Raw genomic sequence first — 56,959 nt, 5'->3', positions numbered from 1 at the left:
TCCGGTCTTTTTGAAGGCTTTATAGTCATACAGCGTGACGAGGCCTGTTCGGCGATTGAGGTCCCAGAGTGGGCCTTTGGGAGGGCGAAACCAAATACCAGGAAAATAGTCAACAACAATTTTGCTAACTCCCCAGCACAGCAGCAAAGGAATCAGGATTGGCAGATACCCTTGCAGTGATAAATACCACTCGCCTCTCTCCCACTCATAGTCGCTCAATTTTGATAAAATGAATGGATAGGTTATTAAGAATATTAGAAAAAGAAATATTGTAGATACTTTCCCGAAGAGCCCCAAGATCAGCCAAAACTGGGATCTAGCTGGAAGCATAGCCATTCTAAGATTTTGGTGATCATATTTTTGATGTAACTCTATATCGTCGAAAGGAGTTTTCTTATGAGTCCCATTTTTCAGCTGCTCAGATTTTTCCTGACATATCTGCTCATGCCTGCGTATAGCCTGGGGCGTTAAGAAGCCCAAAAGATTGGAGGGGATAACATCCTGCGTATTTCCCCAGGGCAGACGAGTGCAGGAAAATTTCTGGTACAAACCTCGCGCTTGCGAGGCTGGTTGATCCGGAATCCGATCCGGACGGTAGCTGGTAGGCGAGTAGTAGTCCTGACTTGTCATCAATTGCTTGCCTGATGGGTTTGCTCGTCGGCCCAGAAGGGACGCCCTGTACTGCCGAAGTCCGGCTTGGCGTACTCCGGCCCATAAACCGTTGCCGCCTTGATGCCTGGCGTGGGGAATATACGGTTTTGCCCTGCGCCCTGAAGGATGAACTGCGCCCGCACGGCCCAGCGCTGGGCCAGAAACTGTTCCGGCTTGTGGGGTTGCAACACATGGACAGCCGGCGTCTGGAAGTACAGCTCCAGTGCATCGGGAAACAGCCGCTGGGCCAGCGGCGCCTGGGGTGGCTCGTGAGTCGCCGAGCGGACCTCCGTATAGGCGGCTTCGCCTTTTACGTTGACGGTATGCACCGGGCGCAACCGGCATTCGGCGCGAATGTCGACGTTGCCCAGGTTCGCCAGCAAGCCGGGCAAGGCGCTTTCCAGGCGGATCAACGTGTTGGCCTGGCGGACGCGGAAGGGAATCGGCTCGTTTACATCCAGTTTGGCGGCGGGTTCGAAGCGGGGATTGGGCTGGATGCTGATGCGGATATTGGCGAGCACGCCCACCAGGCGATAGAACGCCTCGTCGGCGTTAAGTAGGTGGGCGGCCTTTTCGCCCTGCCCTTCGCCAAAGGGACCATTGCTTAGCCAGTCCTGCAAAGGCGTAGAGGACAATGCGTAGACCAGGCCTGCCCCTGCGCCGACCAGTAGCAGGCAAAGCCAACCCGCAGGGGTAAGGCCGAGGAAAGTGGCACTGCCAGCCAACCAGCCTCCCGCCGCCCCAATCAGTGCGCCACTGGCCATGAGCAGGTAGCCATACATGGCTTGATCATGCCATTGCCAAGCGTACCAAGCATCGTAGAGGCTCACCCCACAGAACAACACTCCTGCGAAGGATTGCAGTAGTAGTCGCCCGGTAACTGTCTGGATTATGGTGATACCTAGGTTTCCTATGAGCGCTATGACCGCCGATGGAATACGAAATAATGACTTGCGCACCACAGCCAAGGCAGACTGGTTACCAACTAGTTTGATGGTCAGGGCCTCTAAAGCAATCAACAAGTCGGAAACAGCACTTATCCCTCCCACAATTGTTCTATTTCTTCCTTTGTCTCGTTTGTTCTGATCCCACGCATTCCACTCCGCCCTCACATTCCACATCTCCAACATCAACACCGCTACCGAAAACGGTGTGGAGTTGAGTATGCGATAGGCCCGCGCATTCTTCTGCTCTTGCAGTGCTCCCACCGCTTCGCTCAGCGCGGCGCCGCGTACCTGTGCCTCCCGGGCGGCAACCTCGGCGGCGGCGTCGGCGGCCTGGGCCGCGGTGAGGCGCTTGTTCATCTCGCCGACCAGGCGCGCGGTCGAGTGGTTGCGGGGGATGGCGATGACCCAATGATCGCCTTTCACGATGTCGTCGCCCTGGATGCGCTGGCGGTCGGTGCTGCCCAGCACCTTGCCTTGCGGGCTGAGGTATTCGCCATAGTAGCGGGTGGCCGTGCGCGGCCGGGTCGGCAGGTCTTCCATGCCGAACAGGTAATGAGTGGTCCTGTCGAACTGGTTGCGTCGTACGAACACGGCGTAGCCGAAAGTGCCCGGCAGCATGCTGCGCAGTTGCTGCAGCCCGGGGCCATGCAGGCCAAGGGTGATCGGCCGGCCTTGCCGGCCAAGCTGCCGCCGCGTCTGGGCGAGGCGGGCGTCGGCGCTCTTGGCGGCCTGCTGGGTGGCATTGGCGTTGGCGCTGGCCTGGCTGGACAGCTGACGCGCGTTGTCCAGCGCGTCCTGGGCGACTTCCACCGCCCCTTGCAAGGTGTCGAAAACGCTTATCAGCGCGCCGTTGAGGTTTTTGCCGCTGAGCGTCAGGAAGCTGTCCAGGCTGGCGCCGGCGAGCAAGGCGCCGAGCAGTGTTTCATCGAGGGTGAGCCAGTTGTCGATGGGCGGGACCACGGCGTTTTCCAGCTTCGCCAGTTCTTCTCCACGGAATTGCCCGGTTCCCGGATTGGGCGCGGCGGGCTTGGATTCGTGCGCCTTGCAGAGCCGGGGCTCGTCCACGTCGGGCCAGAGCAGGCGATGCAGGGGGGACCGGGTGTCTTGCTGGAGCTTCGCGAGGAACTTCTGCCCCTCGCTGACGCGCGGGCTGGTGGGGCTGCCGTTACCCGTGGCGTCGTTGAGATCGCCAGTCGGCGCGAGGGGGTCGACCTGTGCAGGATTCAGCGCCAGACAGGCCAGGGTGCGCGCCGTGGCATGCAGCGCGCCCAGGTACTGGAATCCCTCCAGACTCAGGTGATCGGCCAGCGTGGCGACGCTACGCGTCTGTTCCAGCGCTTCACGCAGCAGGTTCTGCGCGGACATGAAGCCTTGCCACGCCTCGATGCGCTCGAGTACCGCGGTATTGCGATTGATGTCGTACAACCCCTGGCGGCTGAGCTTGTCGATCTCCTTGTGCAGTGGATTGGGCTTGCCTTGCAGGGTGCGGGCGACAACCAGCTGTTGCACCAGCAATGCGCTGCCATGGTTGGGCTGCGTGGCGGCGTGGCGGGCACAGACCTGCAGCAGCTGGCGATGATTGTCTATGCGGCTTTCCAGGTGGCGCATGCGATACCGCGCATCGTCCAGAAGCACGCCGCAGAGCTGCCGTGGGCGTACCTGTGCCAATACGTCCGTCGCTCCCGGCTGCGCTTGCCAGACGTCTTCCTCCGGCGCCGCCGCTTCCCCCGCCGGCGGTTGCGCCGTTTTCAGGCTTCTCGACAGGGCATCGGCGACGGCGCTCAGTTCCAGCAGGTGAGTCGGGCTGGTCTTTTCTCCCAGCATGCCCTGGTTGAGGAAGGCCATCGCCCGTCGGTATTCCTGATCGGGAAACTGGCCGCTGAGGTCGCAGAGGTAGCGGGCGGGGTGCTCCAGCAGATACTCGAAGATCTGTGCGCGGGCGCGCTGGGGGGCGACCAGCGAAAGCGGGAAGGCGCGGTGGTCCAGGTTCAAGCGCGCGACCTGCGCCGGCACGCTGGTGGATACGGAAACACTGTCGCGGGCGTCGAACTGCGAGAAATGTTCGAGCATGGCGGCGCCATCCGGCTTGCCCCGATAGAGGTCCTTGAAGACGCGCGAGCTTGCCTGCAGCCGGAACGACTGGCAGCGTCGGGCCAGTTCGTCGGGATGGCATTCGAGGAAGTTCAGGCGCGCGGCTCCCAGCTGTATCTCCGAGTAGCAGAGGCGCAGGTCCGAGACGTCCCGGTCGTTCCATCGGGCCGGTAGCCAGATATCTTCCAGCCCCTGCCCCGTGGCCTGGCGTACCTCGGGTTTGAAGCCCTGGCCGCTGCGGTAGCGCGCGACATCGATGTCATGGAAGAGCGTCTTGTCGCTATCGGTGCGAATCTCCAGCTCGCGCCACAACTTGTCTCGATAGAAGACATAGAGGTAACCGGGGCGGCACAGCACGGGCGCACCGAGGTCGTAAGGGCTCTTGGCGCCCCTCAGGGCGGTGAGGGGTAGCACGGGGACGACCTGGTTCCACTGCGCGTCAGCTTGCCTGGGGGTCACCCGCAGGTCGTCGCATAGCGGCACGCGGATGGGGCTCCCTTTCTGCGAGGCGATTTCCAGCCAGAGATGACGCTTGGGTTGCCCGCTCCAGTCCCACACGTGCAGAACGCTGCTGCACAGTTCGTCGGCGAGGTTCTCCGGCTTGTCCTGCTTGGTGAGCCACTCCTGCTGTTGGCTATCCTTGTCATCGTAAATCACCAGTTTCTGGCTGGCCGGATGTTCCTTGCCGATAACCTGAACGATGAGTTTGCCGGTCTCGCACGCTGGGCCTGCGCCCAGTTTGCCGATCGATGCGGTCATATATGCTCTTCCTTGTTCATGCTGCCTTGCCGCAGGTGCTCTTTCAGGTAGGCCAGGCGCTCGTCTGCGGTATTTCCGGAGAGTTCCGCGGGCGCCTTCTGGCCGTAATAGGCGACACGAAGATCGAGGTAGCGCAACAAGGGCTCGGCTTCATCGAAACCGGAGAGCAGCCCCTCGCCGAAGTATTGCCAGGCCTCGGCGAAGGAGATTGCGGCTGAGCCCAGCCACTGGAAGACGAAGTGCTCTTGCTGCTGGTGCAGCAAGGCGCTCTCCTGCTCGGCGCCCAGGCTCGCTGGCAGCGGCTCGCGAGGCGCTGCCCATTGCTCGAAGCGCGGGTTGTCCAGGCTCTTCCAGCCTTCCTGCCCGGCGTATTTTTCGCGCCAGGTCCCGCCATGCCAGCGGAGCTTTGCTATCGGCCCCATCCAGCGGGGTCGCTCGTCGAGGTCGTCGGAAAAGAAGTAGCTTGCGGTGCGTGGGCTCCAATAGCGCAGCACGCCTTTGCGCAGGCCGCCGTCGAAATGCACGACGAGGAGCCACCGGAGGTGTTCGAGAAGGGCGCGTTCATCGGCCGGACTGTGGATCAACAAGCCCGGCCAGTGTTCGGGCGCTTCCTCCATCGCCGCCAGCAATGCCTGCCCGGCGGGCATCCACAGAGGGCTTTGCTCGACGTAGGGCGATAGTTCGGTCCGAAGGAATAGCAAACATGGGGTACCAGTTTCTCCGAGTGCCGCCAGGCGCTGTAGCAAGTCATCGGAGCGCTCCAATAGAACGGAGGTCGTCATAGTCGGTTCGTCTCCTTCATGGCCTTGCGGCATGGGCAATCGCTGAGTGGACATTGCAGTGGAGTGCCGCCCTTGGGCTTCTGGCACAGTTCCACAAGAGGCATTTCCGACTTGAGGCGATGCAGCAGCACCGCACCGGGAACGCTCTGGTCTGGCGCCTGGAGCTCGCCTGGCAGTAACGGCGCCGCAGGCGTTCCCGCGCCCGGGCTGCCGCCACTGTTGAGCTTGACGTCGGTACCGCTGAGGGTGACGCCGCTGGGGTCGAGCTTGACGAAGCTGCCGCCGGCCTTGAGCGTCAGTTCCTGGCCCGCGTCGATCGTCACCTTCTCGCCGGCGTAGTAGTGGATTTCGTTGCCGGCCTCGATGAACTGGCCACTGCCGAGCTTCAGGTGCTGGTCGTTGCCCACCGTCAGGTGGTCGTCGGCGCGCACCTCGACCTTGCGGTCGCCATGGGTGGTGCGGTGTTCCTCGGCCTTGAACTCGCTGTAGGTGTTGGCCTCCACCGTGTCGTGGCGCTCGTGGCCGACGCGGATCTTCTGGTCGTGCTCGATGTTCTCGTCCCAGTCGCGCTGGGCATGCAGGTAGATCTGTTCCTGGCCCTTGCGGTCTTCGATGCGCAGTTCGTTGTAGCCACCGCCGCCGGGGCTGGAGAGCGTCTTGAACAGGCTGCGGGTCTTGTTCGCCGGCAGCTCGTAGGCCGGCAGGTGCTCGGCGTGGTACAGGCAGCCGCTGATCAGCGGCTGGTCCGGGTCGCCTTCGAGGAAGGTCACCAGCACTTCCATGCCGATGCGCGGGATGGCGATAGCGCCGTACTGCTTGCCGGCCCAGCTGGAGGCCACGCGCAGCCAGCAGCTGGTCTTGTCGTCGGCCTGGCCCTCGCGGTCCCAGTGGAACTGCACCTTGACCCTGCCGTAGCGGTCGCAGTGGATTTCCTCGCCCTTTGGCCCCGTCACCACGGCGGTCTGGCTGCCCAGCACGCGCGGCTTGGGATGCGCCAGCGGCGGGCGGTAGGGCACGTCCCAGGGCGTGGCGAGGAAGCGGTTGCGGTAGCCCTGCTGGAAGTCGTCCTTGCCGTCGCGGGCGTCGCTGGTGACCGACTCTTCCAGCACCTGCGGCTGCTTGCCTTCGTGCCGTACTTCGGTGAGCAGCCAGAGGTCGTTCCACTCGCCGCGCGGGTGCTCGCGCAGGGGCAGGAAATGGCCGCTGCGCAGGCTCGGCTGGTCGCTGCGGCCCTCGGCCTGGCGGTAGTCGGCGCGGTGCCTTTCCAGGCTGCGCTGGCTCAGCAGCTTGCCGCGCTCGCGGTCGGTGAAGCGACCGGGGTAATCGTAGTCCTCGAGGTCCGGGCGGCTGTCGCTGCGCGCCGTGCTTTCCAGTTGCAGCCTGGGCTTCTCGAAGTCGTAGTCGCGGCGGCTGACGCGGGCGGTACGGGTATCCAGACGCTGGCCGAAGCGCTTGATCACCGGCAGGTCGGCGACCAGGCCGGAGTCCTGCTGGTAGGCCACCGGCGCCAGCTTGGGAAAGGCGGTCTGGTCGTCGCCGAACACCAGCAGGTGCCCGTCGGGGCTGTGCTCGAAGTGGTAGTGGAGACCTTCCTCTTCGCACAGGCGCTGGACGAAGTGCAGGTCGCTCTCGTCGTACTGGGTGCAGTAGTCGCGCGGCGGGTAGACGGTGGGGCCGAGCTGGAAGCGGTAGGCGTCGGCGAGGATGCCGTGTTCCTCCAGCACCCGGGTGATGATCTGCGGCACCGTCAGCTGCTGGAAAATGCGCTGGTTATGCCGATGCGCGAGGTAGGCCAGGCGCGGCACCAGGCTCACCCGGTAGCGGGTCAGGCGCTTGCCGGATTCGCCCTGGGCCACCCGGTGCAACTGGCCATGGATGCCGTGGCCCTGCCCCAGGTCCAGGTAGGCGCCCTTGTGCAGCAGGCTTTCCAGGTCCAGGTCGGGACGTTCGCTGACCAGTTCGATGTCGAAGCGGTAGGGCTGGTTCAGGGCTTCGCGGCCATGGAATTCGAGCACCTGCAGGTCGCTGTCGAGGCCGTCGATATTCAGGCTGAAATGGGGCTGGTTGGCCGGGGCGAACATCCTATGTTCCTCTGCGCGGAGGGCCTGCCCGGCAGTTGCCGCAGCGCCGGCTCAGGCCTGGAAAAGACACATCGGCCGGAAACCCGGCCGATGTGAACAGCACGTGTCGCGACCGATCAGGAAGCGATCGGGGTGCGCCAGTCGTCGGAGCCGGAGGTGCCGGAAACCTCATGGGTCCAGACGATCTTGCGGTAGGTGAAGTAGACGTCTTCCAGGTGGGTGAAATGCGCCATGTTCGGGTCCTGGCAGTTCGGCATGCGCGACTGCACGTCGACGATCACCGCGTCTTCCAGTTCGATGGTGAAGTAGTGCTCCTGGGTGCCGGTGGAGGAGGTGCGGTACCACTCCAGGCGGCACTTGTTCAGGCGCTCGCCGGAGGTCAGGGCGTTGAAGATCAGCGGCGAGGACTTGTCGAAGACCTTGGTGATCATCAGCGGCTTGTGCACGCGCTGGCCGGTCGGCTGGCCGGACTGCGGGTCGCGCGGGATGATGACCTGGTGGTTGAACGCCTGGACCAGGACCTGGTCTTCGTGGCCTTCCTGGAAGATGTTGCCGACCGAGTCCTCGGTGAAGGTGCCGGCGGTGATCAGGCCCTGTTTGGTGCCTTCGAGGGACAGATACGCGGGTGTTGGCATGAAAGCTCTCCTTGCCGTGTGAGTTGATGGCCCCGGGGTTCACGACCCTGTGGGAGCCCTGGCAACACAATTTGCGTGCCAGCAACCCTGCAGCGCCCGCCTTGTGGGGGCTGCAGCAAACCTGCAGCTGTTGTCCGAAGGCGCTACAGGGACTTTCTGCGCAACTTCTTGCGCGTTGCTGTGCAAGAACTTGCCATCCCCTTGCAGGCAGCGTGAACAAAGGCTTCCAGCGGTCTATCCACAACCTTGCGCAAGACAGGCCGTGCAAGAAGTTGCGCACCCCGCAAGCCCCTCGCGTCCACGGAGCTTTTCAGCTTGCAGCCGCCTTTCTAGAACAAATCGATCGGATCGACGTCCAGCGACCAGCGCACCTGGCGCCCGCCGGGCATGCTTTCGAGGATCGGCAGCCAGCAGGACAGCAGGCGGTGCAGCGGCACGCGGGCGCTGCTCATCAGCAGCAGCTGGGCGCGGAAGCGGCCGGCGCGGCGTTCCATGGGCGCCGGCACCGGGCCGAGCAGCTCGACGTCGCTGCCCAGTTGCGCCTGCAGGCGCTCGGCCTCGGCGCAGGCTTCTTCGAGGAAGCCTTCGGCCTGGCCCGGCTTGTGCGCCTCGGCGCGCAGCAGAGCCAGGTGGCAGAACGGCGGCAGGCCGGCGGCGCGGCGCTCGGCCAGGGCCTGGTCGGCGAAGGCGAAGTAGCCCTGCTCGGTCAGTTGCACCAGCAGCGGGTGGTCGGCCAGGTGCGTCTGGATCAGCACCCGGCCGGGCTCCTCGGCGCGCCCGGCGCGGCCGGCGACCTGGACGATCTGCTGGGCCATGCGTTCGCTTGCGCGGAAGTCGGCGGAGAACAGCCCGCCATCGGCGTCGAGGATGGCCACCAGGGTGACGCGCGGGAAGTGGTGGCCCTTGGCGAGCATCTGGGTGCCCACCAGGATGCACGGCTCGCCCTTGTTGATGGTGGCGAACAGGTCGCGCATGGCGTGCTTGCGCGAGGTGCTGTCGCGGTCGATGCGCAGCACCGGGTAGTCGGGGAAGAGGATGCGCAGGCGCTCCTCGGCGCGCTCGGTGCCGGCGCCGACCGGGCGCAGGTCCAGTTGGCCGCACTTGGGGCACTGGCGCGGCGGGCGCTCGCGGTGGTCGCAGTGGTGGCAGCGCAGCTCGCCGGAGCCCTGGTGCAGCGTCATGCGCGCGTCGCAGCGCGGGCACTGGCTGATCCAGCCGCAGTCGTGGCACAGCAGGGTCGGGGCGAAGCCGCGGCGGTTCAGGTACACCAGCACTTGCTGGCCGGCGCCGAGGGTTTCGCCGATGGCGCGTTGCAGCGGCATCGACAGGCCGGCGTCCAGCGGCAGGCTCTTCACGTCCAGGCGCTGGAACTTCGGCGCCTGGGCGCCGCCGGCGCGCTGCGTCAGGCGCAGCAGGCCGTAGCGGCCGCTGGCGGCGTTGTGCAGGCTTTCCAGCGAGGGCGTGGCCGAGCCGAGCAGGATCGGCACCTTCTCCAGGCGCGCGCGCACCAGGGCCAGGTCGCGGGCGTGGTAGCGCAGGCCTTCCTGCTGTTTATAGGAAGCGTCGTGCTCCTCGTCGATGATGATCAGCCCGGGGTTCTTGAGCGGGGTGAACAGCGCCGAGCGGGTGCCGATGACGATGTCCGCCTCGCCGTCGCGCGCCGCCAGCCAGGCGTCCAGGCGCTCGCGGTCGGTCAGCGCCGAGTGCAGCAGGGCGATGCGCGCGTTGAAGCGGCGCTCGAAGCGGCTCAGCGTCTGCGGGCCTAGGTTGATCTCCGGGATCAGCACCAGCGCCTGCTTGCCGGCCTCCAGCACCTGGTGGATCAGCTGCAGGTAGACCTCGGTCTTGCCGCTGCCGGTGACGCCGGCCAGCAGGTAGCTGTGGAAGGCGCCGAAGCCGGCGCGCACCGCTTCGCAGGCGGCGCGCTGCTCGGCGTTGAGCGGCAGCTCGGCCTGGGCCAGCCAGCCGCCGTGGTGTTCCACCGGCACGTGGCGGCGGCTCTCCAGCGTGGCCAGGCCCTTTTCCACCAGCAGGTCGAGGCTGTCCTTGTTGATGCCCAGCTGGCTCAGCAGTTCATGGAGCACGCCGTGGGGGTGCTGCTGCAGCGTCTGCAGGGCCTGGCGCTGGCGCGGCGCGCGGGCCAGGCGCGGGTCGTCCAGGCGCGCGCCGGGGACGGCGAGCCAGAAGCGCTGCACCCGCGCCTCGGCCGGCTCACCCTGGCGCAGCAGGTTGGGCAGCGCCCAGGACAGGGTGTCGCCGAGGCTGTGCTGGTAGTACTGCGCGGTCCAGCGGCACAGCTCCAGCAGGTGCGCCGGCAGCGGCGGCTCGCGGTCGAGCACGGCCAGCGCCGGGCGCAGCTTGTCCTCGGGCACTTGCGAGCTGTCCGCCAGCTCCACCAGCACGCCGACGATCTCGCGGCGGCCGAAGGGCACGCGCAGGCGCACGCCGGGCTGCAGGCGGCCGGGGTCGAGCCCGCGCGGCGGCAGGTAGTCGAACAGGCGGCGCAGCGGCGAGGGCAGGGCGAGGCGCAGGATGCTGGGTCGGGGCACGCTGTGGGCTTTCCGGGGCGTCGTGAGGCGGCGATCTTAGCACGGGCCGCGGCGACGGTCGGTCGGCGCCCCGACTTGCGCTGGACAAAGTCTCTGGTATGATCCACGCCCTTAATTTGCGTGCGGTGCCCGGTAAAAGATCCCGCCCGCGGTCCTCGAAGGCCGTGGCTCGGCTTCTGCCAGAGACTGGGTGGCGGCACACCAACCAGAGGAAGACATCATGAAACCGGAAATCCATCCCGCGTACGAAGAAATCGAAGCCACCTGCAGCTGCGGCAACGTGATCAAGACCCGTTCGACCCTGTGCAAAGGCATCCACCTGGACGTCTGCTCCGAATGCCACCCGTTCTACACCGGCAAGCAGAAAGTCGTGGACACCGGCGGCCGTATCGATCGCTTCAACCAGCGCTTCGCCATGTTCGGCGGCAAGAAGTAAGAGCGATTTCCGGAAAAGCCCCGATGGCCTTTCCCGATCTGCTGAAAAAGGCGCCCCTGCGGGGCGCCTTTTTTGTGCTCGCGATTTGCCTGGGCGCACCGGCCCTGGCGGCGTCCTGCCCGGCGCCCAGCGGCGCCGGCACGGTGCGCGTGGCTCGGGTGGTGGATGGCGACACCCTGAAGCTGGCCGATGGCCGCAACGTGCGCCTGATCGGCGTCAACGCCCCGGAACTGGCCCACGGCGGGCGCAGCACCGAGCCCTTCGCCGAGGCCGCGCGGCAACGCCTGCAGGCGCTGGTGGCGGCCAACGACGGCGAATTAGGGTTGCGGCTCGGACGCCAGGGCAAGGACCATTACGGTCGCACCCTGGCCCACCTGTACGACCGCCAGGGGCGCAACATCGAGGCGCAACTGCTGGCCGAGGGCCTGGGCTACCTGGTGGCGGTGGCGCCCAACACCGAGTTGACCGCCTGCCAGCAGGCCGCCGAGCGCGAGGCGCGCAAGGCCGGCCGCGGCCTGTGGAAACGCCCGCCAGTGCGGGACGCGCAAAGCCTGCGCCAGAGCGGCTTCGTCATCGTCCGCGGGCGCGTCGCCCAGGTGCAGCGCAACCGCGGTGGCCTGTGGCTGGAGATGGACGGTTCGCTGGTCCTGCGGATCGAGCCTAAGCTGTTGAAAGCGTTCGATAAGCGCACGTTGGCGGCGCTGCCCGGGCGCACCCTGGAAGCGCGCGGCTGGGTGATCGACCGCGCCGCGCGCGGCGCCGTGAAACCGGGGCAGGCACGCTGGATGCTGCCCATCACCGACCCGGCCATGCTGGAGCTGCTGCCATGACCAAGACAAGGATGCTGTTGCTCACCTGCCTGTTCACGCTGAGCGGCGTGCTGGGCGGCTGCGCGGTCAACCCCGCCACCGGCGAGACCGACTTCGTCACCATGAGCGAGCAGGACGAGCTGGCCCTCGGCCGCCAGGCCAGCCAGGAAGCGGCCAAGCAGTACCCGCGCTACGCCGACGAGAAGCTCCAGGCCTACGTGCAGCAGGTGGGCGAGCGCGTCGCCCGGGTCGGCGACCGGCCCACCCTGCAGTACCGCTTCACCGTGGTCGACAGCCCCGACATCAACGCCTTCGCCCTGCCCGGCGGCTACATCTACATCCACCGCGGGCTGATGGCCTACCTCAATTCCGAAGCCGAGCTGGCCGCGGTGCTGGGCCACGAGATCGGCCACGTCACCGCCCGCCACAGCGTGCGCCAGCAGAGCCAGGCCAGCGCCTGGAACGTGCTCGGCGCGGCCGTGGCCATCGGCACCGGGGTCAGCGCCGCCGGCGACCTCACCAACGTCCTCGGCACCGCCGTGGTGCGCGGCTACGGCCGCGACATGGAGCTGCAGGCCGACGGCCTGGGCGCCAAGTACCTGGCCCGCGCCGGCTATGACCCCAAGGCGATGATCCAGGTGGTGCGGGTGCTGAAGAACCAGGAGGACTACGCCCGCCAGGTCGCCCGGGCCAAGGGCGAGGCGGTGCAGCCGGTGGGCTACCACGGGCTGTTCGACACCCACCCGGACAACGACCGGCGCCTGCAGGAGGTGCTGGGCCCGGCCCAGGCCCTGGCCGGCGGCCAGCAGGAGGTCGGCCGCGACCGCTACCTGAAGGCCATCGACGGCATGCCCTTCGGTGATTCCGCCGAGTCCGGCATCCGCCGCGGGCAAAGCTTCTACCACGGCGAACTGGGCTTCACCCTCAGCTATCCCAGGGGCTGGGGCATGCTCAACCAGCCCACCGCGCTGATCGGCTACCCCGAGGACCAGCAGGCCTACATCGGCATGAAGCTGGTGCCGCGCGACGGCCAGCTGAGCCCGCTGGAATACCTGCGCAAGGGCGCCGGCGGCCGCCTGGCCGACGAGCAGGAGCTGAACCAGGCCGGCCTGAAGGGCGCCGCCGCGGTGATCCCCGGTTCGCCCGCGCGGCGCGTGGCGGTGGTCTACAAGGACCAGGGCGCCTACCTGTTCGTGGGTGTGGTCAAAGGCCGCGCCTCGCTGGAAAGCCGCGACGCCGAGTTCCTCTCGGTGATCCGCAGTTTCCGCCCGCTGCGCGCCGACGAACGGAAACTGGCCGAGCCGCGGCGCCTGCAACTGGTCCAGGCGAAGGCCGGGCAAAGCCTGGAACAGCTGGCAAAGGGCGGAAACGAGCCGGAATCTGACGCGATTTCTCGTATACGATTGCTAAACGATTTGTATCCAACTGGTCAGCCAAAACCCGGGGAATGGTTGAAAATCGTGCGTTAGCAGCATTGACACCACCGCCCTGAAGCTATCTTGGCAGGCGCTTTCTTCCCGCGTATGCTCGGTCGCCCGTCTGTCCAACAAAGCAATAAAGCGGAAGTGCCAAAAATGTCTGATCTCAAGACCGCTGCCCTCGAATATCACGCGCAACCCCGCCCCGGGAAACTCAGCGTCGAGCTGACCAAGCCCACCGTCACTGCCCGCGACCTGTCGCTGGCCTACAGCCCGGGCGTGGCCGAGCCGGTCCGCGAGATCGCCCGTGACGCCGAACTGGCCTACAAGTACACCGGCAAGGGCAACCTGGTCGCGGTGATCTCCGACGGCACCGCCATCCTCGGCCTGGGCAACCTCGGCCCGCTGGCCTCCAAGCCGGTCATGGAAGGCAAGGGCGTGCTGTTCAAGCGTTTCGCCGGCATCGACGTGTTCGACATCGAGGTCGACGCCGAGAGCCCGCAGGCCTTCATCGACACCGTCAAGCGCATCTCCATCACCTTCGGCGGCATCAACCTGGAAGACATCAAGGCGCCGGAGTGCTTCGAGATCGAGCGCGCGCTGATCGAGCAGTGCGACATCCCGGTGTTCCACGATGACCAGCATGGCACCGCCATCGTCACCGCCGCCGGCATGCTCAACGCCCTGGAAATCGCCGGCAAGAACCTGGAAAGCGCGAAGATCGTCTGCCTGGGCGCCGGCGCCGCCGCCATCTCCTGCATGAAGCTGCTGGTGAGCATGGGCGCCAAGGTCGAGAACATCTACATGATCGACCGCCAGGGCGTGATCCACGCCGGCCGCACCGACCTGAACCAGTACAAGGCGGTGTTCGCCACCGAGACCGACAAGCGCACCCTGGCCGATGCCCTGGAAGGCGCCGACGTATTCGTCGGCCTGTCCGGCGCCAACCTGCTCAGCGCCGAAGACCTCAAGCGCATGGCGCCGAACCCGATCGTCTTCGCCTGCTCCAACCCGGACCCGGAGATCAAGCCGGAACTGGCCCACGCCACCCGCAACGACGTGATCATGGCCACCGGCCGTTCGGACTACCCGAACCAGGTGAACAACGTGCTGGGCTTCCCCTTCATCTTCCGCGGTGCCCTGGACGTGCGCGCCACCCGCATCAACGAAGAAATGAAGATCGCCGCCGCCCTGGCCCTGCGCGACCTGGCCAAGGAGCCGGTGCCCAAGGACGTGTGCGAGGCCTACGGCGTATCGTCCCTGGAGTTCGGCCGCGAGTACATCATTCCGAAACCCATGGACAAGCGCCTGATCACCGTGGTCTCCGATGCCGTGGCCAAGGCCGCCATCGAGAGCGGCGTGGCTACCCTGCCGTATCCGAAGCACTATCCGCTGCAGTCTGTGGAAGACGTGTTCAAGGGCTGACCGGGCCGCTCTCTTTGGCTTGAGGCCGAAGGTGAAAGCGCCGTTTCTTCCGTGAGGGGGGAACGGCGTTTTCGTTTCTGGGGCTTTGTAGGAGCGAGCTTGCTCGCGAAGGGGGGCCCCCGGTGATTCCGCTGCCTTGGCTTGGCTCCGCTCCCTCTCCCTAACCCTCGGCTGCGCGCCCCGCCCTGAAGGGAGAGGGGACCGTTCGGAGTGCGCTGATGCTTCGGCGTTGGCCGGCGAGCACAGGGACTACCGGCTGAAACCAAGCCTTCTCTCGGCACGGACTAGCCCCCTCTCCCTCTGGGAGAGGGCTGGGGTGAGGGATGCGGAGCCAACCCGAAACACCACCGCCACCGGGAGCTCCATTCGCGAGCAAGCTCGCTCCTACGAAAAGCCGTGCCCACCCGGACGCTGGGCGCGGCCTCTAAACACCCTGCAACAGCCTGCCGCAGGCATCCCGGGGCAGGGGACTATGCTGTAGGAAGGCGCCGCCCCTTCATTCGCCCGCGGCGCCGCTTCGGTCCTGGCCGGGGAGGCGTGCCATGCTCACGCTGTTTCGCCGCTGCGCTTTGCTCCTGCTGCTGTTCGCGGCCGGGGCGCTGGCGGCCCCGCCGGCGGTGGTGCTGACGGTGGACGGGGCCATCGGCCCGGCGACTTCCGACTACGTGGTGCGCGGCCTGCAACGCGCCGTGGACGAGGGCGCGCCTCTGGTGGTGCTGCGCATGGACACCCCCGGCGGGCTGGACAGCGCCATGCGCGACATCGTCAAGGCGATCCTCACCAGCCCCATCCCCGTGGTCGGCTATGTCGCCCCCAGCGGAGCGCGGGCGGCCAGCGCCGGCACCTATATCCTCTATGCTTGCCACCTCGCCGCCATGGCCCCGGGCACCAACCTGGGCGCCGCCACCCCGGTGCAGATCGGCGCGCCCGGCGCCCCGGAAAAGCCCCAGGGCAAGGACGGCAAGCCAGCCGTCAGCGAGGAGGACACCCTCAAGCGCAAGCAGGTCAACGACGCGGCGGCCTACATCCGTGGCCTGGCGCAGCTGCGCGGGCGCAATGCCGAGTGGGCCGAGCGCGCGGTGCGCGAAGCGGTCAGCCTGTCCGCCGAGGAAGCCGTGAAGCAGAAGGTCGTCGACCTGCAGGCCGGCGACCTCGACCAGTTGCTGCGCGCCATCGACGGGCGCAAGGTGCAGGTGGCGGGGCAGGTGGTGGGCATCCACAGCGCCGGCCTCGCCTGGGTCGAGCACCAGCCCGACTGGCGCACCCGCCTGCTGGCGGTGATCACCGACCCCAGCGTGGCGCTGCTGTTGCTGATGATCGGCGTGTACGGGCTGATCTTCGAATTCGCCAACCCCGGCCTGGCGCTGCCCGGCGTGCTCGGCGGCATCTGCCTGCTGCTCGGGCTCTACGCCATGCAGCTGCTGCCAGTGAACTACGCGGGGGTGGCGCTGATCGTCCTCGGCCTGGCCTTCATGGCCGCCGAGGCCTTCGTGCCCAGCTACGGCAGCCTGGGCATCGGCGGCATCGCCGCCTTCGTGATCGGCGGGCTGATCCTGCTGGACACCGACGCGCCGGGCTTCGGCATTCCCCTGGGGCTGATCGTCGGCGTGGCCACGGTCAGCGCGCTGTTCATCGCGGGGGTGCTGGGCGTGGCCATGAAGAGCCGGCAGCGCCAGGTGGTCAGCGGCGCGGCCGGCCTGGTGGGCAGCCTGGCGACCGTGGACGCGGTGGCCGACGGGGATGCCCACGCCGGCTGGGTACAACTGCAGGGCGAACAGTGGCAGGTCCGCTGCGCCCGGACCCTGCGCGCCGGCCAGCGGGTCAAGGTGCTGGCGCGCGACGGCCTGCGCCTGGAGGTGGCGGCCGACGACGAATCGGGAGGTGACTGATGGGTATTCCCTTCGGACTGCTGGTGGCGCTGGTCCTGCTGCTGATGCTGGTGGCCAGCGCCCTGCGCATCCTGCGTGAATACGAACGCGGGGTGGTGTTCCAGCTCGGCCGTTTCTGGAAGGTCAAGGGCCCGGGGTTGGTGCTGGTGATCCCGGTGGTGCAGCAGATGGTCCGCGTCGACCTGCGCACCGTGGTGCTCGACGTGCCGCCGCAGGACGTGATCTCCCGCGACAACGTCTCGGTGAAGGTCAACGCGGTGGTGTACTTCCGCGTGCTCGACCCGCAGAAGGCCATCATCCAGGTGGAGAACTTCCTCGCCGCCACCAGCCAGCTGGCCCAGACCACGCTGCGCGCGGTGCTCGGCAAGCACGAGCTGGACGAGATGCTGGCCGAGCGCGAGCGCCTGAACCTGGACATCCAGAAGGTGCTGGACGCGCAGACCGACGCCTGGGGCATCAAGGTGGCCAACGTCGAGATCAAGCACGTCGACCTCAACGAGTCCATGGTCCGCGCCATCGCCCGCCAGGCCGAGGCCGAGCGCGAGCGGCGGGCCAAGGTGATCCACGCCGAGGGCGAGCTGCAGGCCTCGGAGAAGCTGATGCAGGCCGCGCAGATGCTCTCCCGCGAGCCCGGCGCCATGCAGCTGCGCTACATGCAGACGCTGGGCAGCATCGCCGGCGACAAGAACTCCACCATCGTCTTCCCCATGCCCATCGACCTGCTCAAGGGGCTGCTCGAAACAAATGGACAGACTAAGAAGTGACTGACGGCAGGTCGGATGGGACTGAGGCGTCTACCCTGTAGGTTTTCTGAAAATTCCTTACCGTCCCCTTGCGGACGGACTACGGGGGAAACCATGAGCTACCGCAACCTGGCGGCCCTGACCCTAGTGTCATCCGCCCTTTTCGCCGGCTGCGCCGGCTCCCCGCAGATGAGCTGGTCGCGCGTCGGCGACTCCGCCCAGCGCGCCGTGCTCGATCCCGGCACCTGGGCGCCGGTGGCCGGCGCGGCGGTGATCGCCGCCGGCAACTGGGACCACAAGTGGCAGAAGTCCGCGGCCAACCACGAATGGCTGTTCGGCGGCGACGCCAACTCCGCCGCCGACCACATGCTCAACGCCAGCACCGCGCTGAGCGTGGTCACCGGCCTGGTGGCTGCGCCCAGGGGCAGCGAGGGCGAGGAGAAGTGGGCCTGGCGCGGGCGCAACCTGGCGCTGCTGGCCACCGACCGCTATGCCGTGACCGGCCTGGTGGAGGAGTGGAAGGAGGTGTCCGGGCGTGACCGCCCCGACGGCATCCCCGACGACTCCTTCCCCTCCAAGCACACGGCGGTGACCGCCGTGCACAACAGCTTCACCCGGCGCAACCTGGACTACATCGACATGGACCCGACCCTGCGCTTCACCGCCAAGGCCGGGCTCTACACGGTGGACGGGCTGACCGCGCTGGCGCGGGTGGAAGGCTCCAAGCACTACCCAACCGATACTTTGGTGGGCATGGCGGTGGGCAACCTCGCCGCCAACTTCACCTACAATCTGTTCCTTGAGGGATCGCCAGACAGCGCCTATTCCTTCGGTGTTCTGCCCGAAGCCGGTGGGGGAATGAGCCTGCGCGCGGCGATGCTTTTCTGAGTCCGCCCGCTTGCCGGTAGCGGGGCGCGGGCCTCGAGCAAGGAGAGCCATGCTGCTGCGTGCCCTGCTGATCGCCCTGGCCTTGCCGTTCTGCGCCCAGGCCGAAGAGCCGCTGAACCTGGTCGCCGACCGCTGGCCGCCCTATGCCGACGCGCAGATGCCCGGCCGCGGCCTGGCGGTGCATTTCGTCAGCACCGCGCTGACCCGCGCCGGCTACGCTATCCACTACGCCGAGGTGCCCTGGCCGCGCGCCCTGCACGGGCTGCGCAATGGCGAATACGACGTGCTGGTGGACTCCTGGTACAGCGCCGAGCGCGAGACCTTCGGGCAGTATTCCGAGCCCTACCTGGTGAATCGCCTGCGCTTCCTCAAGCGCAAGGGCTCGCCCATCGTCTTCGAGCGCCTGGCCGACCTCTACCCGTTCCGCATCGCTGTGGTCCGTGGCTACAGCTACACCCCCGAGTTCAACGAGGACCGCCGGCTGCACAAGGTGCCGGTGCTGTCCTTCCCCAACGCCGCGATGATGGTGGTCGCCGGCCGCGTCGAGCTGACATTGGAAGACGAGTGGACCGCCCGCTACATCCTCGAACACGACCTGAAGGACGAGCGCCACAAGCTGGAGTTCCTGCCCCAGCCGCTGTCGGAGAACCCGCTGTACATCCTGGTCAGCCGCGCCAACCCGCGCCACGCGCAGATAATCGAAGACTTCAACCGCGAGCTGCGGCTGATGCGCGAGGACGGCAGCTACGACGCCTTCATGGACCTGCGCGGGCCCTGAGCCGGGCTCAGGCGGCGGCTTCCTGCTCGGCGCCGATTTCCTTCTTCAGCAGGTGCGCGGCCAGGCTGCGCAGCGGCGCCAGCTCGCGGCAGATCAGCGCCAGCTGCGTCTGCACCAGGCGCTGCGGGTCTTCCAGTTCCTCCGGCACCTGTTCCAGGCGCTTGGCCAGGTCTTCCTCGGTATCGCTGTGGATGGCCACCGGCTTGCGCTGGGCGAGGCTGGCGGCGATGTCGTCGAGGCTGGCGGTGAGCTGCTCGGCGGCTTCGCCGATCAGCGCGTTGGCCGGCGACTCCGGCAGGCGGTCGCGGTGCGCGCCCAGGGCCGAGAGGTAGCTGAGCAGGGTGTGCGAGAGCACCAGGAAGCGGAAGCCCAGCTCGGCGTCCTTGCGGAAGTGGCCGGGCTCCAGAAGCATGTTCGACAGCGTGGTGGAGAGCGTCGCGTCGGCGTTGTGGGCGTTGCGCCGGGCGGTGCGGTAGGCCAGGTCGTCGCGCTTGCCGCTGGCGTACTGCTGCATGATCTCGCGCAGGTAGCGGGCGTTGCAGGCCAGGGTGCCGCCGACCAGGCTGTGCAGGCGCCGGCCCTGCCAGTCGGGGAGGATGAGGAACACCGCCAGGCCGGCGATGAAGGCGCCCAGCAGGGTGTCGAACAGGCGCGGCAGGATCAGCCCGTAGCCGTTGCCCACCTGGTTGAAGCACAGCAGCACCAGCAGGGTGATGGCCGCGGTGGCCAGGGTGTAGCGGGTGCTGCGGGTGGCGAAGAAGGCCACCCCGGCGACCACCGCGAGCAGCGATTGCACCAGCGGGTTGGGGAACAGGTCGATCAGCGCCCAGCCGGCCACCAGGCCGACGAGGGTGCCGAGGATGCGCTGCACCAGGCGGATGCGCGTGGCGCCGTAGTTGGGCTGGCAGACGAACACCGTGGTCAGCAGGATCCAGTAGCCCTGGGTCGGGTGGATCAAGTGCAGCACGCCGTAGCCGGCGGTCAGCGTCAGGCCCAGGCGCAGGGCATGGCGGAACAGCAGCGAGGTGGGCGTGAGCTGCTGGCGGATGCGTTCGAAGGCATCGCGCAGCGAGCGCGGCGAGCGGTCCAGCAGGGCGCTGTCCTGTTCCTCGGCGAGGGCGTCGGGGTTGCTCGCGCCGCTGAGCTTCTGGTCGAGGGTGGCGAGGTTGCCGGCCAGCGCGCCGAGGGAGCGCAGCAGCGCGCGCCAGGCCGGGTTGCCCTGCTGGCGCAGGTATTCCAGCGAGGCCTGCAGGTCGGCCAGGGCCTGCTCGCTGTCGTTATAGTCGAAGCGCTGGCGCAGGCGGATGGCTCGCGACAGCGCCTGGCAGGCCTTGCCCTGCTGGTTGAGCAGGCGCTGGCAGCGGAACAGCACGTCGCTGTGGAAGAAGGCCTCGGCCAGGCGGTTGTAGGGGTAGTGCGAGGAGCTGGCGCGCTCGTGGACGTCCTGGGCGATGAAGTACAGCTTCAGGTAGCGGCTCAGCTTGGCCCCCGGGCGGCCATGGCTGAGGCGGCTGAGGATGGTTTCCTTGGCCTGGTTGAGCGTCACCACCAGCCTGCCGTTCTGCCGCGCCAGGGCCAGGCGCCGGTCCTCGACGTCGAGCTGGCGCAGCGGCTCGAACAGCGTCGACTTGATCTTCAGGTACTCGCCCAGCTCGAAGTAGGCGCGGGCCAGCACCTGCTGCACCGGCTGGTTGGCGAAGAGCGCGTTCCACAGCACCGAGAGCGCGCCGTACCAGGCGGCGCCGGCCACCAGCAGCAGCGGCTCCTGCCACAGGTCGCCGGGGGCGCCGCCGCGCTGGTCGACGCCGATCATGGTGTAGATGGACAGGATCAGCGTGGCCGAGGCGATGGCCGCATAGCGCTCGCCCAGCGCGCCCAGCAGCGTCATGCCGAACGCCGACAGGGCCAGGCCGGCGACGAACAGCCAGGGGTAGGGGAACAGCAGCTCCACCGCCAGCGCGGCGATGAGGAAGCACACCAGCGTCACCAGCAGCGCCTTCAGGCGGCCCAGCCAGTGGTCGTCGGTCTCGGCCAGGGCGCTGGCGATGATGCCCAGGAACAGCGGGATCACCAGCTCGGTGCGGCCCAGCAGCAGGCAGGCGGTCATGGCCCCGGCCAGGGCGATGAACACCCGCAGGCTGTAGGCGAACTTGTCCAGCGCCCACAGGCGCCGCAGGGTCTCGAACAAGGGGGAGGAAAGCATGCGCGTCGGGGACTTCCGAGGTGTCTCTGCGCTGAGACTAGCGGATCGCCTGGCGCGCGGCTATTGGTTGCGGGGGATGCTTTTCGTGGGAGCTAGCTTGCTTGCGAAAGGTGCTTGCCCTGAAGAGCGCCCTCTCCCTAACCCTCGGCTGCGCGCCCCGCCCTGAAGGGAGAGGGGACCGTTCGGCGTGGTTGGGTATTTTGGAGTTAGCCGGCAACACCGAAGGTTTCCGGCTGAAACCATTCCTCCTCTCGGCACGGACAAGCCCCCTCTCCCTTCAGGGAGAGGGCTGGGGAGAGGGGACGGCGGTGACCTCATGCACCGTTATGACCAGGAAACTCCATTCGCGAGCAAGCTCGCTCCTACGAAGAGCCCCGCGCGTCAGAGGATGCGCACCTTGAACGAACGCCCCTTGATCCTGCCTTCCTGCAGGCGCTTGAGCGCCGCCTTGGCCTGGTCGCGCTGCACCGCCACGTAGGCCTGGAAGTCGAAGATGGCGATCTTGCCCACCGCGCTGCCGGGCAGGCCGGCGTCGCCGGTGAGGGCGCCGAGGATGTCGCCGGGGCGCAGCTTGTCCTTGCGCCCGCCGGCGATGTTCAGGGTGGTCATCGGCGGCAGCAGCGGCGCCGGGTTGGCGCGCAGGAAGTCGATGCGCTCCCAGTTCAGTGGCTTGCCCTGCAGGTCCTCGATGGCCTGGGCGCGGGAGGCTTCGGCCGGGGCCACCAGGGACAGCGCCAGGCCCTTCTCGCCGGCGCGGCCGCTGCGGCCGATGCGGTGCACGTGGACCTGGGCGTCGCGGCTCAGCTCGACGTTGATCACCGCCTCCAGGCCCTCGATGTCCAGGCCGCGGGCGGCCACGTCGGTGGCCACCAGCACGCTGCAGCTGCGGTTGGCGAACATCGCCAGCACCTGGTCGCGCTCGCGCTGCTCCAGGTCGCCGTGCAGGGCCAGGGCGGAAATCTTCTGCGCGTCCAGCGCCTGGGCCAGCTCCACGCACTGCTGGCGGGTGTGGCAGAAGGCTACGGCGGACTGCGGGCGGAAGTGCTGCAGCAGGCGCACCACCGCATCCATGCGCTGGCGCGGCTCGATTTCGTAGAAGTGCTGTTCGATCTGGCTGTCGTCGTGCAGCGCCTCCACTTCCACACGCTCGGGCTGGCGCAGGAACTTCGCCGCCAGTTGCTCGATGCCGGCCGGGTAGGTGGCCGAGAACAGCAGGCTCTGCCGGCGCGCCGGGAGCTGGCCGATGATGTCGGCGATGCTGTCGTAGAAGCCCATGTCGAGCATGCGGTCGGCCTCGTCCAGCACCAGGGTGTTCAGCCCGTCGAGCACCAGGGAGCCGCGGCGCAGGTGCTCCTGCACCCGCCCCGGGGTGCCGACCACCACGTGGGCGCCGTGCTCCAGCGAGCCGATCTGCGGGCCGAAGGGCACGCCGCCGCAGAGGGTCAGCACCTTGATGTTGTCGGCGGCGCGGGCCAGGCGGCGGATCTCCTTGGCCACCTGGTCGGCCAGCTCGCGGGTCGGACACAGCACCAGCGCCTGGCAGCCGAAGTAGCGCGGGTTCAGCGGGCTGAGCAGGCCGATGCCGAAGGCCGCGGTCTTGCCGCTGCCGGTCTTGGCCTGGGCGATCAGGTCGCGGCCCTTGAGGATGACCGGCAGGCTGGCGGCCTGGATCGGCGTCATCTCTTTGTAACCGAGGGCTTCGAGGTTGGCGAGCAGGTCGGCGGAGAGGGGCAGGCTGGAGAAGGCGGTGGAGGTCACGAAGAAAAAACCCGACAGGCGTGTGGGCGCGCAGTGTAGCAGGAGGGGCGCCGCAGGGCCCTGGAGAAACGGGTAAAACCCGCGAATCCACTGGCGTTGGTCAACACCCGTCCGAAACGGACGGACGGTCGTATAGTGTATGTTTATACAGATTCGCTTTCCGCAGGTTTTTGTCGTAGAGTGCCTCCACTGTGTTTGCATGGGTCGCCGTCGATCGTGACCTGATGCGGTCGGTTATTCCACCCCGTCCTGCTCGACTCCTTGTAACTCCTTGCAACTCAGTTCCTGCCACTCTTTTGTGGCTATTTCTACATCTACGTTCCAAGGAGAACACCATGTCGAATCGTCAGAACGGCACCGTCAAATGGTTCAACGAGACCAAAGGCTACGGCTTCATCACCCCTGAGAGCGGCCCGGACGTCTTCGTTCACTTCCGCGCCATCGAAGGCCACGGCTTCAAGACCCTGGCCGAAGGCCAGAAGGTCAGCTTCGAAGTCGTGCAAGGCCAGAAAGGCATGCAAGCCGAGCGCGTTCAGGTAATCAACTAAGATTCCCTGGCGTCGCCGAAAACCCCGGATGGAAACATCCGGGGTTTTTTGTTGCCTGATTGGCGTAGGCCATCTGTACTGCCATTGCCCCCGACTCCGGAGCCCGATCCATGAAACCGCGCCTCGCCGGCCTGTTGCTGGCCTTCATCTGCCCCACGCTGTTCGCCGCGCAGCCGGCCACCTGGGGTTGGGTCGAGCAGGCCAGGCTGATGCCGGAGAACGCCCTGCTCAAGGTGCGCCTGGACACCGGCCTGCAGACCTCGGTGATGGACGCGCGCAACCTGGTGAAGATCCGCAAGAACGAGCAGCGCTGGGTGCAGTACGACATCCTGGTCAAGGACGCGGCGACCGGCCAGGTGCAGCGCCTGCCCTTCGAGCGGCCCGTCGAGCGCACCCTCAAGGTTCGCGGCGCCAACGGCATCGAGCATCGCCCGGTGGTGAGCATGGACCTGTGCCTGGGCGACAAGGTCTACCGCGAGCAGTTCGCCCTGGCCGACCGCGAGGGCAGCGACTACCCGGTGCTGCTGGGCCGCCGCAGCCTGGAGCACCTGGGCGCCGTGGACGTGTCGAAGACGCTGACCACTCCGCCCACCTGCAAGCCCTGATTCAGTGCCCGTCGTCGGGCTCCAGGCGCCGTGGCGCCTGGGCCGAGCGGCCGTCGTCGCGGGCCAGCTGGAAGAAGATCGCCGCCGCCGCCATCGACATCAGCCCGACGCTCAGGTAGGTGGCGTGGAAGGCGCCGAGCACGTCGCCGGCGTTGATCTCGACATCGCTCTTGAAGCCGCCCAGCAGCGCCGCCGCGCAGGCCACGCCGAGGCCGATGGACAGCTGCATCACCACCGACAGCAGGCTGTTGCCGGCGCTGGCGTTGTCGTCGCGCAGGTCGATCAGCGTCAGGGTGTTCATCGCCGTGAACTGCAGCGAGTTGACCCCGCCCAGCAGGCCCAGGTGAATCAGCAGCCAGAGGTAGGGCGTGTCCTGGTCGACCAGGCCCAGGCCGGCGATCAGCGAGCCCAGCAGCAGGGTGTTGCCCACCAGCAGGCGGCGGTAGCCGAACAGGTCGAGGATGCCCTTGGCCAGCGGCTTGACCACCATGGCCATGGCCGCCAGGGGGATCATGGTCATGCCCGCCTTGGCCGGCGCGAAGCCCAGGCCCACCTGCAACAGCAGCGGCGTGAGGAAGGGCAGGGCGCCGCTGCCCAGGCGGGCGAACAGGTTGCCGAGCACGCCGACGGCGAAGGTGCGCGTCTTGAACAGGCTGGGCGGGAACAGCGGCGCCTCGACGTTGAGCGCGCGCAGCCAGTAGGCGGCCAGCAGCACCAGGCCGCCGATCAGCAGCATCACCACCCGCACGTGGGGCATGTGCAGCTCGCCCAGGCCCTCCAGGGCGATGGTGATCAACACCATGGCGCCGCCGAAGAGCAGGAAGCCGGGGCTGTCGAAGCGGCTGAGCGTGGCGCCGCGCAGGTCGGGCATGAGGCGGATGGCGAAGACGATGCCGAGCAGGCCCACCGGGATGTTGATGAGGAAGATCCAGTGCCAGCTGGCGTACTCCACCAGCCAGCCGCCGAGGGTCGGGCCGGTCAGCGGGCCGAGCAGGCCGGGGATGGTGACGAAGCTGAGCACCCGCACCAGGTCGCTGCGCGGGTACACGCGCAGGATCACCAGGCGCCCCACCGGCATCATCAGCGCGCCGCCCAGGCCCTGCACCACGCGGGCGACGACCAGCACCCCGAGGCTCGGCGAGAGCGCGCAGAACAGCGAGCCGAGGCTGAACAGGAAGATCGCGAAGATGAACACCCGGCGCGTGCCGAAGCGGTCGGCGATCCAGCCGGAGGCGGGGATCAGCAGCGCCACCGTGAGCAGGTACGAGATGACCACCGCCTGCATGCGCAGCGGGTCCTCGTTCAGCGAACGGGCCATGCTCGGCAGCGCGGTGTTGAGGATGGTGCCGTCCAGCGCCTGCATGAAGAAGGCGACGGCCACCAGCCAGGGAAGGATGCGGGCGATGCGCGGGGTGAGGATGAAGGGCTCGCTCATGATGGGTCCTTGTTCGGCTCCGGCAAGCATAGGCGGGGAGGGCGGTGCTGCGCGAGGGGCGCGCCAGAGCCGTTGCGCTGGCGCGGCGGTGCGCCTGTGCTGGACCTGAAGGGGCTTTCGAGGGGATCGGCAGGCATTCGCCGCGACCCGGGCGCAGGCGCCGCAAGTTCGCGCCGAGGTGGCGGAACAATGGCACCCGCCGCCAGTCCAATCTGCGTCCCGCACACCTTCGGCGCGGGACGCCACTGCATCAGGAGATGTCGATGACCGTCAGATTCCGTGTCACCTGCGCCGCCGCGGCGCTGCTCGCCGCCAGTTCCGCCTTCGCCTTCAACCTGGGGGACGCCGCCAAGGCGGTGTCCGGCGTGGCCGAGGGCGGCAACCCGGCCCAGGTGGCCTCCACCCCGCAGACCAGCGGCCTGCTCGGCGCCCTCACCGGGCAGCTGGGCGTCAGCGACGAGCAAGCCATCGGCGGCACCGGCGCGCTGCTCGGCCTGGCCAAGAACAAACTCAGCGGCACCGACTACACCCAGTTGGTGAAGGCCGTGCCGGGCCTGGACAAGCTCAGCGGCGCCAACGCCCTGGGCGGCCTCGGCGGCAGCCTGGGCAACCTCGGCGGCACCGGCGCCAAGGGCCTGCTGGGCAACGTAGACAGCATGGGCGACGTGAACAGCGCCTTCAGCACCCTGGGCATGGACCAGGGCATGACCGGCAAGTTCGCCAGCGTGCTGCTGGATTACTTCGGCAAGCAGGGCGTGAGCAGCAACCTGCTGGGCAGCCTGGGTAGCCTGTGGGGCGTGGGCGGCTGACGCTGGGTATATCCCTGTAGGAGCGCGCCCTGCGCGCGAATCGCGGGCAGGGCCCGCTCCTACAGTCCACCGAGAGGCATGGCGTTCCATTGTAGGAGCGGACCTTGTCCGCGATTCCGACGGCGAGGCCGGCGCCTGCTGGGTATCGCTTCGCTCAACGCCATCCTACGGTTAAACCTGACGGAGCGTTCGGAACGAAGGGCATGGCCATCAGTCGAATCCGTTGACCGCCCATGCCGAGGCGGGACCTGCCTGCCGCGGAGCCTCCGATGATCGCCCGAGCCCTTCCCATCCTCGCCGCCTGCGCCTGGCTGGTGGCCTTCCCGGCCGCCGCCGAGACCTTCGAGGAAATCCCCAGCGCCGAGTCCGGTGCCGCAGCCACGGCCGCCAACGGCCTGGTGGAGACCCTCGGCCAGCGCCTGAACATCAGCGACGAACAGGCCATCGGTGGCGCCGGCGCCTTGATCGGCCTGGCCATGAACCGCCTCGACGACAGCCAAGGCACGCAGTTGCAGAAGAGCCTGCCGGGGCTGGACCAGCTGTCCTCGGGCAACCTCGGCGGCGGCATCGGCGCTCTGCTGGGCGGCGCCGGGCAGTTGCTCGGCGGCATCCAGAACCTGCAGGACGTCGACCAGGTGTTCAATGTGCTGGGCATGAGCGAAGGCATGGTCGACCGGTTCGCCGGCGTGATGCTCGACTACCTGGTCAAGCAGGGCCTGAACAGCCAGTTGCTGGGCACCCTAGGCAAGCTCTGGGAAAGCGCCCCGCTACCTTCCACGCCAGCCACCACGGTGGCCGGCAAGGCGATCTAGCTCAGAACTCGGCGCGCAGCGCGTCGATGCGCGCGTCCTTCTCTTCCCACAGGCGCGACACCCAGGCCTGCACGTACTGGCGGAATTCCGCGTCGTTCTCGTAGTCGCCCTGCCATAGCGCGGGGTCGATGCCGTGGGTGCGGATGTCGACGATCACCCGCGGCACCCTGCCGCTGAGCAGGTCCCAGAAGCCCGGCTTGGGGCCCTTGGGGTAGACCACGGTGACGTCGAGCATGGCGTCCAGCTGCTCGCCCAGGGCGGCCAGCACGAAGGCCACGCCGCCGGCCTTGGGCTTGAGCAGGTTCTGGTAGGGCGACTGCTGCTGGGCCTGCTTGGCCGGGGTGAAGCGGGTGCCTTCCAGGTAGTTCACCACCGTCACCGGCATGCCCTTGAACTTCTCGCAGGCGGCCCGGGTGATCTCCAGGTCCTTGCCCTTGAGCTGCGGGTTCTTCTCCAGGAAGGCCTTGGAGTAGCGCTTCATGAAGGGGTAGTCCAGGGCCCAGAAGGCCAGGCCGAGGAAGGGCACCCAGATCAGCTCCTTCTTCAGGAAGAACTTGAAGTAGGGCGTCTTGCGGTTGAAGGCCTGGACCAGGGCCGGGATGTCGACCCAGGACTGGTGGTTGCTCACCACCAGGTAGGAAGTGTCGCGGCGCAGCTGGTCGCCGCCGCGGATGTCCCAGACGGTGGGCGTCATCAGGGCGAAGATGGCCTTGTCGATCTCCGCCCAGGTCTCGGCGATCCACATCACCCCGTTGGAGCAGGCGTCCTTCAGCGCCTTGCCCGGCAGCACCAGCTTGAGCAGGGCGATCAGCAGCATCGGGCCGATCAGGATCAGGGTGTTGAGCAGCAACAGGAGGCTGGTGACGATTCCGGTCAGCGTGGCCCACATGGCGGTGCGATTCCTTGTTCCGGTTGGCGCGGCCATGATACGCAGGCGGCGCGGCCAGCCCAAGCCACCCCCTCCCGCGACGTGCGCCGGCGCACTATGCTCTGGGAACCTGTTCCGATGATTGCCTGCCATGCCTGACTCCTTCTATGTGCGCCTGCCGGTCAAGGACGTGACCCTCGGTATGTACGTCCACGAGCTGTGCGGCTCCTGGATGGAGCACCCGTTCTGGCGCCGGCGCTTTTTGCTGGAAGACCCCGAGGACCTCAAGCGCCTGCGCGAGAGCGGTGTGCACGAAGTGCTGATCGACCCGGCCAAGGGCCTCGCGCCCCGCCCAGCGCTGGCCCCCGGCGAGTCCGCCGCACCGCCGCCGGCCTCGCCCGAGGAGGCGCCGGAGAAGCCCTGGCGCGCCATGGAAGACGAACTGCGCACTGCGCACCGGTTGTGCGTACAGTCCAAGCGCGCGGTCATGGCGATGTTCCAGGACGCGCGCATGGGCAAGGCGGTGAACGGCGAGCACGCCCAGGAGCTGGTGGAGGAAATCGCCGCCTCGGTGCAGCGCCATCCCAATGCGCTGATCAGCCTGGTGCGGCTGAAGAACGCCGACGAATACACCTACCTGCACTCGGTGGCGGTGTGCGCGCTGATGATCGCCCTGGCGCGCCAGCTCGGCCTGGACGAGGCGCTGGTGCGCGAGGCGGGCGCGGCCGGGCTGCTGCACGACATCGGCAAGATGCACGTGCCCATGGAACTGCTGAACAAGCCGGGGCGCCTGGACGAGCAGGAGTTCGCCCGGGTCCGCGAGCACCCGCAGCGCGGCCTGGACATCCTCCTCCAGGGCCGCCAGGTCGGCGCCCTGGTGCTGGACGTGTGCTTGCACCACCACGAGAAGCTCGACGGCAGCGGCTACCCGCACCGCCTGGCCGGCGAGCAGATCAGCCTGTTCGCGCGCATGGGCGCGGTCTGCGACATCTACGACGCCATCACCTCCGACCGCCCCTACAAGGCCGGCTGGGACCCCGCCGAGTCGATCCGGCGCATGGGCCAGTGGTGCGGCACGCACCTGGACGAGCAGGTGTTCCGCGCCTTCGTCAAATGCCTGGGCATCTACCCGGTGGGCTCGCTGGTGCGCCTGGAGAGCGAGCGCCTGGCGGTGGTGCTGGAGCAGCATCCCGAGGCGTTGCTCACCCCGGTGCTCAAGGTGTTCTATTCGATCCGCACGCGCGCGGCGATTCCCCAGCAGGTGCTCGACCTGGCCAAGCTCAAGGGCCGCGAGCGCATCGTCGGCCGCGAGTCGCCGGCGCAGTGGGGCTTCCGCAACCTGGAAACGCTGTGGAGCGGCCTGGACCGCCGCCGCGGCTCGCTGTTCGACGCCTGACAGCGGCCGCTGGCGAACCCCGGGCCGGCATGGTAGTCCTATGCGCCATGCATCCCGAACTGCCCTGGAGATTCCCGTGAAACCCGTTCTCGCCCTGCTTTCGCTGCTCGTCCTGCCCGGCCTGGCCCTCGCCGCCGAGCCCAAGCTCTACGGGCGCTACGAATGGGTCGGCCTGCCCGAGCTGGATCAGACGCTGCAGGCCAAGATGGACACCGGCGCCTACACCTCGTCGCTGTCGGCCAAGGACATCCAGCTGTTCCAGCGCGACGGCGACCAGTGGGTGCGCTTCCGCCTGGCCACCAAGGACGGCGGCGACTCGCAGTACGAGCACAAGCTGGCGCGCATCTCCAAGATCAAGAACCGCGCCGACGGCCGCGAGGAAGACGACGAGGAGGAGAACCCGGTGGCCCTCAGCGAGCGCCCGGTGATCCTGCTGCCGGTGTGCCTGGGCGGCGACCAGCAGGTGATCGAGGTCAACCTGGTCGACCGCAGCCACTTCAACTACCCCTTCCTGATGGGCGCCAAGGGCTTGCGCAAGTTCCACGTGGCGGTGGACGCAAGCGAGCGCTTCGCCGCCGGCAAGCCCAACTGCTTGGGCAGCCGCGAAGCCGATTGACGGGGCGCGGGCCTTGCGGCTTGATGGAAGGCCCGCCAGACCACGCACGGAAGCCATGCCGCACATTCTCATCGTCGAAGACGAAGCCGCCATCGCCGACACCCTGCTCTATGCCCTGCAGGCCGAAGGCTTCGCCACCACCTGGCTGAGCCTGGCCGGCGAGGCCCTGCAGCGCCTGCGCGAGGAGGCCTTCGACCTGGTCGTCCTCGACGTCGGCCTGCCCGACATCAGCGGCTTCGAGGCCTGCCGCCAGCTGCGCCGCTTCTCCGAGGTGCCGGTGATCTTCCTCACCGCCCGCGATGCCGAGATCGACCGCGTGGTGGGCCTGGAGATCGGCGCCGACGACTACGTGGTCAAGCCCTTCAGCCCGCGCGAACTGGCTGCGCGGGTCAAGGCCATCCTGCGTCGCGGGCCGCCCCGCGCCAGCACCGAGGCGGCCCCGGCCGGGCCCTTCCGGGTGGACGAGGAACGCTGCCTGATCCACTACCGCGGCCAGGCGCTGAGCCTCACCCTCCACGAATTCCGCCTGCTCCAGGCGCTGCTGGCGCGCCCGGGCCGGGTGTTCAGCCGCGAGCTGCTGCTGCAGGCCCTGGGCGTGGCGGCCCAGGCCGGCTACGAGCGCAACATCGACAGCCACATCAAGAGCCTGCGCGCCAAGCTGCGCCAGGTGGCCGCGGACGCCGAGCCGATCCAGACGCACCGCGGCCTGGGCTACAGCTACGCGGCGGAGCAGGCCTGATGCCGCTGGGCGTGCGGATCTTCCTGGCGTACTTCCTGTTCGTCGGGCTGACCGGCTACTTCGTGCTGAGCACGGTGATGGAGGAGATCCGCCCCGGGGTGCGCCAGTCCACCGAGGAAACCCTGGTGGACACCGCGAACCTGCTGGCCGAGATCCTGCGCGACGACCTGAAGAACGGCACCCTGGTCCACAGCCAGTTGCCGGAACTGCTCAAGGCCTATGGCGCGCGCAGCCCGCAGGCGGACATCTGGGGCGTGCGCAAGAACGCGGTGAACCACCGCATCTACGTCACCGACGCCCGCGGCATCGTCCTGCTGGACTCGGCGGGCGAGGCGGTGGGCCAGGACTACTCGCGCTGGAACGACGTCTACCTGACCTTGCAGGGCAAGTACGGCGCGCGCTCCAGCCGCGAATCGGCGGACGACCCGGACTCCTCGGTGATGTACGTGGCGGCGCCGATCAAGGATGGCGAGAAGATCATCGGCGTGGTCTCCGTTTCCAAGCCCAACCGCACCCTGCAGCCCTACATCGAGCGTTCGCAACGGCGCCTGGCCTGGCTCGGCGGCGGCCTGATCGTGCTCGGCCTGCTGGTTGGCGGGCTGCTCTCCTGGTGGCTGAGCGGCGCCCTGCGCAAGCTTACCCGCTACGCCCAGGCGGTCAGCGAGGGCCGCCGCGCCGAACTGCCGCGCTACCGCGGTGGTGAAATGGCGCAACTGGCCGAGGCGGTGGAGCGCATGCGCGTGCAGTTGGAGGGCAAGGCCTACGTCGAGCGCTACGTGCATACCCTGACCCACGAGCTGAAGAGCCCGCTGGCGGCCATCCGCGGCGCCGCCGAACTGTTGGAAGGCGAGATGCCGGCGGAGCAGCGCAGGCGCTTCGTCGACAACATTGCCGGCGAGAGCCAGCGTTTGCAGCAACTGGTGGAACGCCTGCTGAACCTGGCCCAGGTGGAGCAGCGCCAGGGGCTGGAGGACAGCGAACCGGTGTCGCTGCGTGAGCTGGTGGCGGAGCTGTTGCAGGCCAACCTGGCGCGGCTGGAAGGTTTGCGGGTGGAGAACGCGGTGCCGGCGGAGGCGGTGGTGACGGGGGAGCGTTTCCTGCTGCGCCAGGCGCTGGGCAACCTGCTGGACAATGCGCTGGATTTCACGCCGGCTGGTGGGGTGATTCGCTTCGGTGCGCTGCGCGAGGATGGGCACTGGCGGCTGGGGGTGTTCAACGAGGGGCCGGTGATTCCGGGCTATGCGCTGGAGCGGCTGACGGAGCGGTTCTACTCCTTGCCGCGGCCGGGGACGGGGCGCAAGAGCACGGGGCTGGGGTTGAACTTCGTTGCCGAGGTGGCGGGGTTGCATGGTGGAAGGTTGGGCGTGGGGAATGTCGAGGGTGGGGTGGAGGCTTGGTTGGAGTTGCCGGGGGGCTGACAAGGGAAGAGCCTGAGAGCCCCTCTCCCCAGCCCTCTCCCTGAAGGGAGAGGGGGCTTGTCCGTGCCGAGAGGAGGAATGGTTCAGCCGGAAACCTTCGGTGTTGCCGGCTAACTCCAAAATACCCAACCACGCCGAACGGTCCCCTCTCCCTTCAGGGAGAGGGTTAGGGAGAGGGAAAGGCGCCCACCCACCACACCGAAGCAAGCCCCCGCAAACTCCTCATCCCCAGCCCTCTCCCTGAGGGGAAAGGGGGTTGTCCGTGCCGAGAGCAGAAATGGTTTCAGCCGGAGACCGTCGGTGTTGCCGACTAACTCCAAAATACCTAACCACGCCGAACGGTCCCCTCTCTCTTCAGGGCGGGGCGCGCAGCCGAGGTTAGGGAGAGGGAAAGGCGCCACCCACCACACCAAGCCAGCCCCCACACAATCCCCACAAATTCCCCATCCCCCCACCACGAAGCCCCCACAGTACCGACCCAGACTCTCCACCACCCCAATCCCCCCGGAGAGTCCCCATGAACCGACCCCTGCTCCTCAAGCTCGGCGCCATCGCCGTGCTCATGCTCCTGCTGCTGGTCCCCCTGCTGATGATCGACGGCCTGGTTGGCGAGCGGCAGGCCTACCGCGACGGCGTGCTGCAGGACATCGCCCGCAGTTCCGCCTACGCCCAGCGCCTGCGCGGGCCGCTGCTGGTGGTGCCCTACGTGCGCCAGGTGCTGGAGTGGGAGCGCGACGAGCGCAGCGGCACCCGCGTGCAGGTGCAGCGGGAGAAGCGCGGGCGCCTGTACTTCCTGCCGGAAACCTTCCTGGTCGACGGCCAGATGACCACCGAACTGCGCCACCGCGGCATCTACGAGGCGCGCCTGTTCCACCTGGAAAGCCGCGTCAGCGGCAGCTTCGTGGTGCCGGCGCACTACGGCGTGGGTGACGAACTGGCCAGCTACCGCTTCGAGCAGCCGTTCCTGGCGGTGGGCATCAGCGACGTGCGCGGCATCCAGAACGCCCTCAAGCTGAGCCTCGACGGCCGCACCCTGGACTTCGCCCCCGGCAGCCGCTCGCAGCGCCTGGGCGAGGGCGTGCACGCGGCGCTGCCGCTGGAGGCCAGCGCCGCCGAACAGCGCTTCGACTACGCCTTCGAGCTGGCCCTGCTGGGCAGCTCGCGGCTGGACATCACCCCGGTGGGCCGCGACAGCCAGGTCAGCCTCAAGGCCGACTGGCCGCACCCCAGCTTCGGCGGCGAGTTCCTGCCGGTGGAACGCAGCATCGGCGCCGACGGCTTCAGCGCGCGCTGGCGCACCAGCTTCTTCGCCAGCAGCATGGAAGAGGCGCTGCAGAACTGCTTCGCCGGCAAGGGTTGCGACACCTTCGACTCGCGCAGCTTCGGCGTCAGCCTGGTGGACCCGGTGGACCAGTACCTCAAGGCCGACCGCGCGCTGAAGTACGCGCTGCTGTTCATCGGCCTGACCTTCTCCGGCTTCTTCCTCTTCGAGGTGCTCAAGGGCCTGGCCTTGCACCCGGTGCAGTACGCCCTGGTCGGCCTGGCCCTGGCGCTGTTCTACCTGCTGCTGCTGTCGCTGGCCGAGCACGTCGGCTTCGAGCGCGCCTACCTGGCGTCCTCCGGCGCCTGCGTGGCGCTGATCGGCTTCTACCTGTGCACGGTGCTGCGCAGCGTGGTGCGCGGCTGTGCCTTCGGCGCCGGACTGGCGCTGCTCTACGCCATGCTCTACGGCCTGCTGCGGGCCGAGGACTACGCGCTGCTGATGGGCTCGCTGCTGCTGTTCGCGCTGCTCGCCGGGGTGATGGCGCTGACCCGCCGGCTGGACTGGTACGGCGTCGGCCGGCGTGCGGACGAGCCGAGCTTCTCCCTGGACGAAGTGAGCCACGAAGGCTGAAGGAGGCCGCCATGCACCTGCTGACGCGTTTCTCCCTGTGCCTGGCCGGCGGCCTGCTGCTGAGCGTGATGGCCCTGCCGCTGCTGATGTTCGTCGGCCACTTCGAGCTGATCGCCTGGCTCGCCGCCAGCGGCAAGCCGCTGGCCTGGCTGGCCCTGCACCTGCCGCCGGCGGATTTCTGGGATGGCCTCACCGGCGCCCGGGACGCGGCGAACAACCCCCACGTGCGTTCCTTCCTGGAACTGTGCGCGGGCTTCGCCCAGCTCGGCCTGCTGCTGGCGCTGCCGCTGTACTACTGGGGCGCGCGGCGATGAGCGCCTGGCGCGGGTTGCGCGAGGAGCGCCAGGCCGGCCGGCGCTTGGCGCGGCAGATCGCGGTGCTGGTGCTGCGGGTGCGCGGGGAAGGGTTCGCGAGCAAGGCTGGACCCGCTCTTCGTAGGATGGGTTGAGCTTGCGAAACCCATGCGGTCTGGTGATGGGTATCGCTTCGCTCAACGCCATCCTACGAGGGGCTGCCGTAGGCTTTTCGTAGGGCGAATAACGCGCCAGCGTTATCCGCCGTCGACGCCGCGCTGCTCCGTCAGACCGGCTGCGTGGCCTGCAGCGATGGGCGTTTGGCGGCCTCGGCGTACCAGGCCGCGAGCTTCGGGTACTGCTCGCGCCAGGCCCAGTCGGGGCGGCGGAAGTCGAGGTAGCCCAGGGCGCAGGCCAGGCCGATGGCGACTATGTCGAAGCGCTCGTTCAGCGCTGCGAAGGCCTCGCCCTCGAAGTGCGCCAGGGCGCGTTCGATCTTCTGCTGCTGGCCTTGCAGCCAGCCGTCCCAGCGCTTCTCCTCGGGGCGCACGAAGGTTTCGTAGCGGCTGATCACGGCGGCGTCCATGATGGCGTCGGCCAGCGCGGCGAGGGTCAGGCGCTGCCAGCGCTGCGGGCCTTCGCGGGGGATCAGCGGTGCGCCGGCGTGCTGCTGGTCGAGGTATTCGACTATCACCCGGCTGTCGTACAGGGCCTGGCCGTCGGCCAGGCGCAGGCAGGGGATCTTGCCCGCCGGGTTGCAGGCGTTGACACCGTTGTCCGGGCTCACCGGGCTGAGGTTGGCGGCCTGCAGGCGCACCTTGTCGAGCTGGCCGGTCTCGTGCAGCAGCACCATGACCTTGCGCACGAAGGGCGAGGCGGGGGCGTGGAACAGGGTGAGGGTGGGGCTCATGGAATCTCCTGGTTACTCGCGGATGACCAGCAGGCGGTCGCTGCCGGCGTCGGCGCCCCAGACCTCGCCGGGGCGGCCGCTGAGCTGGCTGACCCGGGCCTCGGCCTGGTCGCTGGGGTAGGCGGTGAATTTCTCGCTCTGCGGGTCGAAGCGCAGCACGGCGTCGCCGCCCAGGTCGCTGAGCCACACGCGGTCCATGGCATCGACGTAGAGCGCGCCGGGCTGCGGATGGTCGCCCGGCAGGCGCCAGCTCTTCCACTTGCCGTCGCTGGGGTCGAAGCGCCCGAGCCGTCCGCTGCCGGCCTCGCTCACCCACAGCCGGCCGATGGAGTCGGCGCCCAGTTGCTGCGGCCGGCCGCCCTGTTCGGGCAGCGGGAAGCGGGTGACGGCCTGGCCGAGAGGGTCGATGCGGTTGATGCTGTCGTCGTCGGCGGAGGCGTACCAGACCTGGCCGTCGGGCGTCACCGCCAGGCCCTGGGCGCCCTTGCCGCCGGGTGTGGCCCAGACGTCGAGCTTGCGCGTGGCGGGGTCGATGCGGCCGTAGAAGCCCTTCGCGCCGGTGAACCAGATGTCGTGGTCGTCATCGAACACCAGGCTGTCCAGGCCGGCGTCGGCGGCCTCCTTGGGCAGCGGCACGACTTCGCTGCCGAGGCGGTCCGGGTCGACGCGGACCAGGGCGTTGAGGCCGCTGTCGGCGATCCAGGCCTCGCCATCCGGGCCGGCCAGCACGGCGCGCGGCACCGAGCCCTTGCCCAGGCTGACCTGCTCGTCCTGCCCGCTTTGCGGGTCGAAGCGGCCCAGCGAGCCGTTGCCCTCGGCGACGTACCACAGCCGGCCATCGTCGAGCATGGCCACGGCCTGGGGCGCGGCGCCCTTGGTCAGGGGGTAGTACTGCGGGTCGGCGGCGTGGGCGGCGCAGCTCAGCAGAAGGCCGAGCAGGGCGGGCAGGAATCGCGGGCTTTGCGGCATTGGGGAGGCTCCCGGGCGTGGCCGTTGGAAGGCGCACTGTAGCGCGCCACGCGCCGGGAGGCGAACGGCGCGCGGGGAACGCGCCGTGTGGGGTGGCCGCCGTGGCGGCCGGAGGTCAGAACTTGTAGTCGAGGCTGGCGACCACGTTGCGACGGTCGCCGTAGTAGCAGTAGAAGCCGTCGCAGGTGGAGATGTATTCCTTGTCGAAGACGTTGTTCGCGTTCACCGCCACGCTCAGCCCTTTCAGGCTGTTGTCCACGCGGCCGAGGTCGTAGCGCACCGCGGCGTCGTACAGGGTGTAGGAACCGGTATGGCCGTCCGACTTGTCGCGCACGTAGGCCATGCTGCCGATGGCGATGTTGTCGGTCTCGCCCACGTAGCGGGTGCCGAAGCCGATGCCGAAGCCGTCGAGCAGGCCTTCGTGCCAGGTGTAGTCGGCCCACAGCGAGGCCTGGTTCTCCGGCGTCAGCGGCAGCGGACGGTTCTTGTCCAGCGGGTCGGCGACCTTGGTCATCTTGCTGTTGGAGTAGGTGTAGGCGGCGGTCACCTTGAGGTTGTCGGTGACGTTGCCGACGGCTTCCAGTTCGAGGCCGCGCACCTGCGCCTCGCCCACCGGGTTGCTGCGGCCCAGGGAGTCGGAGAGCACGATGTTCTGCCGCTTCAGGTCGTAGACGGCGGCGCTGAGCAGCAGGTCGCGGCCGGGCGGCTGGTACTTGATGCCCAGTTCGTACTGCTTGCCGGTGCTCGGTTCGAAGGCCATGCCGTTGTTGCCGCCGGCCTCGGTCTGGAACGACTCGGCGTAGGAGATGTAGGGCGCCAGGCCGTTGTCGAACACGTAGCTGAGCGCCGCGTTGCCGCTGAACTGGCTGTCGCGGCGGGTGTCGGTGGCGCCGCCGGCGTTGTAGAACTTCGAGCCGGTGTGGGCCCAGTCATGGCGGCCGCCGAGGGTCAGGCGCCAGTTGTCCAGGGACATCTGGTCCTGGGCGTAGAGGCCGGTGTCGCGCATCTTCTGGTTGTAGTCGTTGTACGCGGTGTAGCTGACGTTGCTGAAATCCTGGCCGTAGATCGGCTGCTTGATGTTGCTGCTCGGCGCGCTGCCGTACAGCCACTGGTAGTTGGTGTTGGCGCGCTGGTGGTCGAGACCCAGCAGCAGGGTGTGCTTGACCGGGCCGGTGGCGAAGTCGGCCTGGAAGTTGTTGTCGATGGCGAACTGGCTGATGTCTTCGTTGACCACGTTGGCGCCGCGCGCCACGGTGCCGTCGTCGCTCACCGCGGTGGCCCAGCCGCCGGCGGTGATGCCCTGGAACGATAGGTCGCTCTTGGTGTAACGCAGGTTCTGGCGGAACTGCCAGACGTCGTTGAAGCGGTGCTCGAAGGCGTAACCCAGGGCGTAGTACGTTTTGTCGTAGAACTCCCAGTCCGGGTCGCCCAGGTTCTCGTGGTACTTCACCTTGCCGGCCGGGGTCGACAGCTTGGTGCCCTGCAGCGGCAGGAACTGGCTGGTGATGCCGGTATCGTCGCGGTTGAACTGCGAGAGGAAGGTCAGGCGGGTGTCTTCGTCGAAGTTCCAGGTCACGCTGGGCGCGATGTTGTAGCGCTTGCTGTCGACGTGCTCGACCTGGGTGTTGCTGTCGCGCACCACGCCGCTGACGCGGTAGAGCATCTTGCCCTGGTCGTCGATCTTGCCGGTGCTGTCGAAGGAAATCTGCTTGTGCTCGTAGCTGCCGACCTGCAGCTGCACTTCATGGCTGCTTTCTTCCTGCGGGCGGCGGCTGACCATGTCCAGCAGGCCGCCGGGCGGGGTCTGGCCGTACAGCGAGGAGGCCGGGCCGCGCAGCAGGGCGACGCGCTCCAGGTCCCAGGTTTCCAGCTTGGGCATGGTGTAGGAGCCCTTGGGCAGCGGCAGGCCGTCGAGGAACTGGGTGGGCTCGAAGCCGCGCACCTTCAGCCATTCGGCGCGGGTGTCGCTGCCGTAGCTGCTGGCGATCACGCCGGGCATGTAGCGCACCGCATCGTCGAGGTTCTGTACGTTGCGGTCCTGCATCTGCTCGCGGGTGGCCACGGAAATTGACTTGGGCGTTTCGAGGATCGAGCTGTCGGTCTTGGTGCCGGCGCGGGTGCGAGTGGCGACGTAGCCGACGGTCGGCCCTTCGGGGTCTTCCTGGGAAGCGCTCACGGTGGTAGCGCCCATGGCCAGGGTGTCCTTGGGCAGCGGGCGCACGCTGTAGCTGCCGGATGCGTTCTCCACCAGCTCCAGGCCGGTGCCTTCCAGCGCCTGGCGCAGCGCGCCGAGGCCGTCGAAGCGGCCCTGCACGGCATGGGCGCTGCGGCCGTTGGCCAGGGCCGGGTCGATGCTCAGGCTGATGCCGGCTTGCGCGGCGATGCGGTTGAGGGTGCTGGCCAGCGGGGCGGCGGGCAACTGGTAGTCGCGCATGGCATCGGCTGCGACGCAAGCCAGCGGGCTGGCGAGAAGGATGGCGGCGGCCAGCAGGTGCGGGCGGAAGGCCATGGTGGGGGACGGCATCGGGGATTCACTCCTGGGTGTGAATATGTCTCGTTCGCCTGATTGCCGGTCGAGAATCGAAAAGTGATAGGGCTGTGCGGAAAAAAATTTCGCGGGGCCTGTTTCCGGACCGCCCGGCCGCGCGTAGGGGCGGATTCCATCCGCGATCCGGCTACCAGGCCGGCGCCATGCCTTGTAGCGGCATGGCAGGAGAAACACGAACGTAGGATGGGTGGAGCGAAGCGATACCCATCGCCATGGCCGCATGGGTTTCGCCAAGGCTCAAACCATCCTACGAAGAGCGTTTCGAGTGGCCGGTAAGGGGCTCAGCCCCGCGGCACCACCTTCGTCCACCAACCGCCGTGCCGCTCGATGCGCACCGGCAGGCTCGGCGGCAGCGAATCCAGGGCCAGGTCGGTGTCGCGCAGGGAGAAGCTGCCGCTGATGCGCAGGTCGGCCAGCGCCGGGTCCAGGCCCAGGTAGCTGCTGCGGTACTGGCCGAGTTTCTCCAGCAGGTCGGCCAGCCGCATGTTGTCGGCCACCAGCATGCCGTGGGTCCAGGCGTCGGCGGTGGCGCTGTTGGCCTCCAGCGGGCCCAGGCCGTCGGCGCGCAGCAGCACGTGGCGGCCCTGGGGGACGACGGTTTCGTCGCGGCCCCGCTCGGGCCTGGCCGCCACCGCCGACTGCAGCACGCTGAGCAGGGTGCCGTCGGCCTGGCGTTCCACCAGGAAGCGGGTGCCCAGGGCGCGCAGGCGGCCGTCGCGGGTTTCGACGATGAACGGGCGGCTGTCGCCGTGGGCGGTCTGCACCATGATTTCGCCGCTGAGCAGGACGATGCGCCGCTCGCTGGCGTCGAAACGGATGTCCAGGGCGGTGCGGCTGTCCAGTTGCACCAGGGTGTCGTCGGGCAGGCGAAGTTCGCGCAGCTCGCCGGTGCCGGTGACCACGTCGGCCAGGGCGTAGCGCAGCGGCAGGTAGCGGTTGCCCACGCCCAGCGCCAGCACCCCGGCCAGCAGCAGCGACAGGCCGGTGCCGGCCAGCCGGCGCAGCTTGCGCCGCGATTCGCCCGGCGCGCGCAGCAAGGCGCTGCGCGCCGCGGGGCCGGCGGCCGCGCTCAGGTTGCGGTCGAGCATGCCCAGCTGGCGCCAGGCGCGGGCGTGTTCGCTGTGGGCGGCGTGCCAGTGGGCGAAGGCGGCTTCGTCCTCGGCATGGGCCTCGCCCGAACCCAGGCGCAACTGCCAGGCGATGGCCTCGTCGAGGATGCGGACCGAGACCGGGCCCTTCATGTCGGCTCGCCGTACAGGGCGATGTAGCACTGGCGCAGGCCCTGGGCGATGTACTGGCGTACCCGCGGCACCGACACGCCCAGGCGCTCGGCGATCTCGGCGTGGCCCAGGCCGTCCAGGCGGTTGAGCAGGAAGGCGCTGCGCGCGCGGCTGGACAGCTTGCCCAGCAGGCGGTCGATCTCGCGCAGGTCGGCGAGGATGAGGAACTGGGTTTCCACCGAGGGCTGCTCGGCCTCGGGCAGTTGCAACAGCTCGTCGAGGTAGGCCTGCTCCAGCGCCTGGCGGCGCCAGTGGTCGACCAGCAGGCCCTTGGCCACGGTCACCAGGAAGGCCCGCGGCTCGCGCAGGCTGGGCAGCTCGCGGCGGTCGAGGATGCGCACGAAGGTGTCCTGGCCGAGGTCCTCGGCGCGCTGCGGGCAGCCGACGCTGCGATTGAGCCAGGCGAGCAGCCAGTCGCGGTGGTCGCGGTAGAGCGCGCCTACGAATTCGCCATTGCCAGTCTGGACTGCCGACACCTTTGCTCCCCCACCCCGATTCGGAATGAACGACAAAACGATAACTATTCGCAAATGATCGCAAAGTGCAACCAGCCTGCGCAATCGGCGCCTGTCGGTTTTCGGGAAAAAGGCGGGCCGGAAATGAAAAAACCGCCCCGAAGGGCGGTTTTTCAGCTTACGCAGGCGCGAATCAGAGGCCGTTTTTCGCCTTGAATTCGCGACGACGGCGGTGCAGCACCGGCTCGGTGTAGCCGTTGGGCTGTTTGGTGCCTTCGACCACCAGTTCCAGCGCAGCCTGGAAGGCCACGTTGTCGTCGAAGTTCGGCGCCATCGGGCGGTACAGCGGGTCGTTGGCGTTCTGCCGGTCGACCACCGCGGCCATGCGCTTGAGGCTCTCGACCACCTGCTCCTCGGTGATCACGCCGTGGCGCAGCCAGTTGGCCAGCAGCTGGCTGGAGATGCGCAGGGTGGCGCGGTCTTCCATCAGGCCGACGTCGTTGATGTCCGGCACCTTGGAGCAGCCGACGCCCTGGTCGATCCAGCGCACCACGTAGCCGAGGATGCCCTGGGCGTTGTTGTCGATCTCGTTCTTGATCTCTTCCGCGCTCCAGTTGGTGTTGGGCGCCAGCGGAATGCTCAGGATGTCGTCGACCGAGGCCGGCGCGCGCTTGGCCAGTTCGGCCTGGCGGGCGAACACGTCGACCTTGTGGTAGTGCAGGGCGTGCAGGGTGGCCGCGGTGGGCGAGGGCACCCAGGCGGTGTTGGCGCCGGCCAGCGGATGGGCGATCTTCTGCTCGAGCATGGCGGCCATCAGGTCGGGCATGGCCCACATGCCCTTGCCGATCTGCGCCTTGCCCTGCAGGCCGGTGGCCAGGCCGACGTCGACGTTGTTGTTCTCGTAGGCGCCGATCCACTTCTCGGTCTTCATGGCGCCCTTGCGCACCACGGCGCCGGCTTCCATGGAGGTGTGGATTTCGTCGCCGGTGCGGTCGAGGAAGCCGGTGTTGATGAACACCACGCGCTCGCGGGCTTCCTTGATGCAGGCCTTGAGGTTGATGGTGGTGCGGCGTTCCTCGTCCATGATGCCGACCTTCAGGGTGTTGCGCGGCAGGCCCAGCACGTCTTCGACGCGGCCGAACAGCTCGTTGGTGAAGGCGACTTCTTCCGGACCGTGCATCTTCGGCTTGACGATGTACACGCTGCCGGTGCGGGTGTTCTTGCGGGTGGTGTTGCCGTTGAGGTTGTGCACCGCGATCAGGCTGGTGAACAGGCCGTCCTGGATGCCCTCGGGCACCTCGTTGCCGTTCTTGTCGAGAATGGCGTCGTTGGTCATCAGGTGGCCGACGTTGCGCACGAACAGCAGGGAGCGGCCGTGCAGGGTCAGCTCGGAGCCGTCGGCCTTGGTGTAGACGCGGTCCGGGTTCATGGTGCGGGTGAAGGTGGTGCCGCCCTTGCTGACTTCCTCGGCGAGGTCGCCCTTCATCAGGCCCAGCCAGTTGCGGTAGATGACCACCTTGTCGTCGGCGTCGACCGCGGCGACCGAGTCCTCGCAGTCCATGATGGTGGTCAGCGCGGCCTCCATCAGCACGTCCTTCACGCCGGCGGCGTCGGTCTGGCCGATGGGGCTGGCGGGGTCGATCTGGATCTCGAAGTGCAGGCCGTTGTGCTTGAGCAGCACGGCTTGCGGCTTGGCCGCCTCGCCCTGGAAGGCGATGAACTGGGCGGCGTTCTTCAGGCCGCTCTGGCTGCCGTTCTTCAGGGCGACGACCAGCGCGCCGTTGTTCACGCTGTAGGCGGTGGCGTCGACGTGGCTGCCGGATTCCAGCGGCGCGGCTTCGTCGAGGAAGGCGCGGGCGAAGGCGATGACCTTGTCGCCGCGGACCTTGTTGTAGCCCTTGCCCTTCTCGGCGCCGTTCTCTTCGCTGATGGCGTCGGTGCCGTACAGCGCGTCGTACAGCGAGCCCCAGCGGGCGTTGGAGGCGTTCAGGGCGAAGCGCGCGTTCATCACCGGCACCACCAGCTGCGGGCCGGCCATGTGGGCGATTTCTTCGTCGACGTTCTGGGTGCTGGCCTGGAAGTCTTCGGCTTCGGGCAGCAGGTAGCCGATCTCCTGCAGGAAGGCCTTGTAGGCCGCGGCGTCATGGGCCTGGCCGGCGCGGGCCTGGTGCCAGCCATCGATCTTGGCCTGCAGCTCGTCGCGCTTGGCGAGCAGGGCCTTGTTCTTCGGGGCCAGGTCGTTGACCACGGCCTCCACGCCTGCCCAGAACTTGCCGGCGTCTACGCCGGTACCGGGGATGGCTTCGTCGTTGACGAAGTCGAACAGGACTTTGGCGACCTGCAGGCCACCGACTTGAACGCGTTCAGTCATTGCTTGCCTCACTCTGCTCAGGACCAGCTCGGAACCCAGGCAAGACGCCTTGTAGTCCGAGCCGCGGAATACTACATGATGCCGTGGGAAAAATCAGTGGGCTTGCGTCGCGGTTAGACCAAAGAACGCATCTCAGTCACGTAGCAGCAATAATGTTCGCAAAAAACTGGTGGATTGTTCCAGATAAATCTGAAAACAGTACACGATTTATTCGGCGAGGAACCTGCGACGCCCCGTCGCAGCTGGCTCCGTGCCGCGGCCTATACTCAGGCTTCACCCTCGGAGGATCACCATGCCCATCGCCCGCGCCACCCTTGCCGACCTCGACGACCTGGTACCGCTGTTCGCCGGCTACCTGGACTTCTACGAAGTGCCGGCGCCCCCGGCGGACATCCGCGACTTTCTCGGCCAGCGCCTGGAGCGCCACGAGTCGGTGGTCTACCTGGCGCGCAGCATCGACGGCGTGGGCCTGGGTTTCGTCCAGTTGTACCCCTTCTTCGCCTCCCTGGCACTACGCCCGGCATGGCTGCTCAGCGACCTCTACGTGATCCCCGCGGCGCGCCGCGACGGCTATGGCGAGGCGCTGATGAACGCCGCCCGCGCCCACGCCGAGGCCAGCGGCGCCTGCGGCCTGCAGCTGGAAACGGCGAAGGACAACCGCAACGCCCAGGGCCTGTACGAGCGCCTGGGCTACCAGCGTGACGAACGTTTCTACACCTACTGGCTGGACCTGGGCCAGGCCCGGGGCTGACGCATCGACGCAGGAGGCTGCCATGAATCATCTCGTGCTCACCATCATCGCCCAGGATCAGCCGGGGCTGGTGGAACGCATCGCCCAATGCATCGCCGGCCACGGTGGCAACTGGCTGGAAAGCCGCATGTCGCGCATGGCCGGGCAGTTCGCCGGGATCCTGCGGGTGGCGGTGCCGGCCGAAGGCTACGACGAACTGGTGGAAGGTCTGCAGGAACTGGGCGACCACGGCATCCGCGTGCTGCTGGCCGACAGCGGCATCGAGCCCTCCTGCAACTGGAAGCCGATCCACCTCGACCTGGTGGGCAACGACCGCCCGGGCATCGTCCGCGACATCACCCGCCTGCTGGCCGAACACGGCGTCAACCTGGAGCGGCTGACCACCGAGGTGCTGCCGGCGCCCATGAGCGGCGAACCGCTGTTCCACGCCGACGCGGTGCTGGCGGTGCCGCTGACGTTGCCGCTGGAACAGCTGCAGCAGCACCTGGAGGCCCTGGCCGACGACCTCATGGTGGATCTGAATTTCCACAAGGAGGACTGATGCACAGGTGAAAGGCCTCCGGCCTGTGCATAAGTCTGTTGAGGAAGTGTGCGTGAAGCGCCGCGAGGCCCGCCAGGCAGTGCTTTGTAGCGCAACGCTCGGCTGTGAACAGCCTGCCCGGCGTTGCCCACAGTTGCCGTGGGTTGTCCTGTTGGCGGGCTGTGGATGGATGGCTACAGGCTGTGTCATACGTGGCCTTCGGCGGATCGATCAGAAAATGATCCGCGCATGGGACGGGTTGCATGGGCGGCGGTTTATCCACGTCTTTGCACAAAAACCGTGGGTCGCGCTGTGGGCAACTGCTGTATGCCTGGCTACAGGTGGCGTGGGTGCTGGGTTTTCGGGAAGTGATCAAAAATGCGCCAGGGCCGTCGCAGCCCTGCACAGAAACCCGGGAAAGCCCTGTGGAAAACCCCTGGGTAGATTGCCAGGGGCCTTTATCTTCGAGCCTTGCAGGCGTTTGTACGAGTTCTGAGCAGCCATTCTCGCCGCCGTTCGGGTGCTCCGGTCGTGCGGCGGCGCTGTGGGGTTATCCCCGGCAGCGCTGGATGAAGCTGTGGAAAAGTTCCGGATGCCTTGCTGCAGGCCCCGCCAGGCGGGGCCTGCAGCTTGTCGCTCAGGAAATGATCAGGCGCGCCGCAGGCGGTACCAGATGTCCACGCTGTACACCACCAGCGCCAGCCAGATGCAGCCGAAGGCCACCAGGCGGGTGGAGTCCAGGTGTTCGCCGAACAGCAGGACGGCCTGCAGCAGCACCAGGGTCGGCGCGATGTACTGCAGGAAGCCCAGGGTCGCGTAGGGCAGGTGGCGCGCCGCGGCGTTGAAGCACACCAGCGGCACCAGGGTGATGGGGCCGGCGGCGGCCAGCCAGAGCGCCTGCGGGGTGGTCCAGAAGGCCAGGTGGGCGCTGGGGCCGTCGGCGAACAGCAGCAGCCAGCCCAGGGCCAGCGGCAGCAGCATCCAGGTTTCCACCACCAGGCCGGGCAGGGCGTCCACCGGCGCCTGCTTGCGGATCAGCCCGTAGAAGCCGAAGGTCAGCGCCAGCACCAGCGACACCCAGGGCAGGCTGCCCAGCTGCCAGACCTGCTGGGCCACGCCCAGCGCCGCCAGGCCCACGGCCACCCATTGCAGCGGGCGCAGGCGCTCGCGCAGCACCACCAGGCCGAGCAGCACGTTGATCAGCGGGTTGATGTAGTAGCCCAGGCTGGCTTCGAGCATGTGCCCGTTGTTCACCGCCCAGACGTAGACCAGCCAGTTGCTGGCGATCAGCACCCCGCTGGCGCCGAGCACGGCCAGGCGCCGCGGGTTGTCCAGCAGCTCGCGCCACCAGCCGGGGTGCTTCCACACCAGCAGCAGGGCGGCGCCGAACAGCGCCGACCAGATGGCCCGGTGGGTGATGATTTCCAGGGCGGGAATGCTTTCCAGCAGTTTGAAGTAGACCGGGAAGAGTCCCCAGATGACATAGGCGGTCAGGCCCAGGGCATAGCCCCGGCGGGGATTGGCGGTGGCCATCGGACGTCCTTGCGGCAGAAGAAAAGAGTGGCCGCGCCATTCTAGGGGGCGCGGCCGATGTTGTCTGTGCGTTCAGTTTCTGCCGGGCGTAACGGCGGACGTTACGCCGCGGCCAAACCGCGGGAACCTAGAAAACAACGTAAGCGGGCCCTGCCCGCGATTTCGCGCGCAGGGCGCGCTCCTACAGGGGAATGGCATCGGCGCTCGGGCTTTCCCCTCACCCCAGCCCTCTCCCGGAGGGAGAGGGAGCTAGTCCGTGCTGAGAGGAGGCCTGGTTTCAGCCGGCGATCCCTGTGCTAGCCGGCTAACGCCGAAACACCCATGTACTCCGAACGGTCCCCTCTCCCTCCGGGAGAGGGTTAGGGTGAGGGGCCGTAGGCCTGCTCGCTCGATTCCGTGCCCCTATGCGTTCCGTGAGGCACGGCGTTTCCCCCGCACCTGTAGGAGCGGGCCCTGCCCGCGAAATCGCGCGCAGGGCGCGCTCCTGCATGGGCTCGATGGGATGGCTCAGAACAACCGCAGCGGCTCCTCGTCCAGCGCCGCCAGCTGCTCGCGCAGCACCAGCACCTGCTCGCCCCAGTAGCGCTCGCTGCCGAACCAGGGGAAGCTCGGCGGGAACGCCGGGTCGTCCCAACGCCGCGCCAGCCAGGCGCTGTAGTGCATCAGGCGCAGGGCGCGCAGGCCCTCGATCAGCGGCAGTTCGCGCGGGTCGAAGTCGTGGAACTCCTGGTAGCCGTCGATAAGCTCGGAGAGCTGCAACAGGCGCTCCTGGCGCTCGCCGGCCAGCATCATCCACAGGTCCTGCACCGCCGGGCCCATGCGGCAGTCGTCGAGGTCGACCATGTGGTAGACCTCGTCGCGGCACAGCAGGTTGCCCGGGTGCAGGTCGCCGTGCAGGCGGATGGAGGTGTAGCGGTTGTCGGCGAACAGGGCGTCCAGGCGCTTGAGCAGGTCGCGGGCCACCGATTCGTAGGCCGGCAGCAGGCTCTTGGGCACGAAGTTGCCTTCCAGCAGAGTGGCCAGGGACTCATGGCCGAAGTTATCCACAGTCAGCTGCTCGCGGTGCTGGAAGGGGCGGACGGCGCCCACCGCGTGCAGGCGGCCGAGCAACTGGCCGAGGCGGTACAACTGATCCAGGTTGCCCGGTTCCGGCGCGCGGCCGCCGCGGCGCGGGAACAGGGCGAAGCGGAAGCCGGCGAACTCGAACAGGCTTTCGCCGTCGCGTACCAGCGGCGCCACCACCGGCACCTCGCATTCGGCCAGCTCGGCGGAGAAGGCATGTTCCTCGCGGATGGCCGCGTCGCTCCAGCGCCCGGGGCGGTAGAACTTGGCCACCAGCGGCTCGCTGTCCTCGATGCCCACCTGGTAGACGCGGTTCTCGTAGCTGTTGAGCGCCAGCACCCGGGCGTCGCTGAGGTAGCCCAGGCTTTCCACCGCGTCGAGGACCAGGTCGGGCGTAAGGGCGGAGAAGGGATGGGACATGGCTGCGATCCAGGGCAGTGAACAGGCCCCTAGTCTACGCACACCGCCACGGGATTGCTGGCCCCTGCGCCATTACGCCTGGGGAGGCTCTTCGTAGGATGGGTTGAGCGAAGCGAAACCCATGCGGTCATGGCGATGGGTATCGCTTCGCTCAACGCCATCCTACGTTGGGAGTCTCCTGCGGGGCCGGCGTCAGTTGCCGCAGGCGCTGAGGTGGAAGCCGGCCTTTGCCAGCGCCTCTGGATTCGCTTTCAGGTAGTTGAAGAAACGCTCCGCCAGCTCGCGCCGCGGGCCTTCCACCAGCACCAGGTAGTACTGCGGCTGCGGGGCGCAGGCGTAGGGCAGCGGCGCTTCGCCGCGGCCCCGGATGTGCAGCGCCTGCACGCTGTGCGCGCCGTCGTCGGCGAAGAACAGGTCGAAGGCCATGCCCTGGCCGATGTCGCGGGCCAGCTCGGCGCTGTCGCCCTCGATCAGCAGGACCTTGTTGCCGGTCTGCAACTGGTACTGGTCGGCCAGCGCCTCCAGGGCCGCCATCGGCTGGTGACCGCTGGCCACGCGCAGCACGTCGGGGGTGGCCTGGCCGAGCGACGGCAGCAGGGCGCTGCATGTCAGCAGCAGGGGGATCAGGAAGCGGCGCATGGGCGGGGGCTCCGGCAGTGGGATGGCCTATTGGAACCCCAGGGCCGGCGCCGGCCCTTGACTCAAGGCAGGCTTCGCTCAGACCGGCGTGCCGAGGATCACCTGGGCCGGGGAGAATTGCGTGCGCACCCGGCTGCCGGCGGCCAGGCGCAGGATGTCGATGCGTTCCTGGTCCACCAGGGCGCAGAGCATCTGCCCGCCGGGCAACTGGATGCGCACTTCGCTGGGGCCGTCGCCGGCCTCGCGGATGTCCTCGACCCGTCCTTCCAGGGCATTGAGCCCGGCCGGGCATTCGATCTGCGGCAGGTCGACGTAGAGCCAGCCGGCCTTCATCAGCGCGATCACCGGCAGGCCCTCGCGCAGCTCCAGCTTCTCGGTGCTTTCGCGGGTGATACGCGCCTGGATGCGCGCGCCGCCGGGCAGGTCGACGCCGATCAGGTCGTTCAGGCCCGCCGGCTCGATGCTGCAGACGCGCCCGTGCAATTGGTTGCGCGCGCTGGTGCGCAGCATCAGGCGGCCGATCAGCTCCAGGTCCTCGCCGTCTTCCTCGATGCTTTCGAGCATGCGCTCGCGCAGTTCCTCCAGGCGCTGGTACAGCGCCAGCAGGCGTTCGCCGGCCGGCGTCAGGCGCGCGCCGCCGCCGCCCTTGCCGCCGACGCTGCGTTCCACCAGCGGGCGCTCGGCGAGGTTGTTCAGCTCGTCCACCGCATCCCAGGCGGTCTTGTAGCTCATGCCGGCGGCCTTGGCGGCCTGGGTGATGGAGCCCAGCGCGGCGATCTGCGCGAGCAGGGCGATGCGTTGCGGGCGGCGGGTGACGTGCTGGGTGAGAAGGCTGAGGCTGGTCATCGTTTTCGTTGTTGTGTTCGCGATAGGGCGAGGCTGGTAGCTGCGCCGGCAAAAGGCAAGTGGAATCCGTCGGCTGCCGGCGCCGTGCTCAGCCCGGCTTCGGCGTGCGGGCCAGGCAATAGACGTCCACCCGCGCGGCGCCGGCACGCTGCAGCAGCTGCGCCAGGGCCGCGGCGGTGGCGCCGGTGGTCAGTACGTCGTCCACCAGCGCCAGGTGCAGGCCGCGCAGGGCCGCGCCCTCGTCCAGGGCGAAGGCCTGGCGCAGGTTGCGCTTTCGCTCGGCCTTGTCCAGGCCCTGTTGCGCCGGGGTGTCGCGCACCCGGCGCAGCGGCTGGCGCCAGGGCAGGCCGAGGTCCGCGGCCAGGCGCCGGGCCAGCAGCTCGGCCTGGTTGAAGCCGCGCTGACGCTGCCGGCGCGGGGCCAGGGGCACCGGCAGGAGCAGGTCGGGCAGCGGCAACCCCTCGGCGAAGGCGTGGCGCAGGTGGCGCCCCAGCAACTGGCCGAGCAGCCGGCCCAGGGGCCGGTCGGCCTGGTGCTTGAAGCGGGTGATGGCGCCGTCCAGCGGGAAGGCGTAGCGCCAGGGCGCCAGCACCTGCTCGAAGGGCGGCGGCCGGCGCAGGCATTCGCCGCAGGTCAGGCCGTGTTCCGGCAGCGGCAGGGCGCAGGTGTTGCAGTGGCTGCCCAACCAGGGCAGGTCGGCGTCGCAGCCGGCGCACAGCGCCAGGCCGGTGTCGGCCGGGCCGCCGCAGAACAGGCAGTCCGGCCGCAGGACGAGAAGCTCGCGCAGGCGGGCGAAGGTGAGCAGGGTGGCGTCCTCCGGGTGAGGCCCCGGCGGACGCTCAGTGGATCAGCCAGCTCATCACGATCAGGCCGAGCACGGTGAGCAGGATGCCGCCGAAGAAGGAGCGCCGGACGAAGGCGCGGATGCCACTGTAGAGCAGCAACAGGCCGAGGAAGAGTAGGACGAAGCTGAAGATCGACACGTCCATTCCGATGGCCCGGGCCAGGCCGTGGAGGAACTGGTCCATGGCCGCCCAGATGGCGCCCAGCAGGCCGGAAAGGAGGTCGACGACGAAGCGTATCGCCTTGCCGAGGGTCTGGCCGAGCCAGTCGAAAGTGCCTTCTGTTTCCATGAGCTCGCGGGATTCCTTCGAGTACCTGTGCTGTTGGAGTGGCGTTCTGCCCCCAGGTTCACGGCGCATGAATGATTGTTCAAATAATAGTCACTTGTCGACTTGTGACTTCGGCTTGGTTGACAGCGACCAAGGCTTACATATCATGCCTCCAAAGCCTGAACCGCCGCGCCCTGCCGTGGCGGCCGAGAACAACGAGGCGTCAGCCCGCGTCCGAAGGAACTCCCCATGAGTGCAACCGCATCCATCGCCACCCGCCACGACTGGACCCTCGCCGAAGTGACGGCGCTCTTCGAGCAGCCCTTCAACGACCTCCTGTTCCAGGCGCAGACGGTGCACCGCGCGCACTTCGACCCGAACCGCGTGCAGGTCTCGACCCTGCTGTCGATCAAGACCGGCGCCTGCCCGGAAGACTGCAAGTACTGCCCGCAGTCCGGCCACTACAACACCGGCCTGGACAAGCAGAAGCTGATGGAAGTGCAGAAGGTGCTGGAAGCGGCCGCCGAGGCCAAGGCCATCGGCTCCACGCGCTTCTGCATGGGCGCCGCCTGGAAGCACCCCTCGGCCAAGGACATGCCCTACGTGCTGGAAATGGTGAAGGGCGTGAAGAAGCTCGGCCTGGAAACCTGCATGACCCTCGGCAAGCTGACCCAGGAGCAGACCCAGGCCCTGGCCGAGGCCGGGCTGGACTACTACAACCACAACCTCGACACCTCGCCGGAGTTCTACGGCAACATCATCACCACCCGCACCTATAGCGAGCGCCTGCAGACACTGGCCTACGTGCGCGAGGCGGGGATGAAGATCTGCTCCGGCGGCATCCTCGGCATGGGCGAGTCGGTGGCCGACCGCGCCGGCCTGCTGATCCAGCTGGCCAACCTGCCGGAACACCCGGAGTCGGTGCCGATCAACATGCTGGTCAAGGTCAAGGGCACCCCGCTGGCCGAAGAGAAGGACGTCGATCCCTTCGACTTCATCCGCACCCTGGCCGTGGCCCGGATCATGATGCCGAAGTCCCACGTGCGCCTGTCCGCCGGTCGCGAGCAGATGAACGAGCAGATGCAGGCCCTGGCCTTCATGGCCGGCGCCAACTCGATCTTCTACGGCGAGAAGCTGCTGACCACCCGCAACCCGCAGGCCGACAAGGACATGCAACTGTTCGCCCGCCTGGGCATCAAGCCCGAGGAGCGCGAGGAGCACGCCGACGAGGTGCACCAGGCCGCCATCGAGCAGGCCCTGGTCGAGCAGCGCGATTCGCAGTTGTTCTATTCGGCCGTCTGACGACGGCAAGCTGGAAGCTTGAAGCCGGAAGCTTGAAGTAGCCGGTCCGGGCTTCTAGCTTTCAGCTTCTCGCTTCGAGCTTCCTGCCATGTCCTTCGATCTCTCCCCCCGCCTCGCCCAGCGCCAGGCGGACGATCTCTACCGCCAGCGGCCGTTGCTGGAGTCGCCGCAGGGCCCGCTGGTGCGGGTGGACGGCCGGCCGATGCTGGCCTTCTGTTCCAATGACTACCTGGGCCTGGCCAACCATCCCGAGGTGATAGCCGCCTTGCGTACCGGCGCCGAGCGCTGGGGCGTGGGCGGTGGCGCCTCGCACCTGGTCAACGGCCATTGCGGGCCGCACCACGAGCTGGAGCTGGCGCTGGCCGAATTCACCGGGCGGCCGCGCGCGCTGCTGTTCTCCACCGGCTACATGGCCAACCTGGGCGCGGTGACCGCGCTGCTGGGCAAGGGCGACACCGTGCTGGAAGACCGCCTCAACCATGCCTCGCTGCTGGACGCCGGGCTGCTCAGCGGCGCGCGCTTCTCGCGCTACCTGCACAATGACGCGGCCAGCCTGGCGCAGCGCCTGGGCAAGGCCGAGGGCAACACCCTGGTGGTCACCGACGGCGTGTTCAGCATGGACGGCGACCTCGCCGAGCTGCCTGCGCTGTGCGCCGAGGCCAAGCGCCACGGCGCCTGGGTGATGGTCGACGACGCCCACGGCTTCGGTCCGCTGGGCGCCAACGGCGGCGGCATCGTTGAGCACTTCGGCCTGGGCCTGGACGACGTGCCGGTGCTGGTCGGCACCCTGGGCAAGGCCTTCGGCACCGCCGGCGCCTTCGTCGCCGGCAGCGAGGAACTGGTGGAGACGCTGATCCAGTTCGCCCGCCCGTACATCTACACCACCAGCCAGCCGCCGGCGCTGGCCTGCGCCACGCTGAAGAGCCTGGAACTGCTGCGCGCCGAGAGCTGGCGCCGCGAGCACCTGGGCAGGCTGATCGCGCGCTTCCGCCGTGGCGCCGAGGCCATCGGCCTGACGCTGATGGACAGCTTCACGCCGATCCAGCCGATCCTCATCGGCGGCAGCCGCCAGGCCATGGCGCTGTCGGCCGCGCTGCGCGACCACGGCATCCTGGTCGGCGCCATCCGCCCGCCCACCGTGCCGGCCGGCAGCGCGCGGCTGCGCGTGACCTTCAGCGCCAGCCACAGCGAGGAGCAGGTCGACCGCCTGCTCGAAGCCCTGGAACAGAGCTGGCGCCAGGTCTCCACCAGCCTGCTGGCGGAACTCGATGCCGAGGAGGGCGAGGATGCGTGACCAACTGATACTGCTGCCCGGCTGGGGCCTGGGCAGCGCGCCCCTGGAGCCGCTGCGCGACGCGCTGCTGGAGCAGGCGCCGCACCTGCACGTGCACATCGAGCCGCTGCCGCGGGAGGCCGACCCGGCGCTATGGCTGGACGAACTGGACGACGAGCTGCCCGAAGGCAGCTGGCTGGCCGGCTGGTCCCTGGGCGGCATGCTCGCCGCCGAGCTGGCCGCGCGCCGCGGCGAGGCCTGCCGCGGGCTGATCACCCTGGCCGCCAACGCCAGCTTCCGCCAGCTCGACGACTGGCCGCAGGCCATGCCCAACAGCGTCTTCGAGGACTTCTTCGAAGCCTTCCTGCTGGAGCCGGAGCTGACGCGCAAGCGCTTCACCCTGCTGGTCAGCCAGGGCGCCCGCGACGCCCGCACCCTGGCGCGGCAGCTGCAAGTGGCGCTGCCGGCGCTGGAAGCCGGGGCGCTGAGCGCCGGCCTGCAACTGCTGGGGCGCCTGGACACCCGCGCGGCGCTGGAGCGCTACGACGGCCCGCAGCTGCACCTGTTCGCCGGCAACGACGCGCTGGTGCCGGCCGGCGCCGCCGATGCGCTGCTGGGCTGGTTGCCGGACGTGGAGGTGAACACCATCGCCGGCGCCAGCCACGGCCTGCCGCTGGAGCGCCCGGACGAGGTGGCCGCGGCCATCCTGGCTTTCATCCACGAGGGCGACGATGTCTGATCCCCTGGGCGGCGCGCTGCCGGACAAGCGCCAGGTCGCCGCTTCCTTCTCCCGTGCGGCCGCCACCTACGATGCGGTGGCCGAACTGCAGCGCGGCGTCGGCGACAGCCTGCTGGCGCGCCTGCCGGTCGACCTGGCGGTGCGTCGCTGGCTCGACCTGGGTTGCGGCACCGGCCACTTCAGCCGTGCCTTGGCCCGGCGCTTTGCCGAAGCTGAAGGCCTGGCGGTGGACATCGCCGAAGGCATGCTGCGCCACGCCCGCGAGCACGGTGGCGCGCAGCACTTCATCGGCGGCGACGCCGAGCGCCTGCCGCTGCGCGGCGAATGCTGCGACCTGCTGTTCTCCAGCCTGGCCATCCAGTGGTGCGCCGACCTGCCGGCGGTGCTCGGCGAAGCGCGCCGGGTGCTGCGCGAGGGCGGCGTGTTCGCCTTCAGCAGCCTGTGCATCGGCACCCTCGGCGAGCTGCGCGCCAGCTGGCAGGCGGTGGACGGCTTCGTCCACGTCAACCGCTTCCGCGCCTTCGCCGACTACCAGGCGCAATGCGCGGCCAGCGGGCTGGAAGTGCTGCAGCTGTCCACCGAAGACCGCGTGCTGCACTTCCCCGACCTGCGCAGCCTGACCCACGAACTCAAGGCCCTGGGCGCCCACAACCTCAACCCCGGCCGCCCCGGCGGGCTCACCGGGCGGGCGAGGGTGCGGGCGCTGATCGAGGCCTACGAACGCTTCCGCCAGCCCGAGGGGCTGCCGGCGACCTATAGGGTGGTCCACGCCATCCTGCGCAAACCCATCTCTTCGTAGGAGGGGACTCCGGCAAACACGACGCCCGTAGGATGGGTTGAGCGAAGCGATACCCATCACCGCCACCGCATGGGTTTCGCAAGCTCAACCCATCCTACGAAAGCCCCTCGGCGCAGCCGGCACCTACACGTATAGCCCTTGAGGAACCCCATGCCACACGCGTTTTTCATCACCGGCACCGACACCGAAATCGGCAAGACCACCATCGCCGCCGGCCTGCTGCACGCCGCGCGCATGGCCGGGATGTCCACCGCCGCCGCCAAGCCGGTGGCCTCCGGCTGTGAGCGCCGTCCCGAGGGCCTGCGCAACGGTGACGCCCTGGCCCTGCTGGGCGAGTGCAGCCTGCCGCTGGCCTACGAGGAGGTGAACCCCTTCGCCTTCGAACCGGCCATCGCCCCGCACCTGGCGGCCCGCGAAGTCGGCGTGGCGCTGAACGTGGACACCCTGGCCGGGCCGGTGCGCCACGTGCTGGCGCGTGGCGCCGACTTCACCCTGGTGGAAGGCGCCGGCGGCTGGCGCGTGCCCCTGGCCGGCGAAGAGAGCCTGTCGGACCTGGCCATCCGCCTCGACCTGCCGGTGATCCTGGTGGTGGGCGTGCGCCTGGGCTGCATCAACCACGCGGTGCTCAGCGCCGAGGCCATCCTGCGCGACGGCCTGCCGCTGGCCGGCTGGGTGGCGAACATCGTCGACCCCAAGACCTCGCGCCTGGAAGAGAACCTGGCGACCCTCGCCGAACGCCTGCCGGCGCCCTGCATCGGCCGCGTGCCTCACCTGGCCGCGCCGACGCCCATGGCAGTGGCCGCGCACCTGGACCTGGGCATTCTTGATCTTCCGGACTGATGGCCTTTGAATATCATCGGCGATCCTGCTTGAATAGGCGGCAGGTTCCTCCGAGGAAGATCGACCATGGAAATCTCCGGTAACGCATTCAGTACCGGTCTGCAGGGGCTGCAGCGCGGCCTGCAGCAGGTCGACCGTGCCGCCGCGCAGGTGGCCGCGCAGCCCGTGGCCAAGGACGACATCGCCCGGCCCGTGGTGGACATGGAAATGAGCAAGTACGCCGCCCTGGCGTCCAGCCGCGTCCTGCAGACCGCCGACGAAACCCTCGGGACGCTGATCGACATCAGCGTCTGACGCTTTTCCTGCCTTCAGAATTTCCTCTCAGCAGCTTCGGATAGTCGTCTGTCGACGGCCTGCGGCTGGGCTTTACTTATCCCTATCGATACCCGCGAATGCAGCGCTCTGGCCCGTGCCCTTGCGTGTGACCGGGCGGTCGGTTTGCGCGCTTGACAAGGGTAGGGCGTAAACGTATGTTTCAAACGCCTGTTTGAGAGTCGAGGCGCGCGGCGCATCGGCTGGGCGGCCGGGAACGCTCCCGTACAGCGACCGCAAGCACCGGTCGCCCATTAACCAGAACCCTTCGTAGAGGTTTACCGCTATGCCTGATTACAAGGCCCCCTTGCGTGATATCCGTTTCGTTCGCGACGAGCTGCTGGGCTACGAAGCGCACTACCAGAACCTGCCGGGCGCCCAGGACGCCACGCCGGACATGGTCAATGCCATCCTCGAAGAGGGTGCCAAGTTCTGCGAACAGGTGATCGCCCCGCTGAACCGCGTCGGCGACCAGGAAGGCTGCACCTGGAGCCCCGAGGGCGTGAAGACCCCCAGCGGCTTCAAAGAGGCCTACCAGCAATTCGTCGAAGGCGGCTGGCCGAGCCTGGCCCATGACGTCGAGCACGGCGGCCAGGGCCTGCCGGAATCCCTGGGCATGGCCATCAGCGAAATGATCGGCCAGGCCAACTGGTCCTGGGGCATGTACCCGGGCCTGTCCCACGGCGCCATGAACACCCTGCACGCCCACGGCACCCCGGAGCAGCAGGCCACCTACCTGACCAAGCTGGTGTCCGGCGAGTGGACCGGCACCATGTGCCTGACCGAGCCGCACTGCGGCACCGACCTGGGCATGCTGCGCACCAAGGCCGAGCCCCAGGCCGACGGCACCTACAAGGTCACCGGCACCAAGATCTTCATCTCCGCCGGCGAACACGACATGGCCGACAACATCGTCCACATCGTGCTGGCCCGCCTGCCCGACGCCCCGCAGGGCACCAAGGGCATCTCGCTGTTCATCGTGCCGAAGTTCCTGCCCAACGCAGAAGGCGGCGTAGGCGAGCGCAACGCCGTTTCCTGCGGCTCCATCGAGCACAAGATGGGCATCCACGGCAACGCCACCTGCGTGATGAACTTCGACGCCGCCACCGGCTTCCTGATCGGCCCGCCGAACAAGGGCCTGAACTGCATGTTCACCTTCATGAACACCGCTCGCCTGGGCACCGCGCTGCAAGGCCTGGCCCACGCCGAGATCGGTTTCCAGGGTGGCATCGCCTACGCCCGCGAGCGTCTGCAGATGCGTTCGCTGACCGGCCCGAAAGCCCCGGAAAAGGCCGCCGACCCGATCATCGTGCACCCGGACGTGCGCCGCATGCTGCTGACCGCCAAGGCGTTCGCCGAAGGCAACCGCGCCATGCTGTACTTCGCCGCCAAGCAGGTCGACATCGTCCAGCGCAGCCAGGACGAAGAGCAGAAGAAAGCCGCTGACGCGATGCTGGCCTTCCTCACCCCGATCGCCAAGGCGTTCATGACTGAAGTCGGCTTCGAAGCGGCCAACCACGGTGTGCAGATCTACGGCGGCCACGGCTTCATCGCCGAGCACGGCATGGAGCAGAACGTCCGCGACAGCCGCATCTCCATGCTGTACGAAGGCACCACCGGCGTTCAGGCGCTGGACCTGCTGGGCCGCAAGGTGCTGATGACCCAGGGCGAGGCGCTCAAGGGCTTCACCAGGATCGTGCACAAGTTCTGCCAGGCCAACGAAGGCAACGAAGCCGTCAAGGAATTCGTCGCCCCGCTGGCCGCGCTGAACAAGGAGTGGGGCGAGCTGACCATGAAGGTCGGCATGGCCGCCATGAAGGACCGCGAGGAAGTCGGCGCCGCTTCGGTGGACTACCTGATGTTCTCCGGCTACGCCTGCCTGGCCTACTTCTGGGCCGACATGGCGCGCCTGGCTGCCGAGAAACTGGCGGCCGGCACCAGCGAGGAGGGCTTCTACAAGGCCAAGTTGCAGACTGCGCGCTTCTACTTCCAGCGCATCCTGC

Annotated in this window: 49 protein-coding genes (2 of these 49 cut by a window edge); 27 read left to right on the top strand and 22 right to left on the bottom strand. The window is 68.0% G+C overall.

Annotated elements, in window-relative coordinates; translation table 11 throughout:
* The 6 genes from FG99_RS31300 to FG99_RS10560 form a co-directional block, all read right to left on the bottom strand.
* On the bottom strand, positions 1-630 hold the 5' portion of the coding sequence (locus FG99_RS31300; RefSeq protein ID WP_256204845.1) for a hypothetical protein. 429 nt of this gene lie to the left of the window's left edge; only the first 630 of its 1,059 coding nucleotides appear in the window; the start codon lies at positions 628-630; its stop codon lies beyond the left edge, outside the window.
* Positions 630-4,448 (bottom strand): hypothetical protein, encoded by a 3,819-nt coding sequence (locus FG99_RS10580; RefSeq protein ID WP_043269428.1) that lies wholly within the window; start codon positions 4,446-4,448, stop codon positions 630-632. Before FG99_RS10580 ends, FG99_RS31300 begins: the two co-directional genes overlap by 1 nt.
* Positions 4,445-5,230: a DUF4123 domain-containing protein gene (locus tag FG99_RS30785; RefSeq protein ID WP_051878771.1), complete on the bottom strand. Its 786-nt coding sequence runs from the start codon at positions 5,228-5,230 to the stop codon at positions 4,445-4,447. The genes FG99_RS10580 and FG99_RS30785 overlap by 4 nt, the downstream gene beginning before the upstream one ends.
* Positions 5,227-7,311, bottom strand: coding sequence for a type VI secretion system Vgr family protein (gene tssI / locus FG99_RS10570; RefSeq protein WP_043269426.1), 2,085 nt, complete (start codon positions 7,309-7,311; stop codon positions 5,227-5,229). Before tssI ends, FG99_RS30785 begins: the two co-directional genes overlap by 4 nt.
* A gap of 116 nt (positions 7,312-7,427) precedes the next feature.
* Positions 7,428-7,946: an Hcp family type VI secretion system effector gene (locus tag FG99_RS10565; RefSeq protein ID WP_043269424.1), complete on the bottom strand. Its 519-nt coding sequence runs from the start codon at positions 7,944-7,946 to the stop codon at positions 7,428-7,430.
* Positions 7,947-8,275: 329 nt separating this feature from the next.
* On the bottom strand, positions 8,276-10,495 hold the full coding sequence (locus tag FG99_RS10560) for a primosomal protein N' (RefSeq protein ID WP_043269422.1): 2,220 nt from the start codon (positions 10,493-10,495) through the stop codon (positions 8,276-8,278).
* Positions 10,496-10,715: 220 nt separating this feature from the next.
* On the opposite strand from FG99_RS10560, the gene rpmE reads away from it, so the two are divergent.
* From rpmE to FG99_RS10520, 8 genes are all read left to right on the top strand, one after another.
* Positions 10,716-10,931, top strand: coding sequence for a 50S ribosomal protein L31 (rpmE, locus tag FG99_RS10555; RefSeq protein ID WP_009615432.1), 216 nt, complete (start codon positions 10,716-10,718; stop codon positions 10,929-10,931).
* Between the two features lie 23 nt (positions 10,932-10,954).
* Positions 10,955-11,761, top strand: a complete 807-nt coding sequence (locus FG99_RS10550) for a thermonuclease family protein (RefSeq protein WP_043269420.1) — start codon at positions 10,955-10,957, stop codon at positions 11,759-11,761.
* The gene (locus tag FG99_RS10545) at positions 11,758-13,209 is read left to right on the top strand and encodes a M48 family metalloprotease (RefSeq protein WP_043269417.1); all 1,452 of its coding nucleotides are present in this window, start codon (positions 11,758-11,760) and stop codon (positions 13,207-13,209) included. The genes FG99_RS10550 and FG99_RS10545 overlap by 4 nt, the downstream gene beginning before the upstream one ends.
* Positions 13,210-13,314: 105 nt before the next feature.
* Positions 13,315-14,583, top strand: a complete 1,269-nt coding sequence (locus tag FG99_RS10540) for a malic enzyme-like NAD(P)-binding protein (protein WP_043269415.1) — start codon at positions 13,315-13,317, stop codon at positions 14,581-14,583.
* A gap of 542 nt (positions 14,584-15,125) precedes the next feature.
* The gene (locus FG99_RS10535) at positions 15,126-16,472 is read left to right on the top strand and encodes an NfeD family protein (RefSeq protein ID WP_043269413.1); all 1,347 of its coding nucleotides are present in this window, start codon (positions 15,126-15,128) and stop codon (positions 16,470-16,472) included.
* The gene (locus FG99_RS10530) at positions 16,469-17,236 is read left to right on the top strand and encodes a slipin family protein (protein WP_141766302.1); all 768 of its coding nucleotides are present in this window, start codon (positions 16,469-16,471) and stop codon (positions 17,234-17,236) included. The genes FG99_RS10535 and FG99_RS10530 overlap by 4 nt, the downstream gene beginning before the upstream one ends.
* Before the next feature lie 93 nt (positions 17,237-17,329).
* Positions 17,330-18,103: a phosphatase PAP2 family protein gene (locus FG99_RS10525; RefSeq protein ID WP_043269411.1), complete on the top strand. Its 774-nt coding sequence runs from the start codon at positions 17,330-17,332 to the stop codon at positions 18,101-18,103.
* 49 nt (positions 18,104-18,152) lie between these two features.
* Positions 18,153-18,881, top strand: coding sequence for a substrate-binding periplasmic protein (locus tag FG99_RS10520; protein ID WP_043269409.1), 729 nt, complete (start codon positions 18,153-18,155; stop codon positions 18,879-18,881).
* 7 nt (positions 18,882-18,888) lie between these two features.
* On the opposite strand, the gene yccS is transcribed toward FG99_RS10520, so the two are convergent.
* Both yccS and dbpA read right to left on the bottom strand, forming a co-directional pair.
* Positions 18,889-21,084, bottom strand: coding sequence for a YccS family putative transporter (gene yccS / locus FG99_RS10515; protein ID WP_043269407.1), 2,196 nt, complete (start codon positions 21,082-21,084; stop codon positions 18,889-18,891).
* 381 nt (positions 21,085-21,465) lie between these two features.
* Positions 21,466-22,842 (bottom strand): ATP-dependent RNA helicase DbpA, encoded by a 1,377-nt coding sequence (gene dbpA, locus FG99_RS10510; protein ID WP_043269405.1) that lies wholly within the window; start codon positions 22,840-22,842, stop codon positions 21,466-21,468.
* Positions 22,843-23,177: 335 nt separating this feature from the next.
* Between dbpA and FG99_RS10505 the strand changes: the two genes are divergently transcribed.
* Both FG99_RS10505 and FG99_RS10500 read left to right on the top strand, forming a co-directional pair.
* A complete protein-coding gene (locus FG99_RS10505; RefSeq protein ID WP_009615451.1) occupies positions 23,178-23,390 on the top strand; it encodes a cold-shock protein in 213 nt (70 codons plus the stop codon).
* A 110-nt stretch (positions 23,391-23,500) separates the two neighbouring features.
* The gene (locus FG99_RS10500; RefSeq protein ID WP_009615452.1) at positions 23,501-23,995 is read left to right on the top strand and encodes a retropepsin-like aspartic peptidase RloA3; all 495 of its coding nucleotides are present in this window, start codon (positions 23,501-23,503) and stop codon (positions 23,993-23,995) included.
* A gap of 1 nt (position 23,996) precedes the next feature.
* On the opposite strand, the gene mdtD is transcribed toward FG99_RS10500, so the two are convergent.
* The gene (gene mdtD / locus FG99_RS10495) at positions 23,997-25,430 is read right to left on the bottom strand and encodes a multidrug transporter subunit MdtD (RefSeq protein WP_043269402.1); all 1,434 of its coding nucleotides are present in this window, start codon (positions 25,428-25,430) and stop codon (positions 23,997-23,999) included.
* A gap of 263 nt (positions 25,431-25,693) precedes the next feature.
* Between mdtD and FG99_RS10490 the strand changes: the two genes are divergently transcribed.
* Both FG99_RS10490 and FG99_RS10485 read left to right on the top strand, forming a co-directional pair.
* Complete coding sequence (locus tag FG99_RS10490) at positions 25,694-26,239, top strand: DUF2780 domain-containing protein (protein ID WP_081884608.1); 546 nt, start codon at positions 25,694-25,696, stop codon at positions 26,237-26,239.
* 269 nt (positions 26,240-26,508) lie between these two features.
* Positions 26,509-27,051, top strand: coding sequence for a DUF2780 domain-containing protein (locus FG99_RS10485; RefSeq protein ID WP_043269398.1), 543 nt, complete (start codon positions 26,509-26,511; stop codon positions 27,049-27,051).
* Between the two features lies 1 nt (position 27,052).
* Here the strand turns inward: FG99_RS10485 and FG99_RS10480 are convergent, their stop codons facing one another.
* Positions 27,053-27,940: an acyltransferase gene (locus tag FG99_RS10480; protein ID WP_043269396.1), complete on the bottom strand. Its 888-nt coding sequence runs from the start codon at positions 27,938-27,940 to the stop codon at positions 27,053-27,055.
* Between the two features lie 130 nt (positions 27,941-28,070).
* Here FG99_RS10480 and FG99_RS10475 point away from each other — a divergent pair, with 130 nt between their 5' ends.
* From FG99_RS10475 to FG99_RS10450, 6 genes are all read left to right on the top strand, one after another.
* Positions 28,071-29,315 (top strand): HD-GYP domain-containing protein, encoded by a 1,245-nt coding sequence (locus FG99_RS10475; RefSeq protein ID WP_043269394.1) that lies wholly within the window; start codon positions 28,071-28,073, stop codon positions 29,313-29,315.
* A 76-nt stretch (positions 29,316-29,391) separates the two neighbouring features.
* Positions 29,392-29,931 carry a retropepsin-like aspartic peptidase RloA2 gene (locus tag FG99_RS10470; RefSeq protein WP_043269392.1) on the top strand — a complete coding sequence of 180 codons (540 nt, stop codon included), beginning with the start codon at positions 29,392-29,394 and terminating at the stop codon, positions 29,929-29,931.
* 55 nt (positions 29,932-29,986) lie between these two features.
* Complete coding sequence (gene creB / locus FG99_RS10465) at positions 29,987-30,670, top strand: two-component system response regulator CreB (RefSeq protein WP_043269390.1); 684 nt, start codon at positions 29,987-29,989, stop codon at positions 30,668-30,670.
* Positions 30,670-32,088, top strand: coding sequence for a two-component system sensor histidine kinase CreC (gene creC / locus FG99_RS10460; RefSeq protein WP_043269388.1), 1,419 nt, complete (start codon positions 30,670-30,672; stop codon positions 32,086-32,088). Before creB ends, creC begins: the two co-directional genes overlap by 1 nt.
* 517 nt (positions 32,089-32,605) lie before the next feature.
* Positions 32,606-33,982 carry a cell envelope integrity protein CreD gene (creD, locus tag FG99_RS10455; protein WP_043269386.1) on the top strand — a complete coding sequence of 459 codons (1,377 nt, stop codon included), beginning with the start codon at positions 32,606-32,608 and terminating at the stop codon, positions 33,980-33,982.
* An 11-nt stretch (positions 33,983-33,993) separates the two neighbouring features.
* Positions 33,994-34,296, top strand: coding sequence for a hypothetical protein (locus FG99_RS10450; RefSeq protein ID WP_043269384.1), 303 nt, complete (start codon positions 33,994-33,996; stop codon positions 34,294-34,296).
* Positions 34,297-34,561: 265 nt separating this feature from the next.
* Here the strand turns inward: FG99_RS10450 and FG99_RS10445 are convergent, their stop codons facing one another.
* From FG99_RS10445 to FG99_RS10420, 6 genes are all read right to left on the bottom strand, one after another.
* A complete protein-coding gene (locus FG99_RS10445) occupies positions 34,562-35,185 on the bottom strand; it encodes a glutathione S-transferase (protein WP_043269382.1) in 624 nt (207 codons plus the stop codon).
* A gap of 12 nt (positions 35,186-35,197) precedes the next feature.
* The gene (locus FG99_RS10440) at positions 35,198-36,154 is read right to left on the bottom strand and encodes a Vgb family protein (protein WP_043269380.1); all 957 of its coding nucleotides are present in this window, start codon (positions 36,152-36,154) and stop codon (positions 35,198-35,200) included.
* Between the two features lie 115 nt (positions 36,155-36,269).
* Positions 36,270-38,678, bottom strand: coding sequence for a TonB-dependent siderophore receptor (locus FG99_RS10435; protein WP_043269377.1), 2,409 nt, complete (start codon positions 38,676-38,678; stop codon positions 36,270-36,272).
* 305 nt (positions 38,679-38,983) lie between these two features.
* On the bottom strand, positions 38,984-39,943 hold the full coding sequence (locus FG99_RS10430) for a FecR family protein (RefSeq protein WP_043269375.1): 960 nt from the start codon (positions 39,941-39,943) through the stop codon (positions 38,984-38,986).
* A complete protein-coding gene (locus tag FG99_RS10425; protein ID WP_043269373.1) occupies positions 39,940-40,458 on the bottom strand; it encodes an RNA polymerase sigma factor in 519 nt (172 codons plus the stop codon). Before FG99_RS10425 ends, FG99_RS10430 begins: the two co-directional genes overlap by 4 nt.
* A gap of 172 nt (positions 40,459-40,630) precedes the next feature.
* Positions 40,631-42,808: a malate synthase G gene (locus tag FG99_RS10420; protein WP_043269371.1), complete on the bottom strand. Its 2,178-nt coding sequence runs from the start codon at positions 42,806-42,808 to the stop codon at positions 40,631-40,633.
* Positions 42,809-43,100: 292 nt separating this feature from the next.
* On the opposite strand from FG99_RS10420, the gene FG99_RS10415 reads away from it, so the two are divergent.
* Together FG99_RS10415 and FG99_RS10410 are read left to right on the top strand one after the other, a co-directional pair.
* Positions 43,101-43,559: a GNAT family N-acetyltransferase gene (locus FG99_RS10415; RefSeq protein ID WP_009615473.1), complete on the top strand. Its 459-nt coding sequence runs from the start codon at positions 43,101-43,103 to the stop codon at positions 43,557-43,559.
* 22 nt (positions 43,560-43,581) lie between these two features.
* Positions 43,582-44,100 carry a glycine cleavage system transcriptional repressor gene (locus FG99_RS10410; protein WP_043269369.1) on the top strand — a complete coding sequence of 173 codons (519 nt, stop codon included), beginning with the start codon at positions 43,582-43,584 and terminating at the stop codon, positions 44,098-44,100.
* Between the two features lie 627 nt (positions 44,101-44,727).
* Here FG99_RS10410 and rarD read toward each other — a convergent pair.
* The 6 genes from rarD to FG99_RS10380 all read right to left on the bottom strand — a co-directional run bounded on the left by rarD (position 44,728) and on the right by FG99_RS10380 (position 49,712).
* Positions 44,728-45,612, bottom strand: a complete 885-nt coding sequence (gene rarD / locus FG99_RS10405; RefSeq protein WP_009615478.1) for an EamA family transporter RarD — start codon at positions 45,610-45,612, stop codon at positions 44,728-44,730.
* Between the two features lie 507 nt (positions 45,613-46,119).
* Positions 46,120-47,094: a serine/threonine protein kinase gene (locus tag FG99_RS10400; protein WP_009615480.1), complete on the bottom strand. Its 975-nt coding sequence runs from the start codon at positions 47,092-47,094 to the stop codon at positions 46,120-46,122.
* Between the two features lie 192 nt (positions 47,095-47,286).
* Positions 47,287-47,733: a substrate-binding domain-containing protein gene (locus FG99_RS10395; protein ID WP_051878768.1), complete on the bottom strand. Its 447-nt coding sequence runs from the start codon at positions 47,731-47,733 to the stop codon at positions 47,287-47,289.
* A 78-nt stretch (positions 47,734-47,811) separates the two neighbouring features.
* Positions 47,812-48,579 carry a TOBE domain-containing protein gene (locus tag FG99_RS10390; protein ID WP_043269367.1) on the bottom strand — a complete coding sequence of 256 codons (768 nt, stop codon included), beginning with the start codon at positions 48,577-48,579 and terminating at the stop codon, positions 47,812-47,814.
* A gap of 88 nt (positions 48,580-48,667) precedes the next feature.
* Complete coding sequence (locus FG99_RS10385) at positions 48,668-49,384, bottom strand: ComF family protein (RefSeq protein WP_043269365.1); 717 nt, start codon at positions 49,382-49,384, stop codon at positions 48,668-48,670.
* A 34-nt stretch (positions 49,385-49,418) separates the two neighbouring features.
* Positions 49,419-49,712 (bottom strand): hypothetical protein, encoded by a 294-nt coding sequence (locus FG99_RS10380; protein ID WP_009615487.1) that lies wholly within the window; start codon positions 49,710-49,712, stop codon positions 49,419-49,421.
* 228 nt (positions 49,713-49,940) lie between these two features.
* On the opposite strand from FG99_RS10380, the gene bioB reads away from it, so the two are divergent.
* The 7 genes from bioB to FG99_RS10345 all read left to right on the top strand — a co-directional run.
* Entirely contained in the window at positions 49,941-50,993 is a 1,053-nt protein-coding gene (gene bioB, locus FG99_RS10375; protein WP_043269363.1) for a biotin synthase BioB, read from the top strand.
* An 88-nt stretch (positions 50,994-51,081) separates the two neighbouring features.
* A complete protein-coding gene (gene bioF, locus FG99_RS10370; RefSeq protein WP_043269361.1) occupies positions 51,082-52,287 on the top strand; it encodes an 8-amino-7-oxononanoate synthase in 1,206 nt (401 codons plus the stop codon).
* Positions 52,280-53,005 carry an alpha/beta fold hydrolase gene (locus FG99_RS10365; protein ID WP_043269359.1) on the top strand — a complete coding sequence of 242 codons (726 nt, stop codon included), beginning with the start codon at positions 52,280-52,282 and terminating at the stop codon, positions 53,003-53,005. Before bioF ends, FG99_RS10365 begins: the two co-directional genes overlap by 8 nt.
* A complete protein-coding gene (gene bioC, locus FG99_RS10360; protein WP_043269357.1) occupies positions 52,998-53,804 on the top strand; it encodes a malonyl-ACP O-methyltransferase BioC in 807 nt (268 codons plus the stop codon). The genes FG99_RS10365 and bioC overlap by 8 nt, the downstream gene beginning before the upstream one ends.
* A 150-nt stretch (positions 53,805-53,954) precedes the next feature.
* Positions 53,955-54,644: a dethiobiotin synthase gene (bioD, locus tag FG99_RS10355; protein WP_043269354.1), complete on the top strand. Its 690-nt coding sequence runs from the start codon at positions 53,955-53,957 to the stop codon at positions 54,642-54,644.
* Positions 54,645-54,710: 66 nt separating this feature from the next.
* A complete protein-coding gene (locus tag FG99_RS10350; RefSeq protein ID WP_009615495.1) occupies positions 54,711-54,938 on the top strand; it encodes a hypothetical protein in 228 nt (75 codons plus the stop codon).
* Positions 54,939-55,242: 304 nt separating this feature from the next.
* Positions 55,243-56,959, top strand: the 5' portion of a protein-coding gene (locus FG99_RS10345) for a phenylacyl-CoA dehydrogenase (protein ID WP_043269352.1). The gene runs 89 nt beyond the window's last position; 1,717 of the gene's 1,806 nt are visible here — the first part of the coding sequence; its start codon is at positions 55,243-55,245; its stop codon lies beyond the right edge, outside the window.

Origin of the sequence: Pseudomonas sp. AAC, from assembly GCF_000725445.1 — a bacterium.
In the GTDB taxonomy this organism is placed as follows: Bacteria; Pseudomonadota; Gammaproteobacteria; order Pseudomonadales; family Pseudomonadaceae; genus Pseudomonas; species Pseudomonas citronellolis.
This window is presented reverse-complemented; position numbering and strand designations above follow the sequence as displayed.

Coding starts and splice junctions, on each gene's coding strand:
- FG99_RS10580 (WP_043269428.1), bottom strand. CDS start 4,448: ATGACCGCATCGATCGGCAAACTGGGCGCAGGCCCAGCGTGCGAGACC.
- FG99_RS30785 (WP_051878771.1), bottom strand. CDS start 5,230: ATGACGACCTCCGTTCTATTGGAGCGCTCCGATGACTTGCTACAGCGC.
- tssI (WP_043269426.1), bottom strand. CDS start 7,311: ATGTTCGCCCCGGCCAACCAGCCCCATTTCAGCCTGAATATCGACGGC.
- FG99_RS10565 (WP_043269424.1), bottom strand. CDS start 7,946: ATGCCAACACCCGCGTATCTGTCCCTCGAAGGCACCAAACAGGGCCTG.
- rpmE (WP_009615432.1), top strand. CDS start 10,716: ATGAAACCGGAAATCCATCCCGCGTACGAAGAAATCGAAGCCACCTGC.
- FG99_RS10550 (WP_043269420.1), top strand. CDS start 10,955: ATGGCCTTTCCCGATCTGCTGAAAAAGGCGCCCCTGCGGGGCGCCTTT.
- FG99_RS10545 (WP_043269417.1), top strand. CDS start 11,758: ATGACCAAGACAAGGATGCTGTTGCTCACCTGCCTGTTCACGCTGAGC.
- FG99_RS10540 (WP_043269415.1), top strand. CDS start 13,315: ATGTCTGATCTCAAGACCGCTGCCCTCGAATATCACGCGCAACCCCGC.
- FG99_RS10535 (WP_043269413.1), top strand. CDS start 15,126: ATGCTCACGCTGTTTCGCCGCTGCGCTTTGCTCCTGCTGCTGTTCGCG.
- FG99_RS10525 (WP_043269411.1), top strand. CDS start 17,330: ATGAGCTACCGCAACCTGGCGGCCCTGACCCTAGTGTCATCCGCCCTT.
- FG99_RS10520 (WP_043269409.1), top strand. CDS start 18,153: ATGCTGCTGCGTGCCCTGCTGATCGCCCTGGCCTTGCCGTTCTGCGCC.
- yccS (WP_043269407.1), bottom strand. CDS start 21,084: ATGCTTTCCTCCCCCTTGTTCGAGACCCTGCGGCGCCTGTGGGCGCTG.
- FG99_RS10505 (WP_009615451.1), top strand. CDS start 23,178: ATGTCGAATCGTCAGAACGGCACCGTCAAATGGTTCAACGAGACCAAA.
- FG99_RS10500 (WP_009615452.1), top strand. CDS start 23,501: ATGAAACCGCGCCTCGCCGGCCTGTTGCTGGCCTTCATCTGCCCCACG.
- mdtD (WP_043269402.1), bottom strand. CDS start 25,430: ATGAGCGAGCCCTTCATCCTCACCCCGCGCATCGCCCGCATCCTTCCC.
- FG99_RS10490 (WP_081884608.1), top strand. CDS start 25,694: ATGACCGTCAGATTCCGTGTCACCTGCGCCGCCGCGGCGCTGCTCGCC.
- FG99_RS10485 (WP_043269398.1), top strand. CDS start 26,509: ATGATCGCCCGAGCCCTTCCCATCCTCGCCGCCTGCGCCTGGCTGGTG.
- FG99_RS10480 (WP_043269396.1), bottom strand. CDS start 27,940: ATGTGGGCCACGCTGACCGGAATCGTCACCAGCCTCCTGTTGCTGCTC.
- FG99_RS10475 (WP_043269394.1), top strand. CDS start 28,071: ATGCCTGACTCCTTCTATGTGCGCCTGCCGGTCAAGGACGTGACCCTC.
- creB (WP_043269390.1), top strand. CDS start 29,987: ATGCCGCACATTCTCATCGTCGAAGACGAAGCCGCCATCGCCGACACC.
- creC (WP_043269388.1), top strand. CDS start 30,670: ATGCCGCTGGGCGTGCGGATCTTCCTGGCGTACTTCCTGTTCGTCGGG.
- creD (WP_043269386.1), top strand. CDS start 32,606: ATGAACCGACCCCTGCTCCTCAAGCTCGGCGCCATCGCCGTGCTCATG.
- FG99_RS10450 (WP_043269384.1), top strand. CDS start 33,994: ATGCACCTGCTGACGCGTTTCTCCCTGTGCCTGGCCGGCGGCCTGCTG.
- FG99_RS10445 (WP_043269382.1), bottom strand. CDS start 35,185: ATGAGCCCCACCCTCACCCTGTTCCACGCCCCCGCCTCGCCCTTCGTG.
- FG99_RS10440 (WP_043269380.1), bottom strand. CDS start 36,154: ATGCCGCAAAGCCCGCGATTCCTGCCCGCCCTGCTCGGCCTTCTGCTG.
- FG99_RS10435 (WP_043269377.1), bottom strand. CDS start 38,678: ATGCCGTCCCCCACCATGGCCTTCCGCCCGCACCTGCTGGCCGCCGCC.
- FG99_RS10430 (WP_043269375.1), bottom strand. CDS start 39,943: ATGAAGGGCCCGGTCTCGGTCCGCATCCTCGACGAGGCCATCGCCTGG.
- FG99_RS10420 (WP_043269371.1), bottom strand. CDS start 42,808: ATGACTGAACGCGTTCAAGTCGGTGGCCTGCAGGTCGCCAAAGTCCTG.
- FG99_RS10415 (WP_009615473.1), top strand. CDS start 43,101: ATGCCCATCGCCCGCGCCACCCTTGCCGACCTCGACGACCTGGTACCG.
- FG99_RS10410 (WP_043269369.1), top strand. CDS start 43,582: ATGAATCATCTCGTGCTCACCATCATCGCCCAGGATCAGCCGGGGCTG.
- rarD (WP_009615478.1), bottom strand. CDS start 45,612: ATGGCCACCGCCAATCCCCGCCGGGGCTATGCCCTGGGCCTGACCGCC.
- FG99_RS10400 (WP_009615480.1), bottom strand. CDS start 47,094: ATGTCCCATCCCTTCTCCGCCCTTACGCCCGACCTGGTCCTCGACGCG.
- FG99_RS10395 (WP_051878768.1), bottom strand. CDS start 47,733: ATGCGCCGCTTCCTGATCCCCCTGCTGCTGACATGCAGCGCCCTGCTG.
- FG99_RS10390 (WP_043269367.1), bottom strand. CDS start 48,579: ATGACCAGCCTCAGCCTTCTCACCCAGCACGTCACCCGCCGCCCGCAA.
- FG99_RS10380 (WP_009615487.1), bottom strand. CDS start 49,712: ATGGAAACAGAAGGCACTTTCGACTGGCTCGGCCAGACCCTCGGCAAG.
- bioB (WP_043269363.1), top strand. CDS start 49,941: ATGAGTGCAACCGCATCCATCGCCACCCGCCACGACTGGACCCTCGCC.
- bioF (WP_043269361.1), top strand. CDS start 51,082: ATGTCCTTCGATCTCTCCCCCCGCCTCGCCCAGCGCCAGGCGGACGAT.
- FG99_RS10365 (WP_043269359.1), top strand. CDS start 52,280: ATGCGTGACCAACTGATACTGCTGCCCGGCTGGGGCCTGGGCAGCGCG.
- bioC (WP_043269357.1), top strand. CDS start 52,998: ATGTCTGATCCCCTGGGCGGCGCGCTGCCGGACAAGCGCCAGGTCGCC.
- bioD (WP_043269354.1), top strand. CDS start 53,955: ATGCCACACGCGTTTTTCATCACCGGCACCGACACCGAAATCGGCAAG.
- FG99_RS10350 (WP_009615495.1), top strand. CDS start 54,711: ATGGAAATCTCCGGTAACGCATTCAGTACCGGTCTGCAGGGGCTGCAG.